Source organism: Halochromatium sp. (assembly GCF_054919635.1).
On sequence record NZ_JBUDPI010000001.1, the window covers coordinates 1 to 52,872 of the forward strand.

At 62.4% G+C, this 52,872-nt stretch carries 52 protein-coding genes, 1 tRNA gene and 1 other RNA gene; 9 read left to right on the top strand and 45 right to left on the bottom strand.

Annotation, left to right across the window (positions count from 1 at the left end):
* From ACY693_RS00005 to ACY693_RS00020, 4 genes are all read right to left on the bottom strand, one after another.
* Positions 1-400: NAD(P)-dependent oxidoreductase (locus ACY693_RS00005; protein ID WP_462319819.1), on the bottom strand; the 400-nt coding region annotated here is incomplete at its 3' end.
* Between the two features lie 209 nt (positions 401-609).
* Positions 610-1,101, bottom strand: a complete 492-nt coding sequence (gene ilvN, locus ACY693_RS00010) for an acetolactate synthase small subunit (protein WP_462319773.1) — start codon at positions 1,099-1,101, stop codon at positions 610-612.
* A gap of 15 nt (positions 1,102-1,116) precedes the next feature.
* Positions 1,117-2,844, bottom strand: a complete 1,728-nt coding sequence (locus ACY693_RS00015) for an acetolactate synthase 3 large subunit (RefSeq protein ID WP_462319820.1) — start codon at positions 2,842-2,844, stop codon at positions 1,117-1,119.
* Between the two features lie 323 nt (positions 2,845-3,167).
* Positions 3,168-3,314, bottom strand: coding sequence for a hypothetical protein (locus ACY693_RS00020; protein WP_462319774.1), 147 nt, complete (start codon positions 3,312-3,314; stop codon positions 3,168-3,170).
* Between the two features lie 138 nt (positions 3,315-3,452).
* On the opposite strand from ACY693_RS00020, the gene ACY693_RS00025 reads away from it, so the two are divergent.
* The 3 genes from ACY693_RS00025 to ACY693_RS00035 all read left to right on the top strand — a co-directional run bounded on the left by ACY693_RS00025 (position 3,453) and on the right by ACY693_RS00035 (position 7,393).
* Positions 3,453-3,797 carry a phenylpyruvate tautomerase MIF-related protein gene (locus ACY693_RS00025; RefSeq protein ID WP_462319775.1) on the top strand — a complete coding sequence of 115 codons (345 nt, stop codon included), beginning with the start codon at positions 3,453-3,455 and terminating at the stop codon, positions 3,795-3,797.
* A 156-nt stretch (positions 3,798-3,953) separates the two neighbouring features.
* Positions 3,954-5,129, top strand: a complete 1,176-nt coding sequence (locus ACY693_RS00030; RefSeq protein WP_462319776.1) for an AI-2E family transporter — start codon at positions 3,954-3,956, stop codon at positions 5,127-5,129.
* A 248-nt stretch (positions 5,130-5,377) separates the two neighbouring features.
* A complete protein-coding gene (locus tag ACY693_RS00035) occupies positions 5,378-7,393 on the top strand; it encodes a sensor domain-containing diguanylate cyclase (RefSeq protein ID WP_462319777.1) in 2,016 nt (671 codons plus the stop codon).
* Between the two features lie 316 nt (positions 7,394-7,709).
* On the opposite strand, the gene ACY693_RS00040 is transcribed toward ACY693_RS00035, so the two are convergent.
* Positions 7,710-7,794: transfer RNA gene (locus ACY693_RS00040), tRNA-Leu, on the bottom strand.
* Positions 7,795-8,083: 289 nt separating this feature from the next.
* Between ACY693_RS00040 and ACY693_RS00045 the strand changes: the two genes are divergently transcribed.
* The gene (locus tag ACY693_RS00045; protein WP_462319778.1) at positions 8,084-8,803 is read left to right on the top strand and encodes a hypothetical protein; all 720 of its coding nucleotides are present in this window, start codon (positions 8,084-8,086) and stop codon (positions 8,801-8,803) included.
* A gap of 141 nt (positions 8,804-8,944) precedes the next feature.
* Here ACY693_RS00045 and ACY693_RS00050 read toward each other — a convergent pair whose 3' ends face one another.
* Positions 8,945-9,508, bottom strand: coding sequence for a hypothetical protein (locus ACY693_RS00050; protein ID WP_462319779.1), 564 nt, complete (start codon positions 9,506-9,508; stop codon positions 8,945-8,947).
* A 1,515-nt stretch (positions 9,509-11,023) separates the two neighbouring features.
* Between ACY693_RS00050 and ACY693_RS00055 the strand changes: the two genes are divergently transcribed.
* Positions 11,024-11,881: an SDR family NAD(P)-dependent oxidoreductase gene (locus ACY693_RS00055; protein ID WP_462319780.1), complete on the top strand. Its 858-nt coding sequence runs from the start codon at positions 11,024-11,026 to the stop codon at positions 11,879-11,881.
* Here the strand turns inward: ACY693_RS00055 and ACY693_RS00060 are convergent.
* From ACY693_RS00060 to orn, 30 genes are all read right to left on the bottom strand, one after another.
* Positions 11,878-12,681 carry a TatD family hydrolase gene (locus ACY693_RS00060; protein WP_462319781.1) on the bottom strand — a complete coding sequence of 268 codons (804 nt, stop codon included), beginning with the start codon at positions 12,679-12,681 and terminating at the stop codon, positions 11,878-11,880. The two genes, ACY693_RS00055 and ACY693_RS00060, sit on opposite strands and share 4 nt — an antisense overlap.
* A gap of 6 nt (positions 12,682-12,687) precedes the next feature.
* Positions 12,688-13,080, bottom strand: a complete 393-nt coding sequence (locus ACY693_RS00065; protein WP_462319782.1) for a PilZ domain-containing protein — start codon at positions 13,078-13,080, stop codon at positions 12,688-12,690.
* Positions 13,081-13,127: 47 nt separating this feature from the next.
* On the bottom strand, positions 13,128-14,243 hold the full coding sequence (gene holB, locus ACY693_RS00070; RefSeq protein WP_462319783.1) for a DNA polymerase III subunit delta': 1,116 nt from the start codon (positions 14,241-14,243) through the stop codon (positions 13,128-13,130).
* Between the two features lie 2 nt (positions 14,244-14,245).
* Positions 14,246-14,878, bottom strand: coding sequence for a dTMP kinase (gene tmk, locus ACY693_RS00075; RefSeq protein ID WP_462319784.1), 633 nt, complete (start codon positions 14,876-14,878; stop codon positions 14,246-14,248).
* A gap of 53 nt (positions 14,879-14,931) precedes the next feature.
* Positions 14,932-16,146 (bottom strand): endolytic transglycosylase MltG, encoded by a 1,215-nt coding sequence (mltG, locus tag ACY693_RS00080; protein ID WP_462319785.1) that lies wholly within the window; start codon positions 16,144-16,146, stop codon positions 14,932-14,934.
* A complete protein-coding gene (locus ACY693_RS00085; RefSeq protein ID WP_462319786.1) occupies positions 16,143-17,042 on the bottom strand; it encodes an aminotransferase class IV in 900 nt (299 codons plus the stop codon). The genes mltG and ACY693_RS00085 overlap by 4 nt, the downstream gene beginning before the upstream one ends.
* Positions 17,043-17,154: 112 nt before the next feature.
* The gene (gene fabF / locus ACY693_RS00090; RefSeq protein ID WP_462319787.1) at positions 17,155-18,393 is read right to left on the bottom strand and encodes a beta-ketoacyl-ACP synthase II; all 1,239 of its coding nucleotides are present in this window, start codon (positions 18,391-18,393) and stop codon (positions 17,155-17,157) included.
* Positions 18,394-18,548: 155 nt separating this feature from the next.
* Entirely contained in the window at positions 18,549-18,785 is a 237-nt protein-coding gene (gene acpP, locus ACY693_RS00095; RefSeq protein ID WP_200240133.1) for an acyl carrier protein, read from the bottom strand.
* Positions 18,786-18,938: 153 nt separating this feature from the next.
* Positions 18,939-19,712 (bottom strand): 3-oxoacyl-ACP reductase FabG, encoded by a 774-nt coding sequence (gene fabG / locus ACY693_RS00100; RefSeq protein ID WP_462319821.1) that lies wholly within the window; start codon positions 19,710-19,712, stop codon positions 18,939-18,941.
* Between the two features lie 4 nt (positions 19,713-19,716).
* Positions 19,717-20,661 (bottom strand): ACP S-malonyltransferase, encoded by a 945-nt coding sequence (gene fabD / locus ACY693_RS00105; RefSeq protein WP_462319788.1) that lies wholly within the window; start codon positions 20,659-20,661, stop codon positions 19,717-19,719.
* A gap of 15 nt (positions 20,662-20,676) precedes the next feature.
* The gene (locus ACY693_RS00110; protein WP_462319789.1) at positions 20,677-21,636 is read right to left on the bottom strand and encodes a beta-ketoacyl-ACP synthase III; all 960 of its coding nucleotides are present in this window, start codon (positions 21,634-21,636) and stop codon (positions 20,677-20,679) included.
* Positions 21,633-22,688 (bottom strand): phosphate acyltransferase PlsX, encoded by a 1,056-nt coding sequence (gene plsX, locus ACY693_RS00115; protein ID WP_462319790.1) that lies wholly within the window; start codon positions 22,686-22,688, stop codon positions 21,633-21,635. Before plsX ends, ACY693_RS00110 begins: the two co-directional genes overlap by 4 nt.
* A 128-nt stretch (positions 22,689-22,816) precedes the next feature.
* Positions 22,817-22,993 carry a 50S ribosomal protein L32 gene (rpmF, locus tag ACY693_RS00120; protein ID WP_462319791.1) on the bottom strand — a complete coding sequence of 59 codons (177 nt, stop codon included), beginning with the start codon at positions 22,991-22,993 and terminating at the stop codon, positions 22,817-22,819.
* A gap of 22 nt (positions 22,994-23,015) precedes the next feature.
* Entirely contained in the window at positions 23,016-23,618 is a 603-nt protein-coding gene (locus ACY693_RS00125; RefSeq protein ID WP_462319792.1) for a YceD family protein, read from the bottom strand.
* A gap of 41 nt (positions 23,619-23,659) precedes the next feature.
* Positions 23,660-24,793, bottom strand: a complete 1,134-nt coding sequence (locus ACY693_RS00130) for a sodium ion-translocating decarboxylase subunit beta (protein ID WP_462319793.1) — start codon at positions 24,791-24,793, stop codon at positions 23,660-23,662.
* A gap of 4 nt (positions 24,794-24,797) precedes the next feature.
* Positions 24,798-26,603: a sodium-extruding oxaloacetate decarboxylase subunit alpha gene (gene oadA / locus ACY693_RS00135; protein WP_462319794.1), complete on the bottom strand. Its 1,806-nt coding sequence runs from the start codon at positions 26,601-26,603 to the stop codon at positions 24,798-24,800.
* A gap of 40 nt (positions 26,604-26,643) precedes the next feature.
* Positions 26,644-26,892, bottom strand: a complete 249-nt coding sequence (locus ACY693_RS00140; RefSeq protein WP_462319795.1) for an OadG family protein — start codon at positions 26,890-26,892, stop codon at positions 26,644-26,646.
* A 72-nt stretch (positions 26,893-26,964) separates the two neighbouring features.
* Positions 26,965-28,260: an adenylosuccinate synthase gene (locus ACY693_RS00145; RefSeq protein WP_462319796.1), complete on the bottom strand. Its 1,296-nt coding sequence runs from the start codon at positions 28,258-28,260 to the stop codon at positions 26,965-26,967.
* 17 nt (positions 28,261-28,277) lie between these two features.
* Positions 28,278-29,471: an ATP phosphoribosyltransferase regulatory subunit gene (locus tag ACY693_RS00150; protein WP_462319797.1), complete on the bottom strand. Its 1,194-nt coding sequence runs from the start codon at positions 29,469-29,471 to the stop codon at positions 28,278-28,280.
* Positions 29,472-29,481: 10 nt separating this feature from the next.
* Positions 29,482-29,649, bottom strand: coding sequence for a DUF2065 domain-containing protein (locus ACY693_RS00155; RefSeq protein ID WP_462319798.1), 168 nt, complete (start codon positions 29,647-29,649; stop codon positions 29,482-29,484).
* Between the two features lie 242 nt (positions 29,650-29,891).
* On the bottom strand, positions 29,892-30,815 hold the full coding sequence (gene hflC / locus ACY693_RS00160; RefSeq protein ID WP_462319799.1) for a protease modulator HflC: 924 nt from the start codon (positions 30,813-30,815) through the stop codon (positions 29,892-29,894).
* Positions 30,815-31,996 carry an FtsH protease activity modulator HflK gene (hflK, locus tag ACY693_RS00165; RefSeq protein WP_462319800.1) on the bottom strand — a complete coding sequence of 394 codons (1,182 nt, stop codon included), beginning with the start codon at positions 31,994-31,996 and terminating at the stop codon, positions 30,815-30,817. Before hflK ends, hflC begins: the two co-directional genes overlap by 1 nt.
* Positions 31,997-32,161: 165 nt before the next feature.
* Positions 32,162-33,481 (bottom strand): ribosome rescue GTPase HflX, encoded by a 1,320-nt coding sequence (gene hflX, locus ACY693_RS00170; protein ID WP_462319801.1) that lies wholly within the window; start codon positions 33,479-33,481, stop codon positions 32,162-32,164.
* 93 nt (positions 33,482-33,574) lie between these two features.
* Entirely contained in the window at positions 33,575-33,823 is a 249-nt protein-coding gene (gene hfq / locus ACY693_RS00175; protein ID WP_462319802.1) for an RNA chaperone Hfq, read from the bottom strand.
* Positions 33,824-34,121: 298 nt separating this feature from the next.
* Entirely contained in the window at positions 34,122-35,111 is a 990-nt protein-coding gene (gene miaA, locus ACY693_RS00180) for a tRNA (adenosine(37)-N6)-dimethylallyltransferase MiaA (protein ID WP_462319803.1), read from the bottom strand.
* Between the two features lie 37 nt (positions 35,112-35,148).
* On the bottom strand, positions 35,149-37,164 hold the full coding sequence (gene mutL / locus ACY693_RS00185) for a DNA mismatch repair endonuclease MutL (protein WP_462319804.1): 2,016 nt from the start codon (positions 37,162-37,164) through the stop codon (positions 35,149-35,151).
* Positions 37,165-37,347: 183 nt separating this feature from the next.
* The gene (locus ACY693_RS00190; RefSeq protein ID WP_462319805.1) at positions 37,348-38,754 is read right to left on the bottom strand and encodes an N-acetylmuramoyl-L-alanine amidase; all 1,407 of its coding nucleotides are present in this window, start codon (positions 38,752-38,754) and stop codon (positions 37,348-37,350) included.
* Positions 38,755-38,928: 174 nt separating this feature from the next.
* Positions 38,929-39,453 (bottom strand): tRNA (adenosine(37)-N6)-threonylcarbamoyltransferase complex ATPase subunit type 1 TsaE, encoded by a 525-nt coding sequence (tsaE, locus tag ACY693_RS00195; RefSeq protein ID WP_462319806.1) that lies wholly within the window; start codon positions 39,451-39,453, stop codon positions 38,929-38,931.
* 5 nt (positions 39,454-39,458) lie between these two features.
* Positions 39,459-40,970: an NAD(P)H-hydrate dehydratase gene (locus ACY693_RS00200; RefSeq protein WP_462319807.1), complete on the bottom strand. Its 1,512-nt coding sequence runs from the start codon at positions 40,968-40,970 to the stop codon at positions 39,459-39,461.
* Positions 40,971-40,981: 11 nt separating this feature from the next.
* The gene (gene orn, locus ACY693_RS00205) at positions 40,982-41,524 is read right to left on the bottom strand and encodes an oligoribonuclease (RefSeq protein ID WP_462319808.1); all 543 of its coding nucleotides are present in this window, start codon (positions 41,522-41,524) and stop codon (positions 40,982-40,984) included.
* A gap of 137 nt (positions 41,525-41,661) precedes the next feature.
* Between orn and ACY693_RS00210 the strand changes: the two genes are divergently transcribed.
* Genes ACY693_RS00210 through ACY693_RS00220 form a run of 3 tightly spaced genes read left to right on the top strand, consistent with a single transcriptional unit; the run spans position 41,662 to position 43,489 of the window.
* Complete coding sequence (locus ACY693_RS00210; protein ID WP_462319809.1) at positions 41,662-41,949, top strand: c-type cytochrome; 288 nt, start codon at positions 41,662-41,664, stop codon at positions 41,947-41,949.
* Positions 41,950-41,971: 22 nt separating this feature from the next.
* Positions 41,972-42,982: a ribosome small subunit-dependent GTPase A gene (rsgA, locus tag ACY693_RS00215; RefSeq protein WP_462319810.1), complete on the top strand. Its 1,011-nt coding sequence runs from the start codon at positions 41,972-41,974 to the stop codon at positions 42,980-42,982.
* 36 nt (positions 42,983-43,018) lie between these two features.
* Positions 43,019-43,489 carry an EVE domain-containing protein gene (locus ACY693_RS00220; RefSeq protein ID WP_462319811.1) on the top strand — a complete coding sequence of 157 codons (471 nt, stop codon included), beginning with the start codon at positions 43,019-43,021 and terminating at the stop codon, positions 43,487-43,489.
* Positions 43,490-43,568: 79 nt separating this feature from the next.
* Here ACY693_RS00220 and minE read toward each other — a convergent pair whose 3' ends face one another.
* From minE to ffs, 8 genes are all read right to left on the bottom strand, one after another.
* Positions 43,569-43,844, bottom strand: coding sequence for a cell division topological specificity factor MinE (minE, locus tag ACY693_RS00225; RefSeq protein WP_462319812.1), 276 nt, complete (start codon positions 43,842-43,844; stop codon positions 43,569-43,571).
* A gap of 3 nt (positions 43,845-43,847) precedes the next feature.
* Complete coding sequence (gene minD / locus ACY693_RS00230) at positions 43,848-44,657, bottom strand: septum site-determining protein MinD (protein WP_462319813.1); 810 nt, start codon at positions 44,655-44,657, stop codon at positions 43,848-43,850.
* 81 nt (positions 44,658-44,738) lie between these two features.
* The gene (minC, locus tag ACY693_RS00235) at positions 44,739-45,500 is read right to left on the bottom strand and encodes a septum site-determining protein MinC (protein WP_462319822.1); all 762 of its coding nucleotides are present in this window, start codon (positions 45,498-45,500) and stop codon (positions 44,739-44,741) included.
* Between the two features lie 178 nt (positions 45,501-45,678).
* Complete coding sequence (locus ACY693_RS00240; RefSeq protein ID WP_462319814.1) at positions 45,679-46,023, bottom strand: histidine triad nucleotide-binding protein; 345 nt, start codon at positions 46,021-46,023, stop codon at positions 45,679-45,681.
* A gap of 60 nt (positions 46,024-46,083) precedes the next feature.
* Positions 46,084-46,680, bottom strand: coding sequence for a recombination mediator RecR (gene recR / locus ACY693_RS00245; RefSeq protein ID WP_462319823.1), 597 nt, complete (start codon positions 46,678-46,680; stop codon positions 46,084-46,086).
* A 43-nt stretch (positions 46,681-46,723) separates the two neighbouring features.
* Complete coding sequence (locus ACY693_RS00250; protein WP_462319815.1) at positions 46,724-47,047, bottom strand: YbaB/EbfC family nucleoid-associated protein; 324 nt, start codon at positions 47,045-47,047, stop codon at positions 46,724-46,726.
* A gap of 107 nt (positions 47,048-47,154) precedes the next feature.
* Complete coding sequence (gene dnaX / locus ACY693_RS00255) at positions 47,155-49,050, bottom strand: DNA polymerase III subunit gamma/tau (RefSeq protein ID WP_462319816.1); 1,896 nt, start codon at positions 49,048-49,050, stop codon at positions 47,155-47,157.
* A gap of 49 nt (positions 49,051-49,099) precedes the next feature.
* Positions 49,100-49,196, bottom strand: an RNA gene (gene ffs, locus ACY693_RS00260) — signal recognition particle sRNA small type.
* 272 nt (positions 49,197-49,468) lie between these two features.
* On the opposite strand from ffs, the gene ACY693_RS00265 reads away from it, so the two are divergent.
* Complete coding sequence (locus tag ACY693_RS00265; protein ID WP_462319817.1) at positions 49,469-50,887, top strand: hypothetical protein; 1,419 nt, start codon at positions 49,469-49,471, stop codon at positions 50,885-50,887.
* Positions 50,888-50,897: 10 nt separating this feature from the next.
* Here ACY693_RS00265 and ACY693_RS00270 read toward each other — a convergent pair whose 3' ends face one another.
* Positions 50,898-52,589: an FIST signal transduction protein gene (locus tag ACY693_RS00270; RefSeq protein WP_462319818.1), complete on the bottom strand. Its 1,692-nt coding sequence runs from the start codon at positions 52,587-52,589 to the stop codon at positions 50,898-50,900.
* Positions 52,590-52,872: the final 283 nt, after the last annotated feature.

Here is a 52,872-nt window from a genome sequence, read left to right on the forward strand (position 1 = left end):
GGCCCGGTCCCTTGGGCGCGATCATGATCACGTCCAGATCCGCACGCGGCTCGATCTGTCCGAAGTGGATGTTGAAGCCGTGCGCGAAGGCCAGCGCTGCGCCCTGCTTGATGTTCGGCGCGACCTGATCGCGGTAGAGCTTGGCCTGATGCTCGTCAGGGGCCAGGATCATCACCACGTCGGCGCCGCTGACCGCTTCCGGGATCTCCTTCACGGTAAGACCCGCATCGGCTGCCTTGGCGGCCGAGCCGGAGCCGGCGCGCAGACCGACGACGACATCGACACCTGAGTCCTTGAGGTTGTTGGCGTGGGCATGACCTTGCGAGCCGTAGCCGATGATCGCGACCTGCTTACCCTGAATCAGTGAGAGATCGGCGTCTTTGTCGTAGTAAACGTTGATGGCCATGATGGCTCCTAGTCTATCTGGGTTGGTTCATGGACGGCGAAGCGACCATCGCGGGGCTTTTCGCCGGGCCTCTACGCCATAGCACGGAGTCGAGCTCTGTCGTCGACTCGCAGAAGGCTGGATGCGACGCGGTCGCGGCGACACGGCTTCAGACTCTGCCCTGCTCGAGTCTAGCGCCCGAGCGTCGGGCGGGGCATACGCGGTTAGAGCGTCAAGCCCTTGGCGCCGCGCAGGATGCCAGTGGGACCGGAGCGAACCACCTCGGTGATCAGCCCTTCCGGTACCGCCTCGATGAAGGCGTCGAGCTTCCGCGAGGCACCGGTCAGCTCGACGATGTAGCTCGCATCGGTGACGTCGATGATCTTGGCGCGGAAGATCTCGGTCAGGCGCTTGAGCTCTTCGCGATCGGGGCCGGCGGCCTTGACCTTGATCAGCATCATCTCACGCTCGATGTGCTCGCCCTCGGACAGGTCTTGGAGCTTGACCACATCGATGAGCTTGTTGAGCTGCTTCTTGATCTGCTCGACGATATCGTCATTACCGCGCGTGACCAGGGTCATGCGCGAGAGCGACGGCTCATCGGTCGGCGCAACGGTGAGGGACTCGATGTTATAGCCGCGGGCCGAGAATAGACCGGCGATGCGCGACAGCGCACCAGACTCATTCTCGACCAGCATCGAAATGATGTGTCTCATACCTGCTCTCAGGCCCTAGGCCAGCTCCCGCTCGGACATGGTCGGCGGCAGTTCCATCTCGTGATGGCCCTTGCCTGCGCAAATCATCGGATAGACGTTCTCGGATGGGTCGACGATGACATCGAGGAAGACGAAGCGGTCTTTCATCGCAAAGGCCTCGCGCATCGCTGCTTCCAGTTGGTCGGGCTTCTCGACTCGCATCCCCACATGGCCAAAGCTCTGGGCCAAGGCGACGAAATCCGGCAGCGCATCGACATACGAATGCGCGTAGCGGCTTTCGTAGAAGAATTCCTGCCACTGGCGGACCATGCCCATGTAGCCGTTGTTGAGCAGCACCACCTTGATCGGCAGATCATACTGCTTGCAGGTCGCCATCTCCTGGATGCACATCAGGATACTCGCCTCGCCCGAGATGCAGGCCACCTGGGCGTCCGGATGCGCGAGCTGCACGCCCATCGCCGCCGGCAAGCCAAACCCCATGGTGCCAAGCCCGCCAGAGTTGATCCACCGCCGCGGCTTGTCGAACGGGTAGAACTGGGCCGCAAACATCTGATGCTGACCCACATCGGAGGTCAGATAGAGGTCGCCATCGGTGACCTTGTACAGGGTCTCGACCGCGAACTGCGGCTTGATCATCGAGCTGGTGCGGTCGTAGCGCATACAGTCCATCCCGCGCCAGGCATCGATCTGCTGCCACCAGGCTGCGAGCGCGGTCTGATCGGGTCGTCCACCACTCTCGCGCAGCACCCCGAGCATATCGGTGACCACGCTGCCCACCGGACCCACGATCGGCACCTGCACCTTGACGTTCTTCGAGATCGACGAGGGGTCGACATCAACGTGGATGATCTCGGCATGCGGACAGAAATGCTCGATCTTGCCGGTGACCCGATCGTCGAAACGGGCACCGATCGCGATCAGGCAATCGGTCTCGTGCATGGCCATATTGGCCTCGTAGGTGCCATGCATCCCAAGCATGCCGAGGAACTGCTTGTCGGTCATCGGGTAGGCGCCCAGCCCCATCAGGGTGCTGGTGATCGGGAAGCCAAGCGCGCGCACCAGCTCGGTCAGCGGCGCCGAGGCATCGTCGAGGATCGCACCGCCGCCGGTGTAGAAGATCGGGCGCTTGGCATCGAGCATGGTCTCAACCGCTTTGCGAATCTGGCCCAGATGGCCCCGCTTCGCCGGGTTGTAAGAACGAATGCTGAGGTCGCGCGGATAGACATAGGGGATCTTGACGTTCGGGTCGGTCACGTCCTTTGGAATGTCGACCACGACCGGACCTGGACGTCCCGATTGCGCGATGAAGAAGGCCTTGCGAATGGTCCCCGCAAGATCCTCGAGCCGCTTGACCAGGAAATTGTGCTTCACGCAGGGCCGCGTGATGCCAACGGTATCGACCTCCTGGAAGGCATCACTGCCGATAACGGGCGTTGGCACCTGACCCGTGACCACCACCAGCGGGATCGAGTCCATGTGCGCGGTCGCGATGCCGGTCACCGCATTGGTCGCGCCTGGGCCAGAGGTCACCAGGCAGACGCCGCACTTACCCGTTGCACGCGCATAGCCATCGGCCGCGTGGGTCGCCCCCTGCTCATGACGGACCAGCACATGCTGAATCGCATCGCCACGCTGAAACAGCGCGTCGTAGATATGCAGCACGGCGCCGCCGGGATATCCAAAGACGTATTCGACCCCTTCGTCGATTAACGCTTGGATCGTGATCTCAGCGCCACTCAGCATGGGCGCCTCAGCGGCGGCGTCACGCGCACCAGCGTCAGCGGTCTTGGTGGGGTCGGGCCCATTGGCCAGGTTTGATTGCACGCAGGCGTCCTCCGTACGGATCGACTCGACGGCCTCGAAACGCAGGTTCGCGCTCGCAGCCACCAACATAGCGACCGGTGGATATCAGGTATGCCGAGCAGAGCCTCTCATATCGCCCGACCCGGCAGGCGGAAGTGAGGGGCGGCGAAAGGCTTGACAAGGTACCGCAAGCCGATATCGCGCTGGAACCAGTTGGTACGCTTTGACCACCTTCGGGGCATCACGCACCGAGCTGCCAAGTCTCAGCGGTAAACCGCCGAAAATACTAAACAACCGTTACTCGGGTCAACCACTTCCGACCAGCCCTCGGGCGAGCGCTGATCAAAGCGCGCGAGTCGTCGACACCGCAGCAGTGCCGCAGCGGCGATCGACGCTTGGGTGCTTGGCATCCATGCCAGCTCGAGCCGTCAAGCACCGAGCCGACCACGTCTGCTATCGCTTCCGGCCTAGCGCTGCCAATGTCAGAATCAACGCCGTTGAGCGCCGGTCAAACCGCCAGCCAAGCAACCAACCCACGAGCGCAGCCAATGCCTACCCTCATCATCAAGACCAATGCCGCCATCGCATCCGATGCCGCCGACTCGATCATCAAGCGCGCCTCAGCCCGTGTCGCCGACCTGCTCGGCAAGCCAGAGCGCTACGTCATGGTGATCTTGGAGCCGACGTCAACCATGTGCTTTGGTGGCGAGACCAGCCCTCTCGCTTTCCTCGAGCTCAAGAGCCTAGGATTACCGGAACAGCGCACCCCCGAACTCTCAGCGGCGCTCTGTGATCTGCTACAAGAGGCACTGAGCGTGCCTCCAGAACGGGTCTACATCGAATTCGCATCCCCACCACGACACCTGTTTGGGTTTGACGGCAGGACCTTTTGACTAACGCTGGACAAATGATGAGCAAGAGCGGACAGATTCTGAGCAGACCGAATGAATCGATAGACCCGCACAGTGTAATCGCAGACAATTCGAGGCTTGCCGACCTGGTCACCGATTACTATTGGCACCGCTTGCCATCACGAGGTCCGCTGGCTCATGAACGTCCTCTCCGACTTCAGCGCTCCCGCACGCGGACTGATCGTCGCGGCAGCCTTCGCCTTGGTCGTTACCGTGCTGAAAATGGCCTCGTCACTGCTAGCACCGATCTTGCTCGCGGTCTTCATTGCCATCGTCGTCACCCCGGCCTTGAGCTGGATGCGCCGCAAGGGCGTACCGAAGTGGGCCGCATTGGTCGTGATCGGATTTATCCTCGTCGACATCGGCAGTCTGCTCGCCTTAATCACCTCCGGAGCAGTCGAAGGCTTTCGCGACAGCATCCCAACCTATCAAGAGCGCCTGAGTTTGCTTGCCACCCAATTCGGGACCTGGCTCGAAGCGGTCGGCATGGACAATTCGGGCGATGCGGTACCCAACCTGCTCGAGCCGAGCAAGCTGATGGTCGGCGTGCGTCTGTTCTTGTCAAACGCCGGCGGTATCTTCGCCAACGGCCTGCTGGTGCTGCTGACCGTGATCTTCGTGCTGCTCGAGGCGCCGACGCTCTGGGCCAAGCTGCACGCCGCCTTCTCGCTGACTCCGGACGGCGAAGAGCGCATTCAGCGGCTGTTCGGCTCGATCAACCGTTACATGCAGATCAAGGCAGCCACCAGCTTCGCGACTGCGGTCTGTGCCTATATCCTGCTCTGGTTTCTCGGCATCGACTTCGCGATCTTCTGGGCGATCCTGGCGTTCTTCCTGAACTTCATCCCGGTCGTCGGCAACATCATCATGATGATCCCGCCCGCCTTGCTCGCGCTGGTGCAGGCCGACCTCTGGACCGCGCTGATGGTCATCATCGGCTACCTGGTCATCAACACGGCCATCGGCAACATCATCGAGCCGCGCGTCATGGGCAAGGGGCTCGGCATCTCGACCTTGGCCGTATTCTTGGCGCTGCTGTTCTGGGGCTGGCTGTTCGGCAGCGTGGGGATGTTCCTGGCTGTACCTCTCACCGTGACCTTGGTCATCGCCTTGGATGCAAGCCCAACCACACGCCCAATCGCCATCCTGCTCGGACCGGAGGTCGAGAAGATGCCCCCGCCCGAGCAGGTCAATCAGCCAGTCCTGAACGCCGTCGCCATGGATGAGCCGGCTGAGCATGACCATCGAGCCGATTGCCGCAGACACAGCAGTCGCAGTCCCAGTCGCCACCAACAGCGTCGCCGTACTTGCTGATCTTTCCGATCGCACGTCAGTCTGCCGAACCCAAGGGCGTCTCGCCTGAAGCATTCCCTCTCATGCCCTGACTGCTTGCGGGTTGGGCTACCGCGCCACCCGAATCTCCGCAGACCTAGCCAAGCACTGCAAAGCCGCTCGGATCTGCGACTGAGATCACTGTCAGCCAGGTCGAGAAGGGCGATGTTATGAGAGGATATGCCTAAGATCATGGCAGCGCGCCAAACAGCCAACTGAGGCAGGACAGCGTGGCAAAGGATGTTTTAGCAGCGGAACAGCAGACGCAGGAGATCGTCCACCGGGCGTTACGCGGCCCGGTAGGCGAGCTGCCTCCTGCCCCCGCGGCGGCGCTCAAGCTGCTGCAGGTCACCCGCTCGGAGGACACCGATGCCGCTGAGATCGCCCAGCTGATCGAAACCGAGCCAGCGCTCGCCGCCAAGGTGCTCAAGCTCGTCAACTCGGCCTTCTACGGCTTTGCCCGGCGCATCTATTCGATTCAGCACGCGGTGACCTTGCTCGGGCCATCGACCTTGCGTCAAGCGGCCCTGCATCTGTTCTTCTACGAAAGCATGATCCGGCGCGGCGGCGACGAGGGCGCTTTCGATCGCCTCTTCTTCTGGCAGCACAGCCTGCTGGTGGCCATTTTGAGCCGCGGCATCGCCAAGCGCCTAGGCCACGAGGACGCCGATGCACTCTATGCGGCCGGCCTGCTGCACGATCTCGGCAAGGTTGTCTTGGAGTCGCACGGCAAGCTCAGTTACAGCGACTTTCTCAGCACCGTGGGTACCAGCGGCAAGACCACACGCGAGGATGAGGGCCTCTTCTTCGGTATCGCTCACGACCGTCTCGGCGCGCTGGTGAGCGAGGCCTGGGAGCTACCAGAGATCGTCTGTCGAATCCAAGCGCTGCACCATTGCGGACTCGCGGAGAGCCAGCTGGAGAGGCCACGAGCCCAAGAGGTCGCCATGGTCGCGCTCGCGGACTTCATCGCCTGGACGCAAGGCATCGGCTCGGTTCGCACGCCCACCAGCCCGCCCCTGGCGCCTGAGGTGCTCGAGCTGATCGAGCTGAAGCAGGTCGGCCTCGTCGAGCTGCTCGCCGCGGCGGATCAGGAAATGGCCGAGATCGGCGCCTTCTATGGACTGCGCTTTCCATCCCAGCTACAGCTGCGTGCCAATGTGGTGTCCACCGCGCTGACGCTTGCCAGCGCTGGCCAGGCCGCGACCCGCCCCGCTACCAGTCGACCGATCAGGAGTGCCACCGCCCCCCACCAGAGCCTCAGCCCTGACGTCTTCGTGCCACAGACACTGCGCGCCCTGCAGGAGGAATTCGCGCTCTCACATCTGCTGCTGATGCAGATCGAGCCAGAGCGGCGTCGCTTCGTCGCCACCCATGGGCTGCCCGAGCTAGCGCAAGGCGGCCAGTCGCCTGGCATCCAGATCGTCTTCGATCGGCTGGCCGGCGACCTGGTCCATTGTATGCGCAAGCGCACCGCGGTGATGATCCAGGACGCCCCGCCCAACCGGCGTTTCTTGAGCATGCTCGGAGCATCTGAGGCGGCCGCCATCCCGGTGATGAGCCAGGGACGGCTGCAAGGCATCATCTGCCTCTATGATCCCGAGTCACGGCACTCACTGGCACCCGCTGTCCTAAACGAGATCCAGGGCGTTGCCGGCGAGCTTGGCATCGCGCTTGAGCGCAGCCGCTTGTTCGCGATGGAGCGAGCCAAGGCGGAGATCGATGCGCTGACCCAGCTGCCCAACCGCAGCGCTGTCGACCGCTTCTTGCAAGATTCCTTCGAGCACCTCTCCGACGGCCGTCATTTCGGCATTGGGTTGGTCGACATCGACCACTTCAAGGCCTTCAACGACGCCTTCGGCCACCAGACAGGCGATGACGTGATCCGTATCGTGGCCGACACCATGCGCGGATTGACCCGCCCCGGCGATTTCCTCGGCCGCTACGGCGGCGAAGAGTTCCTCTTTGGCCTCATGTCACCGAGCGATTCGTGCACTGCCGGCTACGCCGAGCGCATCCGCCGCGAGATCGCTCGACGCGGACAGATACTCGAGGCCCGTTTTCCGGGCCACGCCCTCAGCGTCAGCATCGGTGTCGCCCATTCCCGCCATGGCTACTTGGATATCAAAAGCCTCGTTGGTGCTGCCGACAACGCCCTCTATACCGCCAAGTCGTCGGGACGCAATCGGGTCTGCACGGCCTGGCCTCAGGGGAGCGCAGCAGAGACCCAGTCGCCAGCCGAGTGAGCGGATAAGCTCAAGCCCGGTTTTCATCCGGCGTACAAGCGGGCAGCTTAAGTTGGCGGCATTGGACGGTGATGATGGCGATGCAGGGCAGGTCACGGCAAAGCTCGGCGCGCCCCTTGCGGCTGCCGGGAGCAGCAGGCAAGGGGCGTGATGGCCGGGCGTCGAATGCTGGCGTCGAGGACATTGATGACCGAACGCTATGCGCATCTCGCGCTGGAGCGCTTGCGCAACGCGGTGAACAGGTTCGACACGTCACGTTGCCGAAAACGACGACGGGAGGGCTGCGCAAAAAGCAAGCTAACCCATTGAAAAATAATGGTGCGCGAGGGGGGACTCGAACCCCCACGGGATTACCCACTGGAACCTAAATCCAGCGCGTCTACCAATTCCGCCACCCGCGCGATTATTAGTGCCTGCGACTGATCGACTGCTAAGCGGAGACCCGTTGTTGGCCGTAGCCGTCTAGTCGGGCCACTCGAGCCGATGCAGCCGCCACGCCTAGGCGCCTAAGTTTAGCGGCTTTCGTGTCCTTTGGTCACCTCCCAGTTGCGCGGTTCAGGCGCGCCTTGGTGGACCTTGGTGCGCCTCTCGGTATGCTCCTTGAGTGAGGCGGGACGAGTCTCGTCTCGTGCTTGCTTTCTTGCCGCGAACATAGGATGGTTTCGCGCTCATACCCACTTGGAGACAGAGATGCCTACGTTGCGCTGGTTGTGCGTCATCGCACTCGCTTTTACGGCCACTGGCTGTATTAAGGTCGATCAGACCCTAACCCTGAATCAGGATGGCTCTGGCACGCTCGACATACGCTATGGGATGTCGGAGCAGGCCATCGCTCAGCTTGAGGCCATGGAGAAGATGGGTCAGGCCATGCAAGAGAACGGCGGCGAGCCGATCGATATGGAGGCCGATACACCGTTTGATCTCGATTTTGACGAGGCTCAGGTCCGACAAGAGTTCGAAGCGAAGAAGCTTGAGGGCGTCGAGATGGTCTCTGCAACATCGGAGACCGTCGCTGGATGGCGCTACATGGATCTAGAGCTCAGCTTTGAAGACCTTGAGGCATTGAAGCAGACGGATTTCTTCGACGATAGCGAGCTGTCGTTGTCGAAGGACGCCGAGGGAAATTATGTACTGGTACAACGCAGTACGGAGGGCGACGCTGGTGGCGACATGGACGACATGGACCCGCAGATGCTGAAGCAGATGGCGACGATGTTCGCCGGTATGCGTATCGCAAACCGATTTGTCGTACCAACCGAGATCATCGAGACCAACGCGACAGAGGTTGATGGTCAGACGGCAGCCTGGGTCTACGACATCGAGAATGATCCCGCAATCCTGACGCAACTGCAGGATTTCAACATGCGGGTTGTGTTCTCAAGCAAGGGCGCGTCCATCGCTACGCCTTGACCAGAGGCGATGCAAGGGTCGTGGGCACTCTCCAGCTGCCCACGATTCCAGCGAGTGATAACCCAATCGAGGGGAATCGCCCACCCCAGAATGCACCCAGCAGAATCCGTCCAGCGGCGCCAAGGCGCCAATTCAGTTGATTCAGTCCGGCAGATTCATTCCGCCAGATTCAGCCCTAGCCGCTGAGGTGTTGATGACCTCAAGCTCAGTGTCCGCCGGCAGCTCACGGATCCAAAGATCAAGCCTGCTAAGCTCATCGGGCAACGCCTTGCTCGCCTCTCGCGCCGCGCTCCGGTCTTGATACAGGCTATGGATCAAGACGAACCATGGCCGACCGCGGAAGGTCTCCTCGCGCATATAGACCTGACTCGGCAACGGGCTGCGGGCGACAAACGCATCGAGCAGCTCGCGGCGATAGAAGCCGATAAGCTGCAACACGAAGCGGCGATCGGCGATCTCGATCCGCTCGGTGCCTACAAGCCCTGCCCCGGCCTCAGGCGCTGTCGCACCCGATTCGCCAGTGCCAAGGTTAACGATTTCTGGCACCTCTTCTGGCGCAGTCGAGGGTTCATTCTCATCCGTTTGCCGCGGTCGGACCGCGGGTGCGGATAGCTTGAGCGCGAGACGCTGATAATCACGGTCCACCCCATCCAAGCGACGCTCAATGAGTGCGTCCACCAATTCATCGACGGATCGGGTGTCCATGACATCGGCAGCTGGCGTTGCTCTCGTGTCGCTCCCCATCTCTGCCGGGGGGACTGACACTGGCGCCACATCAGACCCAACCCCAGGCTCGGACCCAGACTTATGCGCTGACTCAGGCTCAGAGGCCAGCTTAGGCGCCGGCGCTGATGCTGGCGCTGACTCCAACGCCGGTCCAGACACAGACCTTGGAGCCGGCTGCGGCATAGGCTTTGGCAATGACTCGGATAGAGGCAGGAGCACTGGCTCCGACGCCAGCTCAGGCCCAGTTGCACTTGCGCTCACACGCATGGGCTCAGAGGGTGCCGGTAGCGCCTCAATCAGTCCACCATCGACTCGCTGAGGATTGGGGCTCGCGGCCGTCTGCGAACGCCGAGCTTCTGACGACGCCTTGATCAAGGTCTCTTCCTGTTCTGAGGTGAGGTCCTCGACACTCGACGTGATCAAAGACAAATTCCCTTCCGGGACATTCGGTGCCGGTGTGTCAGCTTTGGAGGCATCATGTCGAGTGACCCCAGCTTTGGGGGCATCAGCTTGGGGGGCATCAGCTTGGGGGGCATCAGCTTGGGGGGCATCAGCTTGGGGCGCGTCAACTGGGGACGGCTCAGCCGTGGTTTGCTCAGCTGGGGGCGCATCAATCTCCGCTGGGGCAGCCTCGGCTAGCCGAGGCTCAGATGACTCTGCAGTCTGGGATCGCTCAGTCTGGGGCCTAACCACGGCGGCCAGCGAAGGATTAGGAGCAGGAGCGGAAGTAGACGCAGGCGCAGGTGCAGGTGCAGGTGCAGGCACCGTTGGCCGCATCTCGGTGACCTCGCCCATCAGCTGCGCGAGGCGCGCACGCATAGCGCTCAAACCCTGTTGCGACTCTCCGATCTGAACCTGGACAAAGCCGATGGAGAGCACAGTCAGGAGTATCATCAGCCCAGCGACCAGTACGATGCCGATGCGTTGGCGCTTGGCTAACAACGCGAGCTCGGCGCGCTGGCTTTCGATCGTGCCTTGCATCTGCGCCACCGCGCGCCGCTGCGCATCATCGACCGCTGTGAGCCGCTCGACGAGCGATTGTTGCATCCTTTCCAGGCGCGGATCGGGGTGCTGCCGGGGCACGGCGTCCCGATCGGGCAAGAGCGGACTATCGCCAGATGCTTCATGATGGAGGAAGTCGGCCGCGTCCGGCGCCGAAGCCGGGTTACGATCGGGTGGATAACCCATCAGCTCAGGTTCCTAATAAGGGTGCCGCAAACCTGTCATCATCAACCAGTATCGCTCCGGTGCCAAGCCCAATGGCGAGCGCCAAGTGCAGTCAGCAACCGTCGCAACTGACTCAGCTCAAGATTGATCCGCATCAATACCCAAAAGAGGCGCCGTGATCAACATCATGCAATGACGATTTTTCATCGCCCTAGTGCCCACTGATACAGCTTCTAATGCCCGGTAGCATTGTACAAAGCGCGGCGATAGCTCGACCAACCTTCGAGCGGAACGCAAACTGACCGACAGATCTCACGAGGACCTTCGATGGACTTAACAGATAAGACGGCGCTGGTCACTGGCGCCAACTCCGGCCTCGGCAAGGCCGTCTCTCGTGCGCTCGCCGCCAGGGGCGCTCGTGTCTTGCTGGGGGCTCGCGACCCAGAGCGGGGCGAGGCCGCTGTCGCCGAGCTGAGAGCAGCAACCGGAAACGACCAGCTCGAGCTCTTGACCGCGGACCTCAAATCGCAGGCCCAGGTGCGCAAGCTCGCCAGCGAGGTCAGTGAGAAGGCACCCGCACTCGACTTCTTGGTCAACAACGCAGGCACCGCCTTTCCAAAGCGATGCCTGACTGAAGATGGTATCGAGTGCACACTGGCGGTTAATCACCTGGCGCCGTTTCTGCTCACCAATCTCTTGCTCGATCAGCTCAAGGCCGCAGCGCCTTCACGGATCGTCAACGTGGGCACCCGCATCAACTACTCGATGGAGCTCGGGGACCTGAACTGGGAAGGACGCTCGTTCCGGATGATGCGCGCTTACGTCGAATCCAAGCTTGGCATGTTGCACTTCACGCGCCAGCTCGCTAAGCGAATCGACGGCACCGGAGTCACCGTCAACTGCGTCTTCCCAGGCGTGTTCAAGTCGAACCTTGGCGGCACCGACGGTGCGCAGGGACTCTTCTGGAAGGCCGTGAGCCTGTTGGTCGGCTGGGCGCTAGCGCAGCCCGAGCAGGCCGCAGAGCGCGTGATGTACCTGCTCGAATCACCCGAGGTTACCGAGGTCAGCGGTGAGTATTTCGGCGATTGCCGCATCATCTCGATGCCGGCCCAGGTGCGCGATCCGGCTGCCAACGCCCGCGTCTGGGAGATCAGCGAACGCCTTGCCAACCTTGACGAGGCCTAAGCCGCGACCAGATCATCCTGAGCATCGCGTGCCCCGCTAAACAGCCGATAGAAGTTTTTGCTGGTGAGTTCTGCGACCGCCTCGACTGAGAGACCGCGCAGCTCCGCGACCTGCGCTGCGACATGGCTCACGAAGCGTGGCTCGTTCTTCTTACCCCGGTGCGGCACCGGCGCCAGATAGGGGGAGTCAGTTTCTATCAGCAACCGCTCGAGTGGCACAGCGCGTGCCACGTCACGAAGGCTCTCGGCATTCTTGAAGGTCAGGATGCCAGAAAAGGAGATGTAGAAGCCGAGGTCGAGCGCTTGCTTTGCCATGTCCCAGGTCTCGGTAAAGCAATGCATGACACCACCCGCTGCCTCCGCGCCGGCCTCACGCATCACGGCAATGGTGTCCTCGCGAGCGTCTCGGGTATGAATGATCAAGGGCTTGTCTAGAGATCGCGCGGCCTCGATGTGCACTCGAAAGCGCTGCCGCTGCCAGTCCAAATCGCCATCATTGTAGTGATAGTCGAGCCCGGTCTCACCGATGGCAACCACAGCAGGATCAGCGCCTAGTCGCTGCAAGTCCTCGACCGAGGGCTCTCTGACGTCCTGCTCATTCGGGTGCACGCCCACCGAAACCGAGATGTTCGGATAGGCGCTGACCAGGTCTCGCATCGCAGCATAGTGCTCCAGATCGATGCAGACGCAGAGCATGTGCTTTACACCCGCTTCGCCCGCGCGTGACAGCATTTGACTGAAATCTCCCGCGTAGGGAGTCAAGTCGACTCGATCGAGATGGCAGTGAGAATCAACGAACATAGGGACTCACATGGTATGGGTTGGACGCTGGGCATCAGCGCCAGTCAGGAGATATTGCTCGAACTTGTGGCGGACATCGTGCTTTTCCTGCTCTTTGAACTGGATACCAACGCCGGCGGCGCGGTTCCCTTCTGCGCCCACGGGCGTGACCCAGATCACCTGACCGGCGACCGGGATACGATCCGGCTCATCCAATAGCTGAACGAGCAGAAACAGCTCATCACCGAGCTGATAGGGGTGATTCGTTGGCACGAAGAGGCCGCCGTTCTTGATGAATGGCATATAGGCCGCATGGAGCGCCCGGCGATCTTTGATCACCAGACTCAGGATGCGACGGCGACCGTCCGGCGACTGACCGCTTCGCTGAGATTGAGCGATGGGAATCACCTCCTGGGGCATTTCTGACCAGCCCGTCAGCCTGAGGCCGACAACAGGGTTAGGCCGAATTAGGCCGATGCTCGGGTGAGCCGCGCCCAACGCACGAGCAGGGCCTCAAACAGGATCTGCTGATTCATTGGCGCATCGATTGCCGAGCGCGTCTGCAGCAACAGCCGCAAGAACCGATGCCCCGCTGCCGCCTCAATCTGGCCGGCCAGGGCCGCAAGGGCTTGGCGTGCTCCAAGATGGATGATCCGGGCACCGGCTGGATCGATCCCTAGACGCAAGCTGTCGATCAGAGCATCGATCATCGCAGCCAGAGCCGCAGAAAGCTCCAGCCGTTGCCACTCATGGGCCACGCCAAGCGGATCGCGCTCACCCTGAGCGATTCCAATCAGGTCGTCCAGCAGGTCCCGCCGCTGCTCCAGCGCACCGGTCTCCGCAAGCGCCAATGCCCGAAAGGGTGCACCCTGGGCCAGCGCTAGACAGTGAGCAGCGCGCTGCGCAGGCAACGCTGCCGCTGCGTCGGCTCTGGTCCCTGAGGGCGCTTTGGCGCCAGCTGAGCCCTGCCGCGCCGCACTTGGTTCAAGCCTCGTCTCCAGCCTCGTCTCAAGCCAGGGCAGCGCCTGCTCCAGCTGCGGCGAGATCATGCTGATCTGTTGACAGCGGCTCCGAATGGTCTGACTCAGCCGCTGCGGATGCTCGGTGACCAATACCCAGACGGTCGAATCCGCAGGCTCCTCCAGCGTCTTCAACAGGCTATTCGCCGCGAACAGATTCATCGCATCCGCCGGCCGGATGATCAAGACTTTCGTCGAGCCTCGCATCGGTGTCAAGGTCTCGCGGGCACAGAGCTGTCTGACCTGCTCGGCGCGGATCTCGCCGCTCGCGGCATCCGCGGCTGGCTCCAGCAGCAAGCGATCTGGGTGGTTACCAGCCTCGAGCAGTCGACAGTCGGCGCAAGCACCACAGGCCCTGCCATCGGCTTGTGGCGCGACACAGAGCAGCATCCCAGCGAGATGCTCGGCCAAGATGCGCTTACCAATCCCGAGGGGCCCACTGAATAACAACGCCTGGCCCAGCCTGGCATGACGATGCGCATCCAGGAGCCGTTGCCAGATTGCCTCAAGCCATGGCGGTACCGGCTCTGACGTCCTTACGGATGGCGCGGTCCTGTCGACCATGATCAGCAGCGATCAAGCAAACGTTGGGCAACGCAAGCCTTCACGTCGGCAGCCACCGATTCCTCGGCTTGATCGGCGCGGATCACACAGACGCGATCGGCCGCGCGCGCCGCAATTTGACGGTAAGCCGCTTGAACACGCTCGAAAAAGGCTAGGTCCTCGGCCTCGAAACGGTCCGGTGTCGAACGCTGTCTAGCGCGAGCCAGGCCGCTCGCCACCGACAGGTCGAATAACAGGGTCAGGTCGGGCTGCAAACCACGTTGCACAAAGCGCTCGAGCTCCTCGATCCGCGACCAATCCAGACCGCGTCCGCCCCCCTGGTACGCATAGGTTGCATCGGTAAACCGGTCGCATAGCACCCAGCGCCCCGACGCCAGTGCAGGCTCGATGCAGCGCGCCAGATGGTCTGCGCGCGCCGCAAACACCAAGAGCAGCTCCGCATCGGCGGAAAGCTCGGCATTCGCCGAATCCAGCAACAGCGCGCGAATCCGCTCCGCTGCGGCCGTTCCGCCCGGCTCTCGTGTCACCAGCGGGTCGATCCCCTGTCGCTGCAGCCAGTCGACCAAGCGCTTAATCTGGGTCGTCTTGCCAGCCCCCTCGCCGCCTTCGAAGGTGATGAGCCGGCCGCGAGTCACCGCTGAATCTGTCCCAGAGCTGTTAATGCCGGCAGTAGACGCAACGGCAGCGGTCATTCCGGCTGTCCCTCGGCCTGGGCATCGATCATCTCGCAACGTCCGCCGAGCTGATACTTGCGCACCGCACAATTATGCTCCCTCAGTGTCTCTGAGAAGTGGTGGCTGCCATCGCCGCGGGAAACGAAGTACAGCGTATCGCCCGCTGCTGGGTGTAAGGCCGCATGGATCGCCTCGCGCCCCGGCAGCGCGATGGGCGTTGGTGGCAAACCATCGATCACATAGGTGTTGTAGGGCGTTTCGCGACGTAGATCCTGACGGCGGATGTTGCCATCATAGTCATCGCCCATGCCGTAGATCACGGTGGGGTCGGTCTGCAGACGCATGCCGCGCTGGAGCCGGCGGACGAACACCCCGGCAATGTCCGGGCGCTCTTCGGCAAGGCCCGTCTCTTTCTCGATGATTGAGGCCAGAATCAGCGCCTCGTAGGGGGTTTCGAGCGGCAAGCCCTCCTCGCGTCCCTCCCATTCCTCGCTCAGTACCTGCTGCATCCGCGCATGGGCACGCTGCAGCACCTCCAGGTCGGTGCTATTGCGCGAGATCAGATAGGTGTCCGGAAACAGCCAGCCCTCGGGATGCTCATCCTCGATCCCGACCCGCTCCATCAGCTCAGCGTCGCCCAACCCGGATAGCTCGTGCTTGAGCATAGGATTGTTGGCCAAGCCATCGACCGCCTCACGAAAGGTTCGGCCTTCGATCAGTGTCACTGGGTATTGGACCGAGCGTCCGCTCGCAAACAGGCGCAACAGATCCGGCGGGCGCATGCCCTCGACCAACGCATACTCCCCAGCCTTGATCTGATCCTGCAGGCCTTCTTGATACGCGAAGCCGATGAAGAAGAAGGGGTCCGTGATCAGCCCCTCATCGGTAAGCCGCTCGGCTAGGTCTCGCAGCCGCGTGCCGGCTGGAATCTCGAAGAGGATCTGCTGGGGTGTCGGCTCATGCCCAGCCTCGGCCGCGGTCTCGGTCTCGGTCTCGGCAATGGCTCGGCGCCCGGGCTTAATACCGGACTGCACACTGGGCTTGATAACCGGCTCGACACTGGGCTGCGTATCAAGCTCAATAGCGGGCTCAGCGCCGGTATTGCTGCCGGGCTCGGCGACCAGCGTGATCGGGGTGGCCAAGAAACGCTGATACTCGAACCAGAGCACCCCAGCCACGGCGACTCCGACCAAGATCAACGACAAGAGACCAGCAAAGAAGGCTCTCACCAATCAGACTCCGGTTGCAGTAGACAACCGCGCACTCGGTTGATTAAGGGCCAAGGTAGCAGGGACAGCTCAAAATCATGACCTTCAAAGGAACGGATCGGCCAGACGCCGATGAGCGCGTTGGTCAAGAAAGCGCCTTGTGCCTTGAGCAGATCATCCACCGTGAGTCGCAGTTCTTGAGCCCGAAGACCGGCCTCCCGCGCCGCATTGATCATCCGAGCCCGAGCTGTTCCGGCCACGCCGCAGCGGTCGATCAACGGGGTCTGCAGGCCAGCGGCGGTCACCAGAAACAGATTGCTCATGGTACCGCAGACCAGGGTCCCGTCGGCGTCGAGCATCAAGCCCTCATCGATACTCGGTTCGCTCCATTCAGCGCGCGCGAGCACCTGCTCAAGCCGATTCAGATGCTTAAGACCTGCGAGCTGGGGATTGATTCCGAGTCGGATGTCACAGAGCCGAGCGCAGATGCCCTGCTCGGACCTTAAATCTACTGTGTGGTCAACCTGGTTGCCAACCGGGGGGCCAATTGAATGCTCAACAGAGAGTTCAGCAGAGGAATCGACTGAGTGCCCGACTGGGCCATCGCCATGAGGCCCCGCTTGGTCTTCCGGTAGCGCGTCAACCAACAGGATGCGCGTCGGTTTCGGCTGTGACGGCGGGCGATAGCCACGCACAGAGGGACCGCGGGTTAAAAGGATCTTGAGCGTGCCGATATCGACAGCTGCAGCCAGCTGACTGGCCTCGGCCTTCAGCTGCGCGGGCGAGGGCAGCGGCAGCCTGAGCCGCGCGGCACCGAGCGCAAGGCGGTCGAGGTGATCAAGCCAGCAGCAGGGGCGACCAGAGCGAATGGCGATGGTCTCAAATAACCCATCGCCATAGGCAAGCCCGCGGTCCAAGATATCGAGATCCGACCGCGGCTCACCATTAACCAGGCACCATAGCCGATTGGGCTGCGACCTTGGACCTGCAGACAAGCTGTCTGGGCTCGGCGTCGCGGGTCCTATGCGGCTAGAGGCGTTTGAAGACGAGGGTACCGTTGGTGCCACCAAAGCCAAACGAGTTGGTCAGGGCCACATCGATCTTCATCTCGCGCGCCGTGTTCGGCACATAGTCCAGATCGCAGTCCGGGTCCGGCGTCTCATAGTTGATGGTGGGTGGTGCAACCTGGTCGCGCATCGCGAGCACCGTAAAGATGGCTTCAGCACCGCCGGCTGCACCGAGCATATGCCCAGTCATCGACTTGGTCGAGCTCACGGCGAGCTTGTAAGCAGCGTCGCCGAAGGCGCGCTTGATGCCCTTGGTCTCGGCGATGTCGCCAGCTGGCGTCGAGGTGCCGTGCGCGTTGATGTAAGCGACGTCAGAGGTATTTAGCCCAGCGTCCGCGAGCGCCATCAGCATGCAATCACAGGCACCTTCACCGGTCAGTGAGGGTGCCGTCATATGATAGGCATCAGAGTTCATGCCAACGCCCACAAGCTCGGCATAGATCCGCGCCCCGCGTGCCTTGGCGTGCTCGTATTCCTCGAGCAGCATGACCCCAGCACCATCGCTTAGTACGAAGCCATCGCGATTCTTGTCGAACGGACGGCTCGCGCGCTCGGGGTCGCCATTGCGGGTCGACAAGGCCCGAGCAGCAGCGAATCCGCCCAGTCCAACCGGTGAGGTCGCCATCTCGGCACCGCCAGCGATCATCGCATCGACGACGCCATGACGAATCATGAACGCGGCATCACCGATATTGTGCGTTGCGGTGCTGCAGGCAGAGACGATCGAGTAGTTCGGTCCCTTGAGGCCGTACTTGATCGACAGGTCGCCAGCAACCATGTTGACGATGTTGGCGGGGACGAAGAAGGGCGAGATCTTGCGCGGACCGCCTTCCAGGTAGGCGCCGTAGTTATTCTCGATACCGGTAATGCCGCCAATGCCGGAGCCAATCACGACACCAATCCGGCGACAATTCTCCTCGGTGACCTCGAGGCCTGCGTCTTCGATGGCTTGGGTGCCAGCGGCGATACCGTAGTGGATAAAGGCGTCCATCTTGCGTGACTCTTTCTTGGTCACGTATTGGGTGACATCAAACCCGTAGATGGGTCCGCCGAAGCGAGTGCTGAAGGAGCTCACGTCGAAGTGGGTGATTGGCTGGATCCCACTACGCCCCGCAAGGATGTTCTCCCAAGCGGACGGAATGTCGAGCCCCACCGGCGCTACGATACCGAGGCCGGTGACAACTACCCTTCTGCCTGACATGAATTACCCCTCAAATCTAGATGGCGACGCCAAGCCGCCGAACACCGCAAGCTCGCCGTCGGGCCATCCAGCAGGATTGCTCGCGGCCCGACACCGGAGCCTAAGAGATCACGGCTGACGTGCTCCGGCAGAGGCCGAACACTCATCGGCTCGAATCAACCGAGATGTGCGTTGACGTAATCGACAGCCTCTTTGACCTTGGTGATCTTCTCAGCATCTTCATCCGGGATCTCGGTCTCGAACTCTTCTTCGAGTGCCATGACAAGCTCGACCGTATCCAACGAGTCGGCGCCCAAGTCGTCGACGAACGACGCATCCATGGTGACTTCCTCTTCCTTGACGCCAAGCTGCTCAACGACGATCTTGCGCACCCGCTCTTCAACGCTACTCATGATTGATTAACCCTCAGGATGTGGAGACACGTCACCTTCTCTTTGAAAGGCCGCGCCATTTTAGAGACAAACACCGCTGGACGAAAGCTCATTCGAGGCCGAGCAGCGCCCACCCAATCGCTGTGATTCATGGTGTCAAATCAACAGCCTAACTTAGACCATTAGCATCCCACCATTGACGTGAATGGTCTCGCCCGTAATGTAGGCGGCCATCGGTGAGGCCAAGAACGCGACCGCAGCAGCGATCTCTTCTGGCGCCCCGAGCCGGCCGAGCGGGATGCTGGAGAGCAGCGCCTCGCGCTGTGCCTCTGGGAGCTCGCGGGTCATATCGGTATCGATGAAGCCCGGCGCGACCAGATTCACGGTGACGCCGCGCGGCCCTAGCTCACGCGCCAGTGATTTGCTGAATCCGATCAGGCCCGCCTTGGAGGCGGCATAGTTGCACTGCCCAGCGTTGCCACTGACCCCAACGAGCGAGCTGACGTTGATGATCCGGCCGCGGCGCGCCTTGGTCATCGGGCGGGCGCAGGCCTTGCAGAGCCGAAAGGCGGAGGTAAGATTGGTGTCGAGGATGGTATTCCATTCCTCGTCTTTCATGCGCATCAGCAGGTTATCGCGGGTGATGCCGGCATTGTTGACCAGGATCGTCGGCTTCGCCCCCAGCTGCGCCTCGACAGCTGCCAGCGCAGCATCGATCGACTCGTGCTGGGTCACATCCAGACATAATCCGACCCCACCACCGAGGCCCGTCAGCCGCTCGGCAATTCGTCCGGCACCGCTCTCGGTCGTCGCCGTTCCGGCCACCTTCGCGCCCTGGCGTGACAACTCATCAGCTACGTTTGATCCTTGTTTGGCAAACGCTAAGGCTATTCCACGTCCAATGCCGCGGCTTGCACCGGTGACCAGTGCGATCTCACCTTCAAGAATGGAATTAGGCATTTGCGCTCGCCTCGAGTGCGTGCGACAACCCCTCCGGATCAAAGACCGGCAGCGTCGTCAAACGTTTATCGATTCGTTTTCCGAGTCCAGTCAGAACCTTACCAGGCCCTGCCTCAATCGCCAGCTGTACCCCGCGATCGGCAATCGCCTGTACCGTCTCCACCCAACGTACGGGGCTGAACAGCTGCTCGGCGAGTCGCTGTCGAATCAGCTCGGGTGACTCGGCGATGTCCACGGTGACATTATGGATCACCGGGATCGATGGCAAATGAAACTCGGTCTGCTCCAATTGCGCCGACAGCTCAGCCGCGGCCTCACGCATCAGACCACAGTGCGACGGCACACTCACCGGCAAGAGGACGGCTCGCTTCGCACCGGCGGCTTTGGATGCTTCGATCGCGCGCTGCACCGCGTCGCGCTCGCCCGCGATCACCACCTGCCCAGGGGCATTGAAGTTGACCGGCTCTAACACCTGACCAGCCGCCTGCGACTGACAAAGCTCGGCGACGGCATCATCATCCAATCCGAGCAACGCAGCCATGGCCCCCGCCTCACCCGGCACCGCCGCCTGCATCAAGCGCGCGCGCTCTGCGACCAGGCGCACCGCGTCCTCGAAGGTCAAGGCACCGGCACAGGACAGCGCACTGTACTCGCCGAGACTGTGCCCCGCCATGACCGAGGGCATTGCACCGCCCTGCTCACGCCAGACGCGCCAGACCGCAACCCCGGCAGCGAGCATCGCGGGCTGGGTGTTCAGGGTCTGATCCAGCGCTTCTTTCGGCCCACGCTGAGACAGTGCCCAGAGATCCCGGCCAAGCACTTGCGAGGCCTCCTCGAACGTCGCCTGCACCTGCGGAAAGGCAGCCCCGAGCTCGGCGAGCATGCCAATCGCCTGGGAGCCTTGCCCGGGGAAAAGGAAAGCGGGATGCGTCGTCATCAGAAACCCCAACGGTCAGTAGCGCAGTAGCGCAGAGCCCCAGGTAAAGCCGCCGCCGAAGGCTTCCATCAGCACAATCTGACCACGCTGGATGCGCCCATCGCGGACCGCCTGGTCGAAGGCCAAGGGGATGGAAGCGGCAGAGGTATTGCCATGATCTGCCACGGTCACGACCACCTGCTCCATCGCCAGGTCCAGCTTGCGCGCAGTCGCCTGGATGATGCGCAGGTTGGCTTGATGCGGTACCAGCCAATCGATATCGGCTCGGGTCATGTTATTGGCCGCCAAGGTATCGTCGACGATCGCGCCGAGCGTCGTCACCGCAACCCGGAACACCTCGTTGCCCTTCATCTGCATGTAGGGCGAGCCATTGCCGCCGTTACCAATACCGGCCGGCACCTGCAGCAGCTCGCGGTAGGCGCCGTCGGCATGCAAATGGGTCGAGATGATTCCCGGCTCATCGGCAGCTCCAATGACCACCGCGCCGGCACCATCGCCGAACAGCACACAGGTGCCGCGGTCGGTCCAGTCGATGATCCGAGACAGGGTCTCGGCACCCACGACAAGGGCGCGCTGGGCACTGCCGGTGCGAACGAACTTCTCAGCCACAGCGAGCGCGTAAATGAAGCCGGTGCAAACGGCCTGGACGTCGAAGGCCGGACAGCCATGGCTATCCAAGCGTTCTTGCAGCAAACAAGCACTGCTCGGAAAGGTCTGCTCCGGGGTCGTGGTGGCGACCACGATCAGGTCGAGCTCTGAGGCCTTGACCCCGGCTGCCGATAAAGCGGCTTGGGCCGCGCGCTCGGCGAGATCGACACAGGTCTCATCATCCGCCGCAATGTGGCGCTGGCGAATACCGGTGCGCTCCCGAATCCAGTCATCGGAGGTATCAACCAACCGCTCGAGATCCTGGTTGGTGACAATCTTCGCGGGCAAGGCGCTGCCGGTGCCAAGGATCTGGGTGAAGCGACTCACGCCGAGACTCCCGCAGCCTGTAGCGTCAGAGCCCGCCGGGCCTCGCCCAAATGTGCTTCGACCTCGCGCTCGATGCGTGCGATCACGCCTGAGCGGACCTCTTGATCGGCGATGCGCAGCGCATGCTCGAATGCCAGCGCATCGGCGCCGCCGTGGCTCTTGACCACGATGCCGCGCAGCCCGAGCAGGCTCGCACCGTTGTAACGACGCGGGTCGACCTCGTCGCGGAAACCGCGCAGTACCGGCAGCGCCGCGAGCCCGGACAGGCGACTGAGCCAGGTGCGCCGAAAGCGCCGCTTCAACATCGCCGCGATCAGCTTGGCAACGCCTTCACTCGCCTTCAGCGCCACATTGCCCACAAAACCGTCCGAGACCACCACATCCACATCGCCGAGATAGACATCGTCGCCCTCGACGTAACCGACATAGTTCAACGAGCTGGCCGCGAGCAGCTCGTGGGCCGCGCGCACCTGATCGTTGCCCTTGATCTCTTCCTCGCCGATATTCAGCAGGCCGACGCGCGGCATTGGCAGCCCTTGCACCGCGCGAACCAGCTCGCTGCCCATGACCGCGAATTGGAACAGATGCTCGGCGGTGCAATCGACATTGGCACCCAGGTCGAGCATGTGGGTCTGGCCCTTGAGGGCCGGGATCGCGGTAATGATTGCCGGCCGGTCGATGTGCGGCAGTGTTTTGAGCACGAATCGCGCAGTTGCCATCAGCGCACCGGTGTTGCCGGCACTGACACAGGCATCGGCCTCGCCACGCTTAACAAGATCGATCGCCACCCGCATCGATGAGTCCTTCTTGCCGCGCAGGGCCTTGGACGGCAGCTCGTCCATCGCGACTTCCTGTGACGCATGCTGAATGCGGATGCGCTCATCGCGTGCAGCCGAGTCGGGCAGATACTTAGCAATCGCTTCTTCTCGGCCGACGAGGATGAGCCGGCACTGCTTGCGGTCGGCGAGGAAGCGCAACGCCGCAGGAACCACGATGCTAGGGCCGTGATCGCCGCCCATCGCATCCAACGCAAGGGTCTGTCGAACAGCCAAGTCGGTGTCTCCTTAGGGATGAAGCCGGTTCGCAAGCGCGACGAATACAGGCGGCTCAGGCTCGCCGGAGCGCGACCGCCGCTTCGATGACGCCAGCAGAGGCGACCTGACTCGACGAATGCGCCGTCTTAGTCGTCTTTGTCGATGACCTTGCGACCGCGGTAAAAGCCGTCTGGGGTCACATGGTGGCGGCGATGAATCTCGCCAGTGGTGCTATCTTCCGACAGGGTCGGGCGCGAGAGCGCATCGTGGGAGCGACGCATACCGCGCTTCGAGGGGGTCTTACGATTTTGTTGAACGGCCATTTCGATCTCCGCGTGGTCGCGTTTAGTCCTGACTCTTGGGGTCGTCTCGTTCTTGTCTCAACGCTGCCAGACCCGCAAACGGATGCGTGCTCGTCTCGGCAACCGATGCCTGCTGCTCACCGCCCGCAGAGGTCAGCGGACCGCCAGCAAGCAGTCGCGGCGGCTCGCAGTCACCCTCTGGGTGCCTCGGGATCGCGGGGACAGCGAGGATGAGCTCATCTTCGATCAGATCCGTGGGTCGCATCAGGCGATCCTCGATCATCAGGGGCTCGTACTGGGGCGGCAGCACCTTGGCTTCATCGATACCCGAGACCAACGCCAGCCTGACCTCGGCGTCAACGGCGAGCTCACAACGCTCAAAACAGCGTTGGCAGCGCAGCGGCAACTGCCCAGCGACCCGGCCACGCGCCGTACCCCGACCATCGGCATCCGGCCCGAACTCGAACCGATAACGCACCGAGCCGCCATCTTCCGACCCATCCTGTTGCTCCGGCCCGTCGACCTCGGCCTGCCAAAGCAGCGGAGCGAGTCGCGGCAAACGCCAGAGCGCAAGCTCGCCCTCAAAGACCGCACGCTGCGCGACCGCCTTTCTGGGGTCGAGAAGATCCGGGAAAGAGACCGACATAAGCCGTTAAATATAGAACGACAGCATTCAAGCTGTCAATATCAGCTTCCAGCCAAGGCGAGCAGCACACCCGCCGCGACCGCAGAACCGATCACGCCAGCCACGTTCGGCCCCATGGCATGCATGAGCAAGAAGTTGTGCGGATTCGCATCCAGCCCCACCCGATTGACCACGCGCGCGGCCATCGGCACCGCCGAGACGCCCGCTGCGCCGATCAAGGGATTCACCTTGCCGCCGGTCGCCCGATACATGATCTTGCCCATCAAGACGCCGGCTGCGGTCCCAATCGAAAACGCCAAGGCCCCAAGCACCAGAATACCCAGGGTCTCGATGGCGAGAAACTTGTCCGCCGACAGCTTCGAGCCAATGGCTAGCCCAAGCATGATGGTGACGGTATTGATGATCTCGTTCTGGGCCGCCCGACTCAAACGCTCGACGACGCCACTCTCGCGCAGCAGGTTGCCGAACATCAGCATGCCGATCAGCGGTGCCGCCGACGGCAGCAACAAGCCACAGAGCGTCAGCACCATAAAGGGGAACAGGATGCGCTCAAGCCGCGAGACCGGCCGCAACTGCTCCATCACCACCACCCGTTCCTTCTTCGTGGTCAGCAAGCGCATGATCGGCGGCTGGATAATCGGTACCAAAGCCATGTACGAATAGGCCGCGACCGCAATCGCGCCCAGCAGATCAGGAGCCAGCCGCGAGGCGAGGAAGATCGCGGTCGGACCATCAGCCCCACCGATGATGGCGATGGCCGAGGCGTCCTGCAGGGTAAAATTGAATCCCGGCAGATAATTCAAGGCGACCGCGCCAATCAGCGTGGCAAAGATGCCGAATTGCGCCGCTGCCCCGAGCAATAGCGTCGACGGCCGCGCGATCAGCGCCCCGAAATCGGTCAGAGCGCCGACGCCCATGAAGATCAGCAGCGGAAAGATCCCGGTCTCGACACCGACCGCGTAGATCATGCCGAGCAGCCCATCGGGTCCGCCGATACCCGCAACAGGGATATTGGAGAGCACCGCGCCGAAGCCGATTGGCACCAGCAATAAGGGCTCGAACTTCTTCGCGATCGCCAGATAGATCAGCACACAGCCGACCGCAATCATTACGGCCTGGCCCCAGGCGAGGTTGGCAACCCCGGTGGATTGCCACAACGTCAGGAGATCATCCATGGATTCAGCCTAATGCGAGCAGGGGCGCACCAAGTGCCACCGCATCACCCTCTTTGACCCGAATATCGCTGACACGCCCCGCCGATGGCGCTCGGATCTCGGTCTCCATCTTCATGGCTTCCAGCACGACCAGGACGTCCCCGCTGTCAACCGATTGCTCGCTACGGACTTCGATGCGGACAATGGTGCCGGCCATGGGCGCCGTGATCACCCGGCCTTCGATGATGGTCGAGACCTCCTTGGCGGTCTCCACGGAGCGGACACGCTCGACCGCGCCCTGCGGCGAGACCGTCACGTCGTAGCCCTTGCCATTGACCTCGATGTGGTAGCACTCGGGCTCGGTGTTTGGCGTCGGTGCCACCACGGCCGTGGAGGCAGGGACCGTGGCAGCTGAGATTGAAGGCTCGTCGATGGTCCAGGGCGCGGGCTCGAAGGCCGCGGCATCGCCCCGGTTCTCGAGGAACTTGAGTCCGACCTGCGGGAACATCGCATAGATCAACACGTCGTCGACCGTCTGCTCGGCCAGCGCGATCTTGCGCTCACGGGCCAGATCGGCCAGCTCCGCCGTGAGCCGATCAAGCTCTGGTGCGAGATCATCCGCAGGACGGCCAGTGACCGGCTCCTCGCCATCCTTTAGCACCCGCCCCTGCAGCTCCGCGTTCACCGGCGCCGGCGCCACCCCATAGGCACCGCGCAGCACACCGGCGGTCTCGTTGGTAATCGTCTTATAGCGCTCGCCCATCAGCACGTTCAGCACCGACTGACTGCCCACGATCTGCGAGGTCGGGGTCACCAGCGGGATGCAGCCGAGGTCTTCGCGCACCTTCGGGATCTCGGCCAAGACCTCATCCATGCGGTCACTCGCCCCCTGCTCGCGCAGCTGATTCTCCATATTGGTGAGCATGCCACCAGGCACCTGCGCCACCAGGATGCGCGAGTCGACCCCCTTCAGGGAACCCTCAAAACGGGCGTACTTCTTGCGCACCTCGCGGAAGTAGGCCGCTATCTCCTCGAGCAGCAGGAGATCGAGCCCCGTATCACGCTTGGTGCCATCGAGGATGGCCACCAGGGACTCGCTCGGCGAATGCCCATAGGTCATGCTCATCGACGAGATCGCAGCATCGACGACGTCGACTCCGGCCTCGGCAGCCTTGACGTAGGTCGCGGTGCTCATGCCGGTTGTCGCATGACAATGCAGCGCGACCGGCACCGAGCAGGTCTCCTTCAGGCGCGTGATCAGCTCCTCGCAGACGAAGGGCCGCAATAGACCGGCCATATCTTTGATACAGATCGAGTGGCAACCGAGATCCTCAAGTCGCTTGCCCATGTCGACCCAGTAGTCGATATCGTGCACTGGACTGACCGTGTAGGACATGGTCCCTTGTGCGTGCGCATCGGTCTCGAGCGCGGCACGGATGGCCTGCTCAAGGTTGCGCAGGTCGTTCATCGCATCGAAGATGCGGAACACATCGATGCCGTTCTTCGCTGCGCGCTCCACGAAGCGATCCACCACATCGTCGGCATAGTGCCGATAGCCGAGCAGGTTTTGCCCCCGCAGCAGCATCTGCTGGCGCGTGTTCGGCATCGCCGCCTTGAGCTGTCGCAGGCGCTCCCAAGGGTCTTCGCCGAGGTAACGGATGCAGGCGTCGAAGGTGGCCCCGCCCCAGGTCTCCAACGACCAATAGCCGACCTGATCGAGCTTAGACGCGATCGGGAGCATGTCTTCGATCCGCATGCGCGTCGCCAACAGCGATTGATGGGCGTCGCGCAGGACGACCTCGGTAATGCCAAGAGGTATTGGTTCGCTCATGGTCCAGTATTCCAGATTGGGTTAAAGACGGCGCTCATGGTCACCGCCGCGCACGATACCGCGCCACCGCGGCACTGATCACGGCGATCAGCTCGGCATCGGCAGTCTGCCCGCCACCTGACACCTGAGCCGGGGACAAGGGCGCGACCGCCGCGCTGGGGGCCAGTTTCTCAGCGAGCCAAGACATCCCCTTCAGCAGCAAGACCAGCAATAGCAGGAAACTGAAAACAGTGCCCATGCCGATCGCCATCAGGCTCAGGCTCTCAATAATCAGGGTTGTATGCAGCATCAAAGCGCTCCTCTCGGCAGGCACGCGCGCGCCACTCGGCGACCCGGGAGATGGTCCCGAGGCATATCCAGATCAGGCATCGAAGGGGTCACGAAGGGTCAAGGTCTGAGCCCGATCGGGCCCAGTGGAGACGATGTCGATCGGCACGCCACCAAGCTCGGCCAACGTCTTCAGATAGGCCTGAGCCTCGGTTGGCAGCGCCTCCAGGGACTCGGCACCCACGGTTGAGCCCTGCCAGCCCGGTAGCTCGATGAAGCGCGGCCTGCAGCGCGCAAGCTCATCCGCGGTGATCGGTGGGGCTTCGAGCTCGCGGCCATCGAGCTCATAGGCGACGCAGATCCGCAGCCGCTCCATGCCATCAAGCACATCAAGCTTGGTCACACAGAGACCAGAGACGCTATTGACGGTGAAGGCACGTCGCAGCGCGACCATGTCGAGCCAACCGCAGCGGCGCTTCCGTCCGGTGGTCGCGCCGAACTCATGCCCGCGCGCGCCAAGCTGCTCACCATCGGCATCATGCAGCTCGGTCGGGAACGGACCACCGCCCACGCGCGTCGTGTAGGCCTTCACGATGCCGAGCACGTAGTCCAGATGCAGCGGACCAACCCCGCTCCCACTCGCAGCACCGCCGGCGGTAGTCGTCGATGAGGTCACATAGGGATAGGTGCCATGGTCGATATCCAGCAGCGCCCCTTGCGCCCCTTCAAACAGCACATTGGCGCCCTGGCTGCGCAGATGCTCGAGCTCGCTGGTCACATCGGCGATCAGCGGCAGGAGCTCATCACGCTGGGCTAGGGCCTGATCAAGGCACTGCTCGAAATCGATCGGCTCGGCGCCAAACCTCTCCTGGAGCGTGAAGTTGTGCTGATCTACGACCTCGCGCAGCCGCTCCTTGAAATGCTCAGGGTCGGCCAGCTCACCGAGCCGAATGCCGCGCCGCGCGATCTTATCCTCATAGGCCGGACCAATGCCGCGACCCGTGGTGCCAATCGCCTTGTTGCCGAGGGCCCTCTCCCGCGCCAGGTCAAGCGCGATGTGATAGGGCAGGATCAACGCACAGGCAGGACTGATGCCGAGTCGATTCCGCGCCGGGATGCCCCCCTGCTCGAGGGTCGACAACTCGGTGAGCAGCGCTTCCGGCGAGAGCACCACACCATTGCCAATCAGGCAGCGTACGTCCGGATGCAGGATGCCAGACGGGATCAGATGCAGGATGGTCTGCTCGCCATCGATAACCAGCGTATGGCCGGCATTATGGCCACCTTGGAAGCGCACCACGGCGTCAGCCCGCTCCGTCAACAGGTCGACGACCTTGCCCTTGCCTTCGTCACCCCATTGGGTGCCAATCACGACGACGTTCTTACCCATGGATTCCCCTTGTTCTGCTAAGCGGCGTCATCAGGCACTAAGCGCCAGACGCCATCGATCTTCGCCAGTCGCTCACAACAGTTGAAGTCGCTCGGAGCTCCGCGCTGCTCGGGTAGCTCATAGAGCACCTGCCGACCCTCGGCGCGCAGCTGCTCAACGACGGACTGCAGCTGCGGATCTGCGTCCCAAGGCGCCATCACCGCACCTGGCTTCGGCGCCGTTGTCGTTGGCTGCGTCGAGAGCGCAATCAGCCCCTTTAGGTCGGAGCTGAAGCCGACTGCTGGGCGTGCGCGCCCAAACACCCGACCGATATCGTCGTAGCGCCCCCCCCGGGCGATCTCCAGTCCCCAGCCCGGCACGAAGGCCGCAAACACCACACCGGTCTTGTAGGTGTAGCCGCGCAGCTCGGCGAGATCGAAGTGTACCGGCAGCTCCGGCAGCCAGCGTTGTAGCTCGTCCGCCACCCGCTGCAGCCGTTCTAGGGCGGCCAACACCTGCGGATCAGCCGCCCGGAGCGTCGAGCTTGCGCGCGCCAGCGCATCCTCGCCATTGAGCTCAACCAGGGACAGCAGCATGGTCCCGACCGGCGCCGTCACCTCGGTCTCAATGATGATCGCCTCGATCTCTGCGCTTGCCTTGCGCTGCAGCGCATCGAACAGACGCAGCTCATCGGCACGCGACAACCCTGCCTGCTGAATCAAACCGCGATACACGCCGACATGACCGAGGTCGAGATAGGGCGACTCGATCCCCGCGGCCTCCAGTGTTTGCACCAGCAGGCGTAGCACCTCGACATCGCTCTCGGGCCCATCATGGCCGTAGATCTCGGCGCCGATCTGCAGAGGGCTGCGGGTCCCGGCGAAGCCGTCGGTGCGCGTGTGCAAGACCGTCCCTAGATAACAGAGCCGGGTCGGAATCTCGCGCCGCAGATGATGCGCATCGATGCGCGCCACCTGAGGCGTCATATCGGCGCGCACCCCGAGCAGTCGCCCGCTCAACTGATCGGTCAGCTTAAAGGTCTGCAGATCCAGGTCGCTGCCCGTGCCCGTGAGCAGGCTTTCCAGGTAGTCGATAAACGGCGGGATGACCAGCTCGTAGCCCCAGCCTTGATAGAGATCGAGCAAACGACGCCGCAAGTGCTCGAGCTCCGCCGCCCTCGCAGGCAGCACTTCTTCGATGCCGGTCGGCAACAGCCAACGCTCGTCGTTCATGAGATCAGGCTCAGTTGACCAGGTAGAGGAGTGCGACGCCGCTGAGCATACTCAAGAGCCCCGACAGCCGAAGATGACGGGACTCCTGTGAGGCAACCTGCAATAGGAGCCGGCGGAAGCCATTCGGAGCGATAAACGGCATCAGTCCCTCGATCACGAGCATCAGGGACAGTGCCATCAGCAATGCATGCCACATGGATCAACCGGGGCAGTCAGCGGGCGTCTATGGAAAGATGGAAACGTCTGTAGGTGCAACGGGTGGCACAAAAATCAGCGGGCGATGATTACAGAAGGATAACGGCCTGTCCATGCGGCGGATCAGATGCGGCTATTGACAGCGCATAAAAAAGGCCCGATGGCTTCAGCCACCGGGCCTTCTAACGGGTCAGCCTGATCAGTCGGCCTGCTCAGCCTAGAGGATCAGCGAGCAGCCGTCCCAGGAAAGCTCGCCGAGCCGCTCAAGGCTGCCGCAGCACCGGGGTCCTGGGAGTTGAAGAAACGGAAGAACTCCGAATCTGGAGACAACACCAACGTGCTGCCCTGATCGGCAAAGGTCCGCCGATAGGCATCCAAGCTGCGGTAGAAGGCATAGAAGCTCGGATTACGCTGGTATGTTGTCGCGTAGATCTCAGCGGCCCGACCATCGCCTTGACCGCGAGTCTCCTCCGCTTCCTTATAGGCATCAGCGATGATCACCGTACGCTGCCGGTCGGCATCGGCCCGGATTCGCTCCGCGGCCTCAGCGCCCTTCGCGCGGAGGTCCCTAGCAACGCGCTCGCGCTCGGCGCGCATCCGGTTATAGACCGATTCACTGACCTCGGGCGGCAGATCGATCTTCTTTACCCGGACATCGAGCACCTCGATGCCAAGCTCCCCGGCTTGGGTATCGCTAACCTTGGTCAGCGCCTTCATCAGCTCGATACGGTCTTCAGTGACGACCTCTTGGATCGTGCGCTTACCGAACTCGTCGCGAAGCGCGGTGTTGATGCGCTCAGCGAGCAAGCGCTCGGCCCGAGCGGTATCACCACCGGTTGACCGGAAGAATTGCGCCGCGTCGTTGATTCGCCACTTGGTGTAGGAATCGACGATCACGTCCTTCTTCTCGATCGTCAGGAAACGCTGTGGCCGCGAGTCGAGGGTTTGTATGCGCGCGTCGAAGTGCATGATGTTGTTCAGCACCGGCACCTTAAAATGCAGGCCTGGCTCATAGCCACTGCGCACGATCTCACCGAGACGAAGCTTGATGGCGGTTTCCCACTGCTGCACCACGAAGGTCGACGCATAGACGATTAGGGCCAGCAGCGCAACGGCGATAGGGATCAGAATCTTCTTGGTGTCATCCATTAGCGTGATCTCCGTTCGCGTGACACGTCACGGATCTGGGACGTGGTCGAGCCCGAGCTGCCAAGGCCCTGATCGGAGCCGTCGAGCATCGAGGTTCGCGGCTGCGATGAGGTCTTTGACGTTTGGTTACGCATGATCTGATCCAACGGCAGATACATCAGGCTGTTGCCCTGCGGCACGTCGATCAGCACCATATTGCTGCCTGTGAGCACGGACTCGATGGTTTCTAGATAGAGGCGCTCGCGGGTGACCTCCGGTGCCTTCTCGTACTGAGTACGGATGGCGTCAAAGCGCGAGGTCTCACCCTCTGCTGAGGCAATCACCCGGTCGCGATACGCCTTTGCGTCGGCAACTGCCCGTGCCGCTTCACCACGCGCCTGCGGTAGGATCTCGTTGGCGTAGGCCTCAGCCTTGTTCTCGAGACGCTCCTTATCCTCACGTGCCTTGATGGCGTCGTCGAAGGCGTCCTTGACCTGCTCGGGCGGCTTCGCCGGCTGCATGTTGACCGAGGTCACTAGGAGGCCAGTCTTATACTCGTTCATCAACGACTGAACACCTTGCTGGATCATCGCAGCGACAGCGCTCCGCCCCTCGGTCAGAATGAAATCAAGCTTGGAACCGCCGATGGTCTTGCGCACGACCGTCTCGGTCGCGTCGCGTAGCGTCTTCATCGGCGCCTGGTCTTGGAACAGGTAGTTCGAGGCGTCTTGGATGCGCGACTGCACCGTCAGCTCGACATCGACGATATTCTCATCGCGCGTCAGCATCGCAGCCTTGTGGCTAAACGACGAGATCTCGTCGACATTGACCACCTGAACACGCTCGATCGGCCAGGGGATGTGCCAGTGAGGCCCTGGACCAGTGGTCTTGATGTAGGCACCGAAACGCATCACGACCCCGCGCTCGGCAGGATCGACGATATAGATACCGGTAAGCAGCCACACAACGAACAGACCAGCGATGATGACGCCGATCGTCTTCAGGCTGATATCCACCGCACTTGGACCACCGCCACCACTGCCACCCGAGGAGGAGCCTTTGCCCCCAAACAGGCCACTCACACGCTCCTGAAGCTTGCGGACGATCTCATCAAGGTCCGGCGGCCCACCCTGATTGCCAGGGCCGCCCTGGTTGCTACCCCAGGGGTCCCGGTTGCCACCTCCCGGTTCATTCCAGGCCATACTTGCTCCGATTACACTCTGTTGTGCCGCGTCATGTGTCGAACCCCAGGTGTCGCGCCATGACGTCGACGGTTGCCTGTTCGCGAATCTGACAGCGTCTAGGATGGTAAAGTGCCGCCCTCACGCCGGTTATCAAGGACACAGCTTGAGCCAAAACCGGGCATTCTACGTGGCGTCGACGGGTTCCGACAACGCCGCACGGGCCGCGAGTCGACAGCGCTGCCAACGTGCATCCCTCGCAAGAGAGCGCTCGACCTGCTGCCGCGCCAGCTCCACCTCCATACGCCACCCACCCTCGTCGGTCCCTGCATCGCCCAGGACCCGAGCATGCTCGAACAGCCAAGCACGCAAGGCCCCATCAGCCGGGCCGAGCAGCAATGACTCACGCACCAGCTCTCCGCGCAGCCGCTCGCTCAGGGCCTCCATCAGCAAGTCAACGCCGGCACCGGTCTGCGCTGACATCCAGACTCGCCAGACCCGGCCATTGGCATCCCGATCCAGCCGTGCAGGCTGATCATCCAGCAGATCGATCTTGTTGTAGACCAGCAGCTGCGGGCAGTCCTGAGCGCCGATCTCGGCCAGCACCTCTTCGACGTCACTGATACGGCGATCGCGCTCGGGCGATGCTGCATCCACTAGATGCAGCAGCAGCGACGCCTCGCGCGTCTCCTTGAGGGTCGAGCGAAAGGCTGCCACCAACTCGTGCGGAAGCTTGTTGATAAAGCCAACCGTGTCTGCCAGCACTGCCGCCGGCCCAGCCGGCAAGCGCAGCCGCCGCAGGGTTGGGTCCAGGGTCGCAAACAGCTGGTCGGCCTGAAACACGCCGGCTTCCGTCAAGCGATTGAATAAGGTCGACTTACCGGCGTTGGTATAACCCACTAGCGAGATGGTGGGGATCTCGGCCCGATCCCGAGCCCGCCGGCCCTGTCCACGCTGGGTCTCCACATGGGCCAACCGCTCGTTCAGCAACGCAATGCGCCGACCCAGCAAGCGACGGTCGGTCTCGAGCTGGGTCTCACCCGGACCCCGCAATCCGATACCACCCTTCTGACGCTCCAAGTGCGTCCAGCCGCGGACCAAGCGCGTCGACAGGTGACGAAGCTGCGCCAGCTCGACCTGCAGCTTGCCATCGGCCGAGCGCGCCCGCTGGGCAAAGATGTCCAGGATCAAGCCACTGCGATCGACGACGCGGCAGGCCAGTAGACGCTCGAGATTGCGCTCTTGTGCAGGACTCAACGCGTGGTCGAAGATCACCAGCTCGGCGTCCGTGGCTACGACTAGCCCCTTTAGCTCATCGGCCTTACCCGAGCCGATAAAGAGCCCGGGATCTGGAGTATCGCGCGAGCCGCTCAGGCTACCAACCACCTCGGCACCGGCCGCCTGCGCGAGCAGCCGAAACTCCTCGGCCGCATCCTCGGTGACCGGCTGGCCCATTGCGATCTGGACCAAGATCGAGCGCTCGCCAGCCTTAGGGCGCTCAAACACGGACTTGCCTCAAGCCGGCCGCCAGGAGACCTGGGTCCGCGTCGAATACCGTGTCGAGCCCTGTATCGAGCCCTGAGTCAACGAAGATGCTGATCAGCCGTCATCCTCCTCGGCCCCATCCTGCGGCTGCGGCAGCTTGACGTTGCGTGTCGGCACCACGGTCGAGATCGCGTGCTTGTAGATCATCTGACTGACATTGTTCTTCAGCAGGACCACAAACTGATCAAAGGACTCGATCTGACCTTGCAGCTTGATGCCGTTCACCAGAAAGATCGAGACTGGCACACGCTCCTTACGTAAGGCGTTCAGAAAGGGGTCTTGTAGACTTTGGCCCTTAGACATGGGCACTTCTCCTTGTTGTTATCCGGGGATGTTATCAGGGGTTATTATCATGGGCTGGCTAACAGGGGCCGGCCTCGCCAACGCAACTTAGACCGCGACAGCGATAAAGCATTGCAAGATAGCACAGAGGTTAGATCAGATGCCGCAGCAAAGCGCAAGCACCGAGCTCTGAGAGCTCATCCAGTGCCGTTGGCATCGACGGCAGTTCCGCTGGCCCGATACTAGCGTTCGCGAGGTCACCGTGAAGCTTTAGGGACAACAGCGACAGTCTCTGAATCTAGCACAGCGCAGCCTGTGCTCAGCACGACTCCGAGCTCAAAAAGGCGGCCACATGCTGCAGCGCTGCCTGTTCGATCTTTGCTTCGTCGCTCCCATCGTCCGCATCCCAGAGCCACACAGCGTCTTGCTCGGCGCGTAGCCAGGTATATTGGCGCTTCGCCAGCTGCCGGGTTGCAGCCAAGGCCTTCTGCTGCATCTGCTCCCAGCTCAGCTCACCGCTCAAATAGGCCCAGAGCTGCCGATAGCCGACAGAGCGCATCGACGGCAGCGATACCTCCAAGTCGCCACGCTCATAGAGTGCGCGCACCTCATGCTCGAAACCGCCCGCGAGCATCGCTTGCAGTCGAGCCTCAATGCGCTGATGCAGTATCGCGCGCTCGCGCGGCGAGCGGACGAGCTTCAATACGCGATAGGGCAGCTCGCTGCCGGCATCTTGACGCCAGAGCTCGCTCATCGGCCTCCCGGTCACCAGAAACACCTCCAGCGCCCGCTGCACGCGCTGCGGATCATTGTGGTGAACCTTCGCCGCAGTCGCGGGATCGACCTCGGTCAGCCAGGCGTGCATCGCAGCCACGCCCTCAGCCGCCTGACGCTCGGCGAGCTGCGCGCGCACCTTCGGCTGCGCGTTCGGCAGCGGTGAGAGGCCGCCAGCAAGCGCTCGCCAGTAGAGCATGGTGCCACCGACCAGGAGTGGAATCCGGCCAGCGGCCGTGATCTCGGCCATCGCAGCCAACGCGTCTTGGCGGAACCGCGCCGCCGAATAGGCCTCGCTTGGATCACAGATGTCGACCAAGCGATGCGGAAAGCGCGCGAGGACGCTCGGCGCTGGCTTCGCGGTACCGATATCCATGCCGCGATAGACCAGCGCCGAGTCGACGCTGATCAGCTCACAAGGCAGCCGCGCTGCCAGCGCCAGCGCGAGATCGGTCTTGCCCGATGCGGTTGGCCCGGTTACCAGAATCGCCGGCGGTCGCGCGCTATCGGTAGCCGCGTCGCTCGGAGTGCTCATTGCGCTTATCGCAGCCAATGTTCGAGCCAGGGCAACATCAGCGGCCGCGCCAGAACAGCTTATCCAGCTCTTGATGGGTGAGCTTGATCCAGGTCGGACGACCATGATTGCATTGATCGGCACGCTCAGTGCGCTCCATGGCGCGCAGCAGCGCATTCATCTCCGGCAGGCTGAGCTGGCGATTGGCGCGCACCGCGCCGTGGCAGGCCATGGTCGAGAGCACCCGGTTGATCTCTGCATGGACCCGATCGCTCGTCCCCTCGGCGGCCAGGTCCGAGAGCAGGTCGCGCAACAGCTGCTCAGGATCAGCGCCACTGAGGATCGCTGGTATCGCGCGCAGCAGCAGGCGCTCTGGTCCGACTCGATCAACATCCATCCCAAGCGTTGCGAGTAACGATTGCTGTTCCTCAGCGAGCTCCGCCTCCCGCGCTGAGACGGCGACCGGGATCGGCACCAAGAGCGGCTGTTGCTGCACCGCCCCTTGAGTCCAGCTCAGCTTCAAGCGCTCATAGCCAATGCGCTCATGCGCTGCATGCATATCGACCAGGATCAGGCCATCGGCATCCTGCGCCAAGATGTAGACCCCATTCAACTGCCCGATCGCGAAGCCGAGCAGCGGCAGGTCGCCATCATAGTCCTGGCTCTGGACCTGAGCCCGAGCCTGAGCCTGACCAGGCTCCCGCACAGCGCCCTCCGCCCCGCCCTGTAACCGATCGGTTGCACCCGCGACGACTCCTGGATCGGATGCATCGCCAGAGACCGATGGAGCAAGGCAGGAGGTTGCGCTGCGTTTGGCTTCAGCACCCGGCATCTGCAGGGCCAAAGCCACCGCGTAGGCATTGCGCCCATCGCTGATCCTCCGCAACGGCAACCGGGGCTGGCTAGGCGCGGCAGCGCTGTCCTGTGCTGAAGCCGCGGTTGTTGCCGCTGCGTCACGAGCCTCCGTAGTGCCATTCTCTGCCAGCCCGTTCGCAGCGCCATCCGACGCCAATCCACGTCCGACGCCATCGGCAAGCCGACGATGCAGGCTACGGAACAAGAAATCGTGGACCTGGCGTCCCTCACGAAAACGCACCTCTTGCTTGGCCGGGTGCACATTGACGTCGACTTGCCGAGGGTCGAGCGTTAGATAGAGCACATAGGCTGGATGGCGGCCATGATGCAGCACGTCCTGAAAGGCCTGTCGAACCGCGTGTGCAACCAGCTTGTCGCGCACCATGCGGCCATTGACGAAAAAGAACTGCAGGTCGGCTTGGCTGCGCGAGAAGGCCGGGCGCGCGACCCAGCCGTTCAGGGCGAGCCCGACCGCCTGCTCATTGACCTCCAGCGCATGCGCGACAAAGGCATCGCCAAGCAGAGCCTGTAAACGTTCAGTGCGCGTCGTCGACCAGCTTCCGTCCTCCGCTGCAGCCGAGTTTGCAGATGCCAGCGCTAGCCTCTCGGTGCCAGGACGCAGATCGAACAGCTCGCGGCCGTTGTGCTGCACGCGAAAGCCGACATCAGCACGAGCGAGCGCCATGCGTCGAATCAACTGGTCGACGTGACCGAGCTCGGTACGCTCGGTGCGCAAGAACTTGCGTCGCGCTGGCACGCGATAGAATAGATCGCGAACCTCAATCGATGTACCGATGGGATGCGCGGCCGGCTCTGGCGTCCTCACCTCATCACTACCGTCGGCACAAAGACGCCAGCCGTGCTCCGCCCCCTGCTCGCGCGAGGTCAGCTGCAGTCGCGCAACCGATGCAATGCTGGGCAACGCTTCACCTCGAAATCCGAGGCTGGAAACGGACTCGAGATCGCTAAGGCTGCTGATCTTACTGGTGGCATGACGCGCGACGGCGAGCGCAAGCTCGTCACGCCCGATCCCAGAGCCGTCATCTCGCACGCAGATGCGCTTGATGCCAGCCTGCTCCAGCTCGACTGAGATCTGTCGCGCTCCCGCATCGAGGCTGTTCTCGAGCAGCTCCTTGACCACCGAGGCGGGCCGTTCGATAACCTCGCCAGCGGCAATCTGGTTGATGAGCAATGGGGGTAAGGGTCGGATGCGCGGCATCGGCAGATAGAAGCAGAAAAGCCACCGATGCAGCAAGCGCGAAGAGACAGCGCGCGCCGGTGGCCGATCCGATCGGCTGCCGCTTCGCCAGCCCGCACGCGCTGCAAGACCAAGTTTGCGATCTGAATGGGCAGCTCGGCTAGCCGTTCTCGCCGATTGGCCTAAGATTGGCCTGCGCTTGGCCTAACTACCGGGAATGATCAGCAGCTGACCCGCGCGAATCTGATCACCCTGTAGCCGATTGAGATCGCGCAGCACGCTCAGTCTCACATTATAGCTCGCTGCAATCCCAGACAGTGTATCGCCCGGCTTGATGCGATGCTGACGCGCACCCGAGGTTGTCGCCTGCGCAAGGGTCTGCGCCGGCGTCTTGGCGAAACGGCTGCCTGGTGGCGGATACTCGGCGAAGTACTCGATGATCCCGTCCAAGATGGCATCAGCGAGTCGATCCTGATAACGCCCATCGAGGAGTCGTTTCTCCTCATCTGGATTCGAGATAAAGGCGGTCTCCACCAGCATCGATGGAATGTCCGGCGACTTGAGCACAGCGAAGCCAGCCTGCTGAATGCGCTGTTGATGCACCTCACCGAGCCGTTGCAGCTTCGCTAGAACCTTTCCTGCCGCGATGCTACTAAGCTCGATGGTCGCATTCTGGCTCATCTCCAGCAGTACGCTTGCCAGCAGATCGTCGCGCTCCTTGAGATCGACACCACCGATCAAGTCGGCACGGTTCTCACGCTCTGCCAGCCAGCGCGCAGCCTCGCTGGTGGCGCCACCGGCCGAGAGCGTGAATACCGACGAGCCGCGCACCCGCGGGTCTTTGAAGGCGTCAGCATGGATCGAGACGAAGAGGTCTGCGCGATGCTTGCGCGCGATCTCGATCCGCTCGCGCAGCCGAATGAAGTAGTCGCCATCGCGAACCAGCACGGCGCGCATGCCGGGATGGGCATCGATCCGCTTCGCCAACTTGCGCGAGATGGCCAGGGTAATGTCCTTCTCATGGGTGCCCCGTCCGCCGATCGCCCCGGGGTCCTTACCGCCATGGCCGGCGTCAACGGCGATGACAAGGTCACGATTCGCCGGCGCGGTCGCTCGCACCGAGGGATGCTCAGCGCCTTGATTGATCGACGCCAAGTCAGCGCTCCCGCCGGTGGAAGCAGCCCGGCGCTGCTCGCTGGGGCGCCGTCCAGCCTTCGGCGAGAGATCGATCACCAACCGATGTCCATAGGACCCACTCGGCCCCAGATTGAAGCTCTTGGCACGCACTTGTTGCTTCAGGTCGAGCACAATACGCAGATCATCGCCCTCCCGAATCCCGCTCCTCAGACCGGCGATCAGCGGGTCGTCGCCAGCCGGGTCAGCGAGCCGACCCTGCAGGCGCGCATCGATCAGGTCGATCACGAGCCGATGAGGATCATCAAGCGCGAAGACCCGATGCTCGACCGGGGCTTGGACATCGACCACGACCCGCGTGTACTCGGGGCCAGCCCAGAGACGAGCCCCCTCAACCTCGACCTGCCCGGCAGAGGCCAGGCAAGCAAAGCCTGCTAAGAGGGTCCAAAGACTGTTTCGCGCCAGCTTCCAAAGCATTGATGAGAGCACCTATCCGTCGACGGCACACCTCCGGAGAAGGTGGTGTTTTTGCCTCTACAAAGCATAGACGCATGCTGAAGCATTTCCAAGTGTAAACGGCGGCTTGAGAACACTTCTTGACGCCTAATAGAGGTGCGCGTCGCATAGAAGCAACAGCGTATCAGCCTGAAATCATAGCGCTTGGGCCGCCAGCGCAGCTACCACCGGCGACCAGCTCGGATGCGCGCGGAGCCTGATCCGGCGGCCCTCAACAGCGTGCTCGATCAGCAGCTCGAGATCGGCCAAAGGCAAGGCGCCAGCGCCCCGCTCTGGCCATTCGATCAGGATCAGGCCAGGATGCTCGAGCAGATCGCGCAGCCCGAGGTAGTCAAGCTCCTCGGGATCGGCCAGCCGATACAGGTCCAGATGCATCACCCTTGGCTCGACGGCCTCATAGGGCTCAATCAACGTGTAGGTTGGACTGCGCACGGCACCCTGATAGCCCAAACCGCGCAGCAGCCCGCGCACCAGCGTGGTCTTGCCGGTACCGAGATCGCCGCGCAGATACAGGGTCCCACGATAGCTGCGCAGCAGCTCAGCGAGGCGCTCACCGAGCATCAGCTGGGCCGTCTCACCAACGACCTCGAGCACCAGCTCGTCCGCACGCTGAGACGCCGGCTTAGGCAGCGCCTGATCTGAGCCTTGGCTCTGACTCATGGCGCCTAGTCCGCCGCGCCGAGCAGCGACCGCAAGGCGGCAATCAGATCGCTGGCGATCAGGCCGCGCTGTCCCTGCTGCCCGGCTCGATCACCAGCCGCTGCATGAAGACAAACGCCTACCTCCGCCGCCAAGCTGAGCTCCATACCCTGAGCGATGAGCGCGGCGATGGTGCCGGTCAGGGCATCACCCATGCCGGCGCTGGCCATGCCTGGATTGCCGTCCGCGCAAAGCGCAGCGGGGCGCAGCTCGGGCCCAGTAACCAGCGTACCTGCCCCTTTGAGTACGACGACACCACCATAGCGGTGTTGCAATCGCGGCAGCGCCGCAAAGCGGTCCTGTTCGACCTCGGCGGCCGTGCTGCCGAGTAGCCGAGCGGCTTCTCCCGGATGCGGTGTCAACACCCAGTCGTCGCGCCGCTGCGGCTGTTGCGCCAGCAGATTGAGCCCATCGGCATCGACGACCAGAGGGCACCCTGCGTCCACCACCCGCTCGAAGAGGGAGCGGCCCCAGCTATCCTGACCGAGTCCGGGGCCAAGCGCGACTAAGGTGGCACGCTCCAGCAAGGCATCGAGCGCTTCCGCCTCTGGCACCGCATGCACCATCAGCTCCGGGCAGGAGAGATTCAGTACCGCCGCATGCGCCGGATGGGTTGCGATTGAAACCCGGCCGACGCCGCTCCGCAAGGCGGCCTCGCCGGCCAGGCGAGCAGCACCACTCATCCCAGTGTTACCGCCCACCACCAGTAGATGACCGAAATCGCCCTTGTTGGCCGTGCGCCGCCGGTTAGGCAAGAGTCGCGCTTGCTGGCTCCAATCAATCCTGCGTGCGGCCGGGATCTCACTGGCATAGATCACCGCCGGCACCCGCAAACCATCAAAGCTGACCTCACCACAGTAATCGGGCCCGCTGCCTGTGAACAACCCGCGCTTGAGACCGATGAAGCTGATGGTAGCCGTTGCAGCGATGGCTGCACCGAGCACGCGGCCGGTATCGGCGTGCAAACCGGTGGGGATATCAAGCGCCAGAATCGGTACGCGGGAGCGATTAGATTGCTCAACCGCCTCTGCATAGAGGCCGGCCAGTGGTCGCTCGAGCCCGGTTCCTAGTATGGCATCGACAATCAGCTCGGCATCGGGCGGCAGCCGCGTAAAGGCCTCGGTGCTCCCGCCCGCGGCCTGGTAGGCCTCGGCGGCGACCAAGGCCGCCCCCTGCAAGCGGCTGTGATCGCCGAGCGTCAGCACGCGCACGCCGAGCTGACAGCGATGCGCAAGCCGCGCCAGCACATAACCATCACCGCCGTTATTGCCCGCACCGGCCAACACCACCAGCGAGCGAACCTCGGGCCAACGCGAGCGCAACAGCGAGAACGTCGCCGCTCCCGCACGCTCCATGAGCTGTTCTGCGGCAATCCCGTGCTGCTCGATCGCAAGTCGGTCCAGCTCCCTGACCTGCTCGGCCCGATAGAGGGCTCGCGGTAGCTCGCCGGTGTCGGGTAAGGTTCGTGGTCGCTTCATGTTGGCCACCATCAAGGCCGGAGCAGCTCAGCGCGGTAGTGGGCGAGCTCAGCGATCGATTCCTTGATATCCGACAGCGCCAGATGAGCGCCTTCCTTCCTGAAGGCATCGGCCACCTGCGGAGCCCAACGCTGCGCTAGAATCTTGACCGAGCTCACATCGAGGTTGCGATAGTGGAAGAAGGATTCGAGGCGCGGCATCCAGCGCGCCAAGAAACGCCGATCTTGGCAGATGCTATTCCCGCACAATGGCGATGCCCCGGCCTTGCACCAGGACTCCAGGAACGCCAATGTCTGAAGCTCGGCAGAGCGCTCATCGTCGCGGCTGGCTTGGACCCGCTCGAGCAGTCCAGAATCCCGGTGGTGACTCTGGTTCCAATCGTCCATGGCTGCCAGCACATGCTGTGGCTGATGGATCGCAATCACCGGACCTTCAGCGAGGACGTGGAGGTCCGAATCGGTCACCAGGGTCGCGATCTCGATGATCTGGTCGCGGAACGGATCAAGCCCGGTCATCTCGAGATCGATCCAGATGAGGTTATTTTCGTCTACCACAGTCACCCCGTTGCTTCGCAGATGGTTTCTGACCAAGTCACCCTATAGCCTAGCGCAGACTCGGCGCAGCTGGTTGCACCGGGTCAGCCCTAGCGTCATCCTCAATGCAACCCTAGACCCAACCTTTGGAGCAGCCCATGAGCCAGCGTTTACTAGCCAGCCTTGCCCTCGTCACCGTCACTGCCACGAGCCTCAATGCGCAAGCCGACGACCAGGTCGATGCACAAGCACTGTTCGAGCAGAATTGCACCAGTTGTCACGGCTCCGAGGTCTATACACGCGAAGACCGCCGCATCGACTCGCTCGACGCCTTGCACAGCCAAGTGCGCATGTGTGAGCAGAACCTCGGCTTGACCTGGTTCGACGACCAGGTCGACGCCGTCACCCAATTGCTGAACCGCGAGTACTACAAGTTCGAGCCTTAAAGCGCGACCGGGTTTCGCGAGCATGCCTCGGCGGCGCCTCTCGGAGCGACAGGTCGAGCGCATTCAGCGCATTCAAGATCGTCGTCGCAGCAAGGTTGAGGCCCGTGCCGAGGTCGCGCTCGCCCAGCTTGATGACGAGGCCGCCCGCAATGGCCTCGTCGTCGTGCGACATGGCGCCAACCTGATCGTCGAAGACGCAGAGGGGGCCTGCCACCATTGTGTGACGCGGCAGCATATCGGACATCCAGTCTGCGGTGATCAGGTGATCTGGCAGCCCTGCGGCCCAACCGCCGGGGTCATCACTGCGATACATCCGCGCACGACCTTGTTGAGCCGGCCCAGCGCGAGCGGTCAAGACAAGCCATTGGCTGCCAACATTGGCCTGCTCATCATCGTCGTCGCACCTGAGCCATCACCAACCGGTTTCCTGATCGATCAGTACCTCATCGCCGCCGAGCGGATCGGCGTGCCAGCCCTGATCCTCTGCAACAAGATGGACCTCCTCGATGATTCCGAGCGCAAAGGCTTTCTCGATCGATTCGCCCACTACGCCAAGATTGGCTATCCGCTATTACCGCTGAGCCTGAAGCATGATCCGCACCTCGCACCGTTGAGGGAGCGCTTCAACGGGCGTGCCGGCATCCTCGTCGGACAATCGGGCGTCGGCAAGTCGTCGCTCATCAAGACCTTGCTCCCGGATCAAGAGGTCCAGATTGGCGCCATCTCTGACGCAACCGGACTCGGGCGCCACACCACCTCTGCTGCCACCAGCTACCGCCTCGACAGCGGCGGTCGTCTGATCGACTCCCCCGGCGTGCGCAGCTTCCGACTCGGGCCCATCACGCGTGCCGAGCTCGAACAAGGATTTCCTGAGTTCCGGCCGTTCATCGGCCGTTGCCGCTTTAGCAACTGCCAACATCAGCAAGAGCCTGATTGCGCCATCCTGGCCGCCAACGCCCAAGGCGCCATCGCAACCGATCGGCTGTTAGCATTCCAGCAGCTTGCAAAGACCATCAGACGCAGCGCAGAGTGACGCCGCTGCTCTTCGAGCTCAACCCGGGAGACATAGATGGCCCATTGGCTATTGAAATCGGAACCAGACGCCTTCGGCATCGCGGATTTGAAGGCTCGTCACAACCAGACCGAGCCCTGGGACGGGGTCCGCAACTATCAGGCGCGCAACATGATGCGCGATCAGATGCAGATCGGCGACCTCGGCTTCTTCTATCATTCAAACGTCAAAGAGCCGGGAATCGTTGGCATCGTTGAGATCGTCAGCACCGGGTATCCTGACCCGACCGCGTTCGACCCGGACAGCAAGTATTACGATCCGAAGAGCGACCCGGATCATCCGCGCTGGTACCTGGTCGATGTCCGCTTCGTCCGCGAGCTCAAGCGCAACATCCGTTTAAGCGAGCTCAAAGATTACGCCGACGAAGCCCTTGCTGACCTGCCGCTGGTGCGCAAAGGGAACCGTCTATCGATCATGCCGGTGACGGATGATCAGTGGAGCTTCATCCTCGGCCTCGAGGATCGATAATCGTCTTTCGGCTCGCTCAGCAACCGAAAGTGAGGCCTTGCTCCCTCATGAATCTAGCCGAGACTGGCTCAGAAATGGCTCAAGGTCGGCTCTCAGCGTCCGGCAGGATGATATTCAGCTCCAGGATCTCATGCCGGTCTTCCTGCTCGTAATGCACCGAGACGGCGTCGTTATCGACCTCGACGTACTTGCGAATGACGGCCAGGATCTCCTGCTGCAGCCTGGGTAGGTAGGAAGGACGGTCACGCGCAGCACGGTCATGGGCCACCAGGATCTGCAGCCGTTCTTTTGCGACCGACGCTGAGCCCTTACCGGGCACGACGCCGACACCGCGAAAATAGTCGAGTAGCCCCACGTGTCACCCCCTCAAGAATCGGCTGAGCAAACCCCTGCGCTCCATCTCGAGGAAGCGCATGGGTCGCTCCTCACCGAGATACCGGGCCACCATGTCAGCATAGGCCTGGCCGGCATCGGATTCGTGATCAAGGATCACCGGATTACCAGAATTCGACGCATTGAGCACAGCGATGGATTCTGGAATCACACTCAGCAGATTGAGGGCCAGGATCTCTTGTACGTCTTCGACCCCGAGCATCTCGCCGCGCGCAACGCGCTCGGGTGAATAGCGAGTGAGCAGCAGAAATTCCCGGATCGGCTCCTCATTCTCGAGCGCCCGTCTGGACTTACTCGCGAGGATGCCGAGCATACGGTCTGAATCCCGCACCGAAGAGACCTCGGGATTCGTCACCACCACAGCGTCATCGGCAAAGTACATCGCCATCAGCGCGCCATGCTCGATACCGGCCGGAGAATCACAGACGATGTAGTCGTAGGTTTTGCCAAGCTCCTCGAGCACCTGGCCGACCCCCTCTTGCGTCAGCGCATCCTTATCCCGAGTCTGCGATGCAGGCAAGATAAACAGGTTCTCGCAGCGCTTGTCTCGGATCAACGCCTGATTCAGGTTGGCCTCGCCATTAATGACGTTGGCAAAGTCGTAGACCACGCGCCGCTCACAACCCATGATCAGGTCGAGGTTGCGCAAGCCAACATCGAAGTCGATCACCACTGTGCGATGCCCGCGCTGCGCGAGGCCCATGGCCATCGCAGCGGCTGTCGTGGTTTTCCCCACGCCCCCTTTCCCCGAGGTAATGACGATAGTTCTGGCCAAGAAGGACTCCCCTTATTCGTGTTGACCCTATTCGAAAACCTGCTTGCGACCTGTCCCTAGCTCGGCGCCCAGATGCGTTCACTAAAGAGGCTCGATTCGCAGTACATCATGATCCAAAAAGACCTGTGTCTGGCAACCCTTAAGACTTGTCGGAATGTTGTCGCTGACCCGATAGTGTCCTGCCACCGACACCAGCTCTGCTCGGAGGTCGGAGCAAAAGATACGCGCCTTCGTGTTTCCGTGCAGCCCCGCGATTGCGCGCCCCCGCATGGGGGCGTAGACGTGGATATTGCCATCGGCCATCAACTCAGCACCGGAATTCACTGCAGCGACGACGGTCAAGTCGCCGCCGGCAGCATAGACGCGCTGGCCCGATCGCACGGGACGATCAATGAACTGTGAGCCCTTCTCGACGCCGATCTGAGGGCCAGCCGACGGCCCGACGATCGGCAGCTCAAGCGCCAAATCGTCGACCACTTCGGCCTTTGCCGTTGATTTCGCAGTATCGCCCAGGATCGCCAGTTCCATGGCTTTGGCCGCCTCGTGCTGAGCGCTACCGCCACCCCGAACCCCGACCGGGATCATACCCAGTCCACGCAGCAGGCCGACGAGCTGTGGAAAGCCAACATCGTCCTCTGTTGATGGCAGCGCACTGAGCTCGATCACGACCGGTGTATGCTCAAAAAATCCCGGTGCCTGTCGCACCTTGGGCATCAGTTGTGCTTCAACAGCGTCCATATCGAGCCGCAACAACCGGATCACCGGCAAGGTAAAAGCCGCCGCCTTCAGCTCAAACGCGGGCGCAGATCTCGTTGCTCCATCGCTCGCCGACCCGTTGCCTATAGGCTGATCCTTGGCTGATGCTCCAATGCTCAATGACATGATCTCGACGGTACTCCTAAAGACGCGGCACGAATCCATGCGAGCTCACTGATCCAGTGGGGATCAGCCTGGGCTCAAAACCCGGGGGCTGAGAACCCGGGCGCTCAACAATCCGAGCGTTCACCAATCGGAGCGCTCATCAACCAGGGGGCCACCGCAGCGAACGCCCACCGATCACATGGACGTGCAGATGGTAGACGGTCTGGCCACCGCCAGCATTACAGTTAATCACGGTCCGGTAGCCATGCTCGTCAATCCCTTCTTGCTTGGCGACCTTGGCCGCTGTGAGCAATAGGCGTCCAAGCAGCTCAGCGTCTTCTGCCCCTGCCTCGCTCAGGGTCCGAATCGGCTTGCGCGGAATCACCAGCACATGCACTGGCGCTTGTGGCTCGAGATCGCGAAAGGCCACGACCTCATCATCTTCATAGACGAGATCTGCCTCAACCTCGCCAGTGGCGATCTTGCCGAAGATCGTATCAGACATCGGTCTCTCCGCTCCTAGTTTGGATGCTCTGGGTTTTGATGCTCTTGGTTTGGATATAGATCAGAGCCCTTGCCGACCCGCAAAGGCATGTGCCAGGGTACTACCGTCAACAAACTCGAGCTCGCCGCCCAATGGGACGCCGTGGGCGATACGGCTTAGGCGCAGGTCCGAGTCCCGTGCCAGATCGGCGATGTAATGCGCGGTCGCAAGCCCCTCGACCGTCGGGCTGATTGCCAGGATCGCTTCATCAAGCTCGGGCTCTTTGAAGCGCGCCTCAAGCCGATCAAGGCCAAGCTCCTCCGGCCCAATGCCATCGAGCGGGGACAGCCGACCACCAAGCACGAAATAAAGCCCACCGTAATGCGTGGCCTGCTCAATCGCGACGATATCCGAGGGCTGCTCAACAATACACAGTAGGCTGGCATCGCGCCGAGTGCTCGCGCAGAGGTGGCAGCGCAGATGCTCGGTCAATGTCCGGCAGCGCTCGCAACGGCCGATGCGCTCCATCGCTGCGGCCATCACCTGCGCCAGCTGGCGTCCTGCGTCTCGATCCCGCTCGAGCAGGTGAAAGGCCATCCGCTGCGCGGTCTTAGGACCGACTCCAGGCAGCCGGCGCAACGCCTCGACAAGCTGATTGAGCAGACTCGAATCGGACACCGTCATCAACCGCCCGTCATTGAGATCGCAGACCTGAGACGAATCAGAATGGGAGCTTCATACCAGGTGGCAACGGCAGTCCTGCGGTCAGCTCCGCCATGCTCTCCTGAGCCTTTTCACCAACGCGCCGCGCAGCGTCATTAAAGGCCGCAGCGACGAGATCCTCGAGCATCTCTTTGTCATCGGCCAACAGCGACGGATCGATCTCAACCCGCTTGACCTCGTGGCGGCCATTCATCGTGACCTTGACCATACCAGCACCGGACTCGCCGATGGTCTCTTCACTGGCGAGCCGCTCCTGTGACTTCTTCATCTCCTCCTGCAGTTTCTGGGCCTGCTTCAGCATGCCTCCTAATCCGTTTTTCATTGCTTAACCTCTTCTCATCGGTGATCAACAATCCAGCCCAGCGACTCTCGTTCGGTCTGCTGAGTGGGCACAAAAAACGCGTAGCCTAGCGAGCACATAGGCCCTCATCAGCCGCCAGCGCGCGCGGGTAGCGCACTAAGCGTACCTGGTATCCATTCGGCATCGAAGCGCTCGCATAGCTGTTGAGCGACGGGGTCGGCTGCCAATGCGCGCTCGGCCTCGGCCAGGCGTTGCGCATCTTCGCGGGCGTGGCGCAATGCCGGCGTATCGTCAGGCAATGTATCAGTCAGGATCTCAAGACTCAGATCCGATGCGAGCGCGGCAGCCAACGCCGCCCCAAGCCGTTGCTCGGCACCTGCAGCACGCAGATGCACATGGCCCGGATGTAGCAGCAAACGCAGCCGCTTCCCATCCCAGGCGCTCAGCGCGCAATGGCGCGCCAGCTCGAGCGCCAGACCGCTCAGGCCCATGCTCCCGACAAGTTGCTGCCAGTCCTCGGCGGAGCTGAGCGAGCGAGTCATGGATGCAGCCTCAGACGCCGAAACCGGGGCCTGCGGCGGCGTGCCCGGTGGCAAGGGCCCGTCATCGGTCGCACTCGAGGCACCGCTGCTGTTCGCGGTGTCCATCACCGGCCTAACGCCCTCAGCCGATGCGCTAGGGACATCAGCATGGGCTAGCGCCGCTTGTTCCGGGTCGAGCCTCCGCTGAGCCCCCTGCTCTGACCCCTGCTCTGGCCCCTGCCCCGACCCCTGCCCCGACCCAGGCTCTGCCCCCCGCTCTGACTCAGGCTCTGGCCTTGCGGAGCCAGCCGAAGGCGCTCCTGGGCGGGACAATTGAGCGGCCTGATGATGCGAGCCATCTCGCGTTGCCCCAGGGGTCGTCGGCGAGGCCGGCGACTCGGAGCTAGCCGATCCGCTCGCCACCGGCCGGAACGCAAGCGCTCGCAGGAGCACCATCTCCAAACCGGCACGAGGATCAGGCGCGAGCTCCAGGTCGCCTTGTCCAGTCAGAAGGACCTGGTAGTAGAGCTGAACGTCTTCAGGTGCCAGCTGCGCTGCTAGCGCGCCGAGGCGTTCCTCGTCTGGATCATCGCCGCGCAGGGTCGCGGGCACCTGCTGTGCCAGCGCGACACGATGCAAAGCGGCCACCAGATCGACGAGCACGGTCGAAAAATCCGGTGTCAGCTCGGCAATGCGGCCGATCTCGGTCAAGACCCGGGCCGCATCGGCTATCGCCATGGCCTCCAGCAGATCGAGCGTCAGCTCGCCGCCACGGGTGCCAAGCATGGCGCGGACGTCATCGACCTTGACTTGGCCGGCACCAAAGGCAATCGCTTGATCCAACAGGCTCAGCCCATCACGCATGCTGCCGTCAGCGGCGCGCGCCAGCAAGCTCAATGCCGGCGGCTCGAAGCCAATCGCCTCGGCCTCGAGCACGGTCTGGAATCGATCGCGAATCTGATCGGGCAGTAACCGCTTGAGATTGAACTGCAGACAGCGCGAAAGGACAGTCGCCGGCAGCTTTTGTGGATCAGTGGTCGCCAACACGAACTTCACGTGCGGCGGCGGCTCCTCCAAGGTCTTGAGCAAGGCATTGAAGCTGCTCGCCGAGAACATGTGAACCTCGTCGATCAGATAGACCTTGTGCCGACCGCGCACCGGCGCGAAGGGGACGTTATCGAGCAGCTCGCGGGTCTGGTCGACCTTGGTGCGTGAGGCGGCATCGACCTCGAGCAGATCAACAAAACGCCCGGCATCGATCTCGGTGCAGGCCGAGCAGACACCGCAGGGATTGGGACCCACGCCCTGCTCGCAGTTGAGGGTCTTAGCCAGAATACGGGCCAAGGTGGTCTTGCCAACACCACGAGTGCCGGTAAACAGATAGGCATGATGCAGCTGGCCACGCTCGAGGCCGTTAACCAGCGCCCGAACCACGTGCTCTTGGCCGACGAGATCGGCAAAGGACCGGGGGCGCCACTTGCGCGCGAGGACCTGGTAGGTCATGAGGTCAGTTACAGACGAGCCTGACGCAGCCGGGGATTGGGGTGGCGAGTCGCGCCAGCCACACCCCGGCACACGCATCCACCGCTGCGGCTGCTCCCTTCCGGGCCTGACCGGGTTCACGGCTTCGCGTTGCGAGGGGACCGACGCGCCCCACCATTGATGCTTATGAATTCGACGATACGTCGATCACAAGCATCGCAAGGTAGCAGCCAGCGAGCGATGCCGCAACCGGTAGCACGCAACAGGAGCCACCACGGCTGCGCGATCTTGCTAACCTGTTCAGCCCGGCTCAGTCCAATCCGTCATCCAGACGGCTGCAACCAGAAGGCGTTAGAGGCTCATGAGGCAGAGGATAACCAACTCGGTCGCAACCCACCCACGATCAAAGGGCCAGCCGGGCAGTGCGGACCTCGGCCTGGTGCTCGGACTTCTGCTGGCCACCGCGGTTGAGGTTGGTGTCGCTCAGGAGGCCGACCCAGAGCTGACTAAAAGCTCTATCACGGCCGTTGGAGCCATCGCTGAGACCGGTCCAGGGAGCAATGCAGGGAGCCAGGCTCGCAGCGAGATCGACAGCCAGCGCACGGCTGAGGCGCACCAAGACGAGCCCAATCAGCCCAGCAGTCCCGATGACGGCCTATCAGTACTCCTGGAGCGCTCGCTCGAGAATGCAGGCTCCCTCTGGGAGCGCTCCGCCGAATCGGCCGATAGCTGGTGGCAACGCTCACGGGAGGCCACGCTTGAGGCCTGGGAGGGGGCTCAACGCTCGCTGAATCCAGCCGAGCCACCGGTAACAGCGGGCATCTGGAAGGAGCTGGTCCCTAAGCTCGAGGAGACATTGCAGCTCGAAGAGGCTCGGCCGCAGCTTCCAGACCGAGCCTGGCTCGGCCGCGACAAGAGCGATGTCGACACCGATATCAACGCCCTGCTCGACGCCTCGGTCGCCATCCTCTCGAGCTCGCCGGTCCAAGATTATCGCGCGCAGATCGAGACGCTGCGCGGCCGCATCGCTGAGGCCCGCATCGACATCGACCGCTTCCGACGCGAACGGGTAGCAGCGCCGAGCGAATCGCTGCTGGCCACCACCGTCAGCGGCTACGACGAGCGCATCGCCAAGCGCGAGGCCGATATCCGCGGGTATCAGGCTGAGCTGGAGCGGGTCAAGTCCGATTTCGTCAGCGAGCTACGCGCGATGGGACTCGAGCTGAGTGATGATCAGGTCGACCTGCTCTTGGCCACCGTCGTCGGCGACAACATCATCGATCTCGGCATCGTCTTCGACAACGTCAAGGCGATCACTCAGCAGCTCGAGGTGCTGGTCGAGGAAAGCGGCGAGGATCTCGAGAGTGCCAGGCGCTATTACGGCATGTACGTGATCCTGTTGCGAGCGCTGGCGAGGATGCACAACGATGTCGCAGCAGCGATCGAGACGCGCTATATCCCCGAGATCAACGCCATCGCCGCTCGCGCAGCCGCGCTCAGTGAGGAAACACGGGCGCTGGTGCGAAAACAGCCGGAGCGCGCCGCTCTGTTGCGCAACAATCTCGAGGCACAGCAGCTGACGATCGAAGCCGCCGGGGTCTATCGCGATTACCTCGTCGAACAGCGCAAACAGGTCGAGCAGGCCCACTCCGCACTGGATGACGATATCGAGACCGCCTGGAATACCTACCAAACCGTGCGCGTCTCGGGCGAGTTGGTAGACCTGGTGCAATCGAGCCAGAGCCTGCTCGATGGGCTGCTAGACCGAGAAGTCCCACCATTGCGCCCCTTCCAAAACCGGGAGATGCAGCGCGAGCTCGAGAAGCTCACCCGCGAGCTTCGCCGCTCCGAGGGTTGAGCAGCCGCAGCTACTCCGGGCTCCGCTGATCCCCATCTTGCTGATCTGGGCTGGACTCGTTCGGCGCCAACAACCGCGCTAGCTGCGCGATGCTGAGCGGAAACGGCACGCCATAACGCCGTCGATGCTCGGCATCGATCAAGCGCGCCAGCCCGGTGCGATTGAGCCGTGCCTGCTCGCCCTTAATCGCTAACCGGCGAAGATCGTCGAAACGCGAATCGAGCAGCGCACAGATCAAGCCCAGTGCATTCGCTTGGTTTGCCATCCGCTGCTCGCTGCGGCTGAATGTGGCAAAGCTCGTTAGCGCCCGCTGCGCCGTCAGCGCTTGCTCGAGCCGGCACTGCTCTTTGCGCGCCTCACGCAGCTCATGCGCTAGCCCGAGGATCTGGCGCCGCAGATTCGCCATCGAGACCTCATCCTGGCTCGCTACCAGGTCTGAGAAGCTGAGCGGCGGTGGGTCCTCGCCCAACAACAAGATCACCAGACTGAAGCCCTCGGCACGCGGCTGACCGACATCGCGAACGGGTGCAATCTCACCAAAGGCATAAAAGCCGCCAAGCGGGGGAATGCTCGCGAGGTCACTGATGCTGTGTCGGAGCTCGCGCTCCGGGGTCTGGCCGAGAACCAGCGCTCGGCGCACGCAAGCGAGCCACAGCACACCAGCCACCGGGGCTGGACCAATCCCCTCGGTTAGTGCGGCCAATAATGTACGTCGCGCCGCGCTCAGGATCAGGTCTGGGCTCGGCTGCGTGAGCTGAATCTCGCAGTCGGCTGGGAGCGGCTCGCGAACCAAGATATCACCCTGTACGCGATCGCACTCACAGACATCGAGCAGTTTGGGCTCATCTCCCGATTGGCTGGAGTAGATCGCCAATGGATGACAAGCGGACCACTTCCAACGTCCGTTCTCAATCGGATAACAGGTGTCGAGGTACTGGCTCGCTGGTTGGCCGGCAATCTGCGTGATCCGATTCCCCGTGCAGCGCGCCGGCAGACGTGGGCTGATCGGTTCCCAACCGGCGGCTAGGCCCTTAGTCGCGGACCAGCCAATGCGCAGAGGCCCGTAGAACAGGAGAAAGGCAACCGCCCCCTGCAGCACCTCGTCATTGAAGAACTGATAGCTACGCTTCACCCTGCAATCCGCGGTGCCGCTGCCGAATAAGGGCGTAAACGGCATCTGATCCCCGAAGGCCTTCACGACAGTCGCCAGATTGAGCGCAACGCCATCGGGAAACAGCAGACCGAGCGCCGGCGTCTCTGTAGGCAGATCGGCCGCAGACAGCTGCGCCGCAATCCGCGCTGAGTCAGCCCCCTGATCGGCTTCATCCTCAGCCGCAGATTCAGATTCAGCTGCAGACTCAGCTCCACCACCAGCCGGAGGATGCATGCGGGTCAATCCGCGCACGACGCCGGCGCGCAGCCTGACGCGGTCGCTGGCGAAGGCAATCAACACTGAGGTCCCGAGCCGATAGCCTCGATCACCAGAGACCTCGCCGTAGGAGCTGCCGCCGACGATCGCGCAGTTTGGTAACCGCGCGCGCAGTCCCCGCAGCAGCGGCTCATGCTCGAGCCCATCGGTGGCGAACAGCAGCGCCGCCTGGGGCTGCGCGCCATCGAGCTTCGCCAGAGCCTCGTCAACCAAGGCCGCTGCACAGACCTCCATCTCGGTCAGTGCACTCTGAGCAACAGCCATCTTGAACATCGGGATTGACTCCTAATCCGATTGGTCCTTGCCTCGTCGACCAAGTCTAGCGCACAGACATCCATCATGGCCGGCGACGAATGCCCTAGTCCATCATGAGCTGGTAATCAAAGCGAACCAGCACTGTTTGGCGATCCTGACTCGGCCCAAATGTCAAACAATTCTGTCCAGAAACTTCTTGATTTTGAAGCAACAGAAGACAGATTTCTGCGGCAAACACGGGGGGGGCAGGGTCAGCGCATAAAAACCATTAGCCGAAGATCACCTTAGCGCGGTAGTCGTC

What these genes read in the sequence shown, in the direction of transcription:
- ilvN (WP_462319773.1), bottom strand. Translation starts at nt 1,101, where the DNA reads ATGAGACACATCATTTCGATGCTGGTCGAGAATGAGTCTGGTGCGCTG.
- ACY693_RS00015 (WP_462319820.1), bottom strand. Translation starts at nt 2,844, where the DNA reads ATGCTGAGTGGCGCTGAGATCACGATCCAAGCGTTAATCGACGAAGGG.
- ACY693_RS00020 (WP_462319774.1), bottom strand. Translation starts at nt 3,314, where the DNA reads ATGCCAAGCACCCAAGCGTCGATCGCCGCTGCGGCACTGCTGCGGTGT.
- ACY693_RS00025 (WP_462319775.1), top strand. Translation starts at nt 3,453, where the DNA reads ATGCCTACCCTCATCATCAAGACCAATGCCGCCATCGCATCCGATGCC.
- ACY693_RS00030 (WP_462319776.1), top strand. Translation starts at nt 3,954, where the DNA reads ATGAACGTCCTCTCCGACTTCAGCGCTCCCGCACGCGGACTGATCGTC.
- ACY693_RS00045 (WP_462319778.1), top strand. Translation starts at nt 8,084, where the DNA reads ATGCCTACGTTGCGCTGGTTGTGCGTCATCGCACTCGCTTTTACGGCC.
- ACY693_RS00050 (WP_462319779.1), bottom strand. Translation starts at nt 9,508, where the DNA reads ATGGACACCCGATCCGTCGATGAATTGGTGGACGCACTCATTGAGCGT.
- ACY693_RS00055 (WP_462319780.1), top strand. Translation starts at nt 11,024, where the DNA reads ATGGACTTAACAGATAAGACGGCGCTGGTCACTGGCGCCAACTCCGGC.
- ACY693_RS00060 (WP_462319781.1), bottom strand. Translation starts at nt 12,681, where the DNA reads ATGTTCGTTGATTCTCACTGCCATCTCGATCGAGTCGACTTGACTCCC.
- ACY693_RS00065 (WP_462319782.1), bottom strand. Translation starts at nt 13,080, where the DNA reads ATGCCCCAGGAGGTGATTCCCATCGCTCAATCTCAGCGAAGCGGTCAG.
- holB (WP_462319783.1), bottom strand. Translation starts at nt 14,243, where the DNA reads ATGGTCGACAGGACCGCGCCATCCGTAAGGACGTCAGAGCCGGTACCG.
- fabF (WP_462319787.1), bottom strand. Translation starts at nt 18,393, where the DNA reads ATGTCAGGCAGAAGGGTAGTTGTCACCGGCCTCGGTATCGTAGCGCCG.
- acpP (WP_200240133.1), bottom strand. Translation starts at nt 18,785, where the DNA reads ATGAGTAGCGTTGAAGAGCGGGTGCGCAAGATCGTCGTTGAGCAGCTT.
- fabD (WP_462319788.1), bottom strand. Translation starts at nt 20,661, where the DNA reads ATGACGACGCATCCCGCTTTCCTTTTCCCCGGGCAAGGCTCCCAGGCG.
- rpmF (WP_462319791.1), bottom strand. Translation starts at nt 22,993, where the DNA reads ATGGCCGTTCAACAAAATCGTAAGACCCCCTCGAAGCGCGGTATGCGT.
- ACY693_RS00125 (WP_462319792.1), bottom strand. Translation starts at nt 23,618, where the DNA reads ATGTCGGTCTCTTTCCCGGATCTTCTCGACCCCAGAAAGGCGGTCGCG.
- ACY693_RS00130 (WP_462319793.1), bottom strand. Translation starts at nt 24,793, where the DNA reads ATGGATGATCTCCTGACGTTGTGGCAATCCACCGGGGTTGCCAACCTC.
- oadA (WP_462319794.1), bottom strand. Translation starts at nt 26,603, where the DNA reads ATGAGCGAACCAATACCTCTTGGCATTACCGAGGTCGTCCTGCGCGAC.
- ACY693_RS00140 (WP_462319795.1), bottom strand. Translation starts at nt 26,892, where the DNA reads ATGCTGCATACAACCCTGATTATTGAGAGCCTGAGCCTGATGGCGATC.
- ACY693_RS00145 (WP_462319796.1), bottom strand. Translation starts at nt 28,260, where the DNA reads ATGGGTAAGAACGTCGTCGTGATTGGCACCCAATGGGGTGACGAAGGC.
- ACY693_RS00150 (WP_462319797.1), bottom strand. Translation starts at nt 29,471, where the DNA reads ATGAACGACGAGCGTTGGCTGTTGCCGACCGGCATCGAAGAAGTGCTG.
- ACY693_RS00155 (WP_462319798.1), bottom strand. Translation starts at nt 29,649, where the DNA reads ATGGCACTGTCCCTGATGCTCGTGATCGAGGGACTGATGCCGTTTATC.
- hflC (WP_462319799.1), bottom strand. Translation starts at nt 30,815, where the DNA reads ATGGATGACACCAAGAAGATTCTGATCCCTATCGCCGTTGCGCTGCTG.
- hflK (WP_462319800.1), bottom strand. Translation starts at nt 31,996, where the DNA reads ATGGCCTGGAATGAACCGGGAGGTGGCAACCGGGACCCCTGGGGTAGC.
- hfq (WP_462319802.1), bottom strand. Translation starts at nt 33,823, where the DNA reads ATGTCTAAGGGCCAAAGTCTACAAGACCCCTTTCTGAACGCCTTACGT.
- miaA (WP_462319803.1), bottom strand. Translation starts at nt 35,111, where the DNA reads ATGAGCACTCCGAGCGACGCGGCTACCGATAGCGCGCGACCGCCGGCG.
- mutL (WP_462319804.1), bottom strand. Translation starts at nt 37,164, where the DNA reads ATGCCGCGCATCCGACCCTTACCCCCATTGCTCATCAACCAGATTGCC.
- ACY693_RS00190 (WP_462319805.1), bottom strand. Translation starts at nt 38,754, where the DNA reads ATGCTTTGGAAGCTGGCGCGAAACAGTCTTTGGACCCTCTTAGCAGGC.
- tsaE (WP_462319806.1), bottom strand. Translation starts at nt 39,453, where the DNA reads ATGAGTCAGAGCCAAGGCTCAGATCAGGCGCTGCCTAAGCCGGCGTCT.
- ACY693_RS00200 (WP_462319807.1), bottom strand. Translation starts at nt 40,970, where the DNA reads ATGAAGCGACCACGAACCTTACCCGACACCGGCGAGCTACCGCGAGCC.
- ACY693_RS00210 (WP_462319809.1), top strand. Translation starts at nt 41,662, where the DNA reads ATGAGCCAGCGTTTACTAGCCAGCCTTGCCCTCGTCACCGTCACTGCC.
- rsgA (WP_462319810.1), top strand. Translation starts at nt 41,972, where the DNA reads ATGCCTCGGCGGCGCCTCTCGGAGCGACAGGTCGAGCGCATTCAGCGC.
- ACY693_RS00220 (WP_462319811.1), top strand. Translation starts at nt 43,019, where the DNA reads ATGGCCCATTGGCTATTGAAATCGGAACCAGACGCCTTCGGCATCGCG.
- ACY693_RS00240 (WP_462319814.1), bottom strand. Translation starts at nt 46,023, where the DNA reads ATGTCTGATACGATCTTCGGCAAGATCGCCACTGGCGAGGTTGAGGCA.
- ACY693_RS00250 (WP_462319815.1), bottom strand. Translation starts at nt 47,047, where the DNA reads ATGAAAAACGGATTAGGAGGCATGCTGAAGCAGGCCCAGAAACTGCAG.
- dnaX (WP_462319816.1), bottom strand. Translation starts at nt 49,050, where the DNA reads ATGACCTACCAGGTCCTCGCGCGCAAGTGGCGCCCCCGGTCCTTTGCC.
- ACY693_RS00270 (WP_462319818.1), bottom strand. Translation starts at nt 52,589, where the DNA reads ATGTTCAAGATGGCTGTTGCTCAGAGTGCACTGACCGAGATGGAGGTC.